Annotated in this window: 55 protein-coding genes and 1 pseudogene (1 of these 56 cut by a window edge); 20 read left to right on the top strand and 36 right to left on the bottom strand. The window is 66.7% G+C overall.

Annotation, left to right across the window (positions count from 1 at the left end; translation table 11 throughout):
• The 4 genes from dxs to ADBZ9K_RS01150 form a co-directional block, all read right to left on the bottom strand.
• A protein-coding gene (dxs, locus tag ADBZ9K_RS01165) for a 1-deoxy-D-xylulose-5-phosphate synthase (protein WP_526617942.1) crosses the window boundary here: on the bottom strand, window positions 1–1029 show its 5' portion. It extends 885 nt beyond the left edge of the window; the window shows 1029 of its 1914 coding nt (coding positions 1–1029); its start codon is at window positions 1027–1029; its stop codon lies off the left edge, out of view.
• A 28-nt stretch (window positions 1030–1057) separates the two neighbouring features.
• The gene (gene nhaA, locus ADBZ9K_RS01160; protein WP_526617941.1) at window positions 1058–2380 is read right to left on the bottom strand and encodes a Na+/H+ antiporter NhaA; all 1323 of its coding nucleotides are present in this window, start codon (window positions 2378–2380) and stop codon (window positions 1058–1060) included.
• A gap of 93 nt (window positions 2381–2473) precedes the next feature.
• Entirely contained in the window at window positions 2474–3661 is a 1188-nt protein-coding gene (locus ADBZ9K_RS01155) for a class I SAM-dependent RNA methyltransferase (RefSeq protein ID WP_526617939.1), read from the bottom strand.
• Between the two features lie 7 nt (window positions 3662–3668).
• Window positions 3669–5663, bottom strand: a complete 1995-nt coding sequence (locus ADBZ9K_RS01150) for an amino acid permease (RefSeq protein ID WP_526617937.1) — start codon at window positions 5661–5663, stop codon at window positions 3669–3671.
• 133 nt (window positions 5664–5796) lie between these two features.
• Here ADBZ9K_RS01150 and ADBZ9K_RS01145 point away from each other — a divergent pair, with 133 nt between their 5' ends.
• Together ADBZ9K_RS01145 and ADBZ9K_RS01140 are read left to right on the top strand one after the other, a co-directional pair.
• Window positions 5797–6474 (top strand): potassium channel family protein, encoded by a 678-nt coding sequence (locus ADBZ9K_RS01145; protein ID WP_526617936.1) that lies wholly within the window; start codon window positions 5797–5799, stop codon window positions 6472–6474.
• A gap of 2 nt (window positions 6475–6476) precedes the next feature.
• Window positions 6477–7160, top strand: a complete 684-nt coding sequence (locus ADBZ9K_RS01140; RefSeq protein WP_526617935.1) for a potassium channel family protein — start codon at window positions 6477–6479, stop codon at window positions 7158–7160.
• Here the strand turns inward: ADBZ9K_RS01140 and ADBZ9K_RS01135 are convergent.
• Window positions 7157–7783 carry a DUF3159 domain-containing protein gene (locus ADBZ9K_RS01135; RefSeq protein WP_526618222.1) on the bottom strand — a complete coding sequence of 209 codons (627 nt, stop codon included), beginning with the start codon at window positions 7781–7783 and terminating at the stop codon, window positions 7157–7159. The two genes, ADBZ9K_RS01140 and ADBZ9K_RS01135, sit on opposite strands and share 4 nt — an antisense overlap.
• 130 nt (window positions 7784–7913) lie before the next feature.
• Window positions 7914–8285, bottom strand: coding sequence for an OB-fold nucleic acid binding domain-containing protein (locus ADBZ9K_RS01130; protein ID WP_526617934.1), 372 nt, complete (start codon window positions 8283–8285; stop codon window positions 7914–7916).
• A gap of 122 nt (window positions 8286–8407) precedes the next feature.
• Here ADBZ9K_RS01130 and ADBZ9K_RS01125 point away from each other — a divergent pair, with 122 nt between their 5' ends.
• Window positions 8408–9121, top strand: coding sequence for an alpha/beta hydrolase (locus ADBZ9K_RS01125; RefSeq protein WP_526617933.1), 714 nt, complete (start codon window positions 8408–8410; stop codon window positions 9119–9121).
• A 140-nt stretch (window positions 9122–9261) separates the two neighbouring features.
• Here the strand turns inward: ADBZ9K_RS01125 and ADBZ9K_RS01120 are convergent, their stop codons facing one another.
• Together ADBZ9K_RS01120 and dut are read right to left on the bottom strand one after the other, a co-directional pair.
• Complete coding sequence (locus ADBZ9K_RS01120) at window positions 9262–10044, bottom strand: DUF3710 domain-containing protein (RefSeq protein WP_526617931.1); 783 nt, start codon at window positions 10042–10044, stop codon at window positions 9262–9264.
• Window positions 10044–10508 (bottom strand): dUTP diphosphatase, encoded by a 465-nt coding sequence (gene dut / locus ADBZ9K_RS01115; protein ID WP_526617929.1) that lies wholly within the window; start codon window positions 10506–10508, stop codon window positions 10044–10046. The genes ADBZ9K_RS01120 and dut overlap by 1 nt, the downstream gene beginning before the upstream one ends.
• A 25-nt stretch (window positions 10509–10533) precedes the next feature.
• Here dut and ADBZ9K_RS01110 point away from each other — a divergent pair, with 25 nt between their 5' ends.
• Window positions 10534–11010, top strand: coding sequence for a DUF3093 family protein (locus ADBZ9K_RS01110; protein WP_526617927.1), 477 nt, complete (start codon window positions 10534–10536; stop codon window positions 11008–11010).
• Between the two features lie 8 nt (window positions 11011–11018).
• On the opposite strand, the gene ADBZ9K_RS01105 is transcribed toward ADBZ9K_RS01110, so the two are convergent.
• Window positions 11019–11321, bottom strand: coding sequence for a DUF4193 family protein (locus ADBZ9K_RS01105; protein ID WP_526617926.1), 303 nt, complete (start codon window positions 11319–11321; stop codon window positions 11019–11021).
• 172 nt (window positions 11322–11493) lie between these two features.
• On the opposite strand from ADBZ9K_RS01105, the gene cei reads away from it, so the two are divergent.
• Window positions 11494–12144 (top strand): envelope integrity protein Cei, encoded by a 651-nt coding sequence (gene cei, locus ADBZ9K_RS01100; RefSeq protein WP_526617925.1) that lies wholly within the window; start codon window positions 11494–11496, stop codon window positions 12142–12144.
• 5 nt (window positions 12145–12149) lie between these two features.
• On the opposite strand, the gene ADBZ9K_RS01095 is transcribed toward cei, so the two are convergent.
• Complete coding sequence (locus tag ADBZ9K_RS01095) at window positions 12150–13010, bottom strand: inositol monophosphatase family protein (RefSeq protein ID WP_526617923.1); 861 nt, start codon at window positions 13008–13010, stop codon at window positions 12150–12152.
• Window positions 13011–13109: 99 nt separating this feature from the next.
• Between ADBZ9K_RS01095 and ppgK the strand changes: the two genes are divergently transcribed.
• Window positions 13110–13889, top strand: coding sequence for a polyphosphate--glucose phosphotransferase (ppgK, locus tag ADBZ9K_RS01090; RefSeq protein ID WP_526617921.1), 780 nt, complete (start codon window positions 13110–13112; stop codon window positions 13887–13889).
• A gap of 174 nt (window positions 13890–14063) precedes the next feature.
• Window positions 14064–15527, top strand: coding sequence for an RNA polymerase sigma factor (locus ADBZ9K_RS01085; RefSeq protein WP_526617919.1), 1464 nt, complete (start codon window positions 14064–14066; stop codon window positions 15525–15527).
• A gap of 130 nt (window positions 15528–15657) precedes the next feature.
• Here the strand turns inward: ADBZ9K_RS01085 and ADBZ9K_RS01080 are convergent, their stop codons facing one another.
• Window positions 15658–16305 (bottom strand): TetR family transcriptional regulator, encoded by a 648-nt coding sequence (locus tag ADBZ9K_RS01080; protein WP_526617918.1) that lies wholly within the window; start codon window positions 16303–16305, stop codon window positions 15658–15660.
• Window positions 16306–16433: 128 nt separating this feature from the next.
• On the opposite strand from ADBZ9K_RS01080, the gene ADBZ9K_RS01075 reads away from it, so the two are divergent.
• Window positions 16434–16841, top strand: coding sequence for a RidA family protein (locus ADBZ9K_RS01075; protein ID WP_526617916.1), 408 nt, complete (start codon window positions 16434–16436; stop codon window positions 16839–16841).
• On the opposite strand, the gene ADBZ9K_RS01070 is transcribed toward ADBZ9K_RS01075, so the two are convergent.
• Window positions 16790–17155, bottom strand: coding sequence for a DUF952 domain-containing protein (locus ADBZ9K_RS01070; RefSeq protein WP_526617914.1), 366 nt, complete (start codon window positions 17153–17155; stop codon window positions 16790–16792). The two genes, ADBZ9K_RS01075 and ADBZ9K_RS01070, sit on opposite strands and share 52 nt — an antisense overlap.
• A gap of 159 nt (window positions 17156–17314) precedes the next feature.
• Here ADBZ9K_RS01070 and ADBZ9K_RS01065 point away from each other — a divergent pair, with 159 nt between their 5' ends.
• Together ADBZ9K_RS01065 and ADBZ9K_RS01060 are read left to right on the top strand one after the other, a co-directional pair.
• A complete protein-coding gene (locus ADBZ9K_RS01065; RefSeq protein ID WP_526617912.1) occupies window positions 17315–17506 on the top strand; it encodes a DUF7455 domain-containing protein in 192 nt (63 codons plus the stop codon).
• 60 nt (window positions 17507–17566) lie between these two features.
• Window positions 17567–18559, top strand: coding sequence for a YhjD/YihY/BrkB family envelope integrity protein (locus ADBZ9K_RS01060; RefSeq protein ID WP_526617910.1), 993 nt, complete (start codon window positions 17567–17569; stop codon window positions 18557–18559).
• Here the strand turns inward: ADBZ9K_RS01060 and ADBZ9K_RS01055 are convergent.
• On the bottom strand, window positions 18546–18785 hold the full coding sequence (locus ADBZ9K_RS01055) for a DUF3039 domain-containing protein (RefSeq protein WP_526617908.1): 240 nt from the start codon (window positions 18783–18785) through the stop codon (window positions 18546–18548). The two genes, ADBZ9K_RS01060 and ADBZ9K_RS01055, sit on opposite strands and share 14 nt — an antisense overlap.
• Before the next feature lie 77 nt (window positions 18786–18862).
• On the opposite strand from ADBZ9K_RS01055, the gene ADBZ9K_RS01050 reads away from it, so the two are divergent.
• From ADBZ9K_RS01050 to ADBZ9K_RS01040, 3 genes are all read left to right on the top strand, one after another.
• Complete coding sequence (locus tag ADBZ9K_RS01050) at window positions 18863–19258, top strand: DUF3099 domain-containing protein (protein ID WP_526617906.1); 396 nt, start codon at window positions 18863–18865, stop codon at window positions 19256–19258.
• A 117-nt stretch (window positions 19259–19375) separates the two neighbouring features.
• Window positions 19376–20365, top strand: a complete 990-nt coding sequence (locus ADBZ9K_RS01045; RefSeq protein WP_526618221.1) for a sigma-70 family RNA polymerase sigma factor — start codon at window positions 19376–19378, stop codon at window positions 20363–20365.
• Between the two features lie 119 nt (window positions 20366–20484).
• Entirely contained in the window at window positions 20485–21174 is a 690-nt protein-coding gene (locus ADBZ9K_RS01040; RefSeq protein WP_526617904.1) for an iron-dependent transcriptional repressor DtxR, read from the top strand.
• On the opposite strand, the gene ADBZ9K_RS01035 is transcribed toward ADBZ9K_RS01040, so the two are convergent.
• From ADBZ9K_RS01035 to ADBZ9K_RS01025, 3 genes are all read right to left on the bottom strand, one after another.
• Window positions 21171–22211: a DUF4192 family protein gene (locus ADBZ9K_RS01035; protein ID WP_526618220.1), complete on the bottom strand. Its 1041-nt coding sequence runs from the start codon at window positions 22209–22211 to the stop codon at window positions 21171–21173. The two genes, ADBZ9K_RS01040 and ADBZ9K_RS01035, sit on opposite strands and share 4 nt — an antisense overlap.
• A 360-nt stretch (window positions 22212–22571) precedes the next feature.
• Entirely contained in the window at window positions 22572–23714 is a 1143-nt protein-coding gene (locus ADBZ9K_RS01030) for an NAD(P)/FAD-dependent oxidoreductase (protein ID WP_526617902.1), read from the bottom strand.
• Window positions 23715–23798: 84 nt separating this feature from the next.
• Window positions 23799–24113, bottom strand: coding sequence for a rhodanese-like domain-containing protein (locus tag ADBZ9K_RS01025; protein ID WP_526617900.1), 315 nt, complete (start codon window positions 24111–24113; stop codon window positions 23799–23801).
• A 138-nt stretch (window positions 24114–24251) separates the two neighbouring features.
• On the opposite strand from ADBZ9K_RS01025, the gene ADBZ9K_RS01020 reads away from it, so the two are divergent.
• The 4 genes from ADBZ9K_RS01020 (at window position 24252) to ADBZ9K_RS01005 (ending at window position 27206) form a co-directional block, all read left to right on the top strand.
• Window positions 24252–24521 carry a metal-sensitive transcriptional regulator gene (locus tag ADBZ9K_RS01020; RefSeq protein WP_526617898.1) on the top strand — a complete coding sequence of 90 codons (270 nt, stop codon included), beginning with the start codon at window positions 24252–24254 and terminating at the stop codon, window positions 24519–24521.
• Window positions 24522–24639: 118 nt separating this feature from the next.
• Entirely contained in the window at window positions 24640–25413 is a 774-nt protein-coding gene (locus ADBZ9K_RS01015) for a sulfite exporter TauE/SafE family protein (protein ID WP_526617896.1), read from the top strand.
• A gap of 100 nt (window positions 25414–25513) precedes the next feature.
• On the top strand, window positions 25514–26884 hold the full coding sequence (locus tag ADBZ9K_RS01010) for an MBL fold metallo-hydrolase (RefSeq protein WP_526617894.1): 1371 nt from the start codon (window positions 25514–25516) through the stop codon (window positions 26882–26884).
• A gap of 85 nt (window positions 26885–26969) precedes the next feature.
• Window positions 26970–27206, top strand: coding sequence for an SHOCT domain-containing protein (locus tag ADBZ9K_RS01005; RefSeq protein ID WP_526617892.1), 237 nt, complete (start codon window positions 26970–26972; stop codon window positions 27204–27206).
• Window positions 27207–27343: 137 nt separating this feature from the next.
• Here the strand turns inward: ADBZ9K_RS01005 and ADBZ9K_RS01000 are convergent, their stop codons facing one another.
• Window positions 27344–27766 (bottom strand): hypothetical protein, encoded by a 423-nt coding sequence (locus ADBZ9K_RS01000; protein ID WP_526617890.1) that lies wholly within the window; start codon window positions 27764–27766, stop codon window positions 27344–27346.
• Entirely contained in the window at window positions 27763–29916 is a 2154-nt protein-coding gene (locus ADBZ9K_RS00995; protein ID WP_526617888.1) for an integrase, read from the bottom strand. The genes ADBZ9K_RS01000 and ADBZ9K_RS00995 overlap by 4 nt, the downstream gene beginning before the upstream one ends.
• 299 nt (window positions 29917–30215) lie before the next feature.
• Between ADBZ9K_RS00995 and ADBZ9K_RS00990 the strand changes: the two genes are divergently transcribed.
• Window positions 30216–31460, top strand: coding sequence for an IS110 family RNA-guided transposase (locus tag ADBZ9K_RS00990; protein ID WP_526617886.1), 1245 nt, complete (start codon window positions 30216–30218; stop codon window positions 31458–31460).
• 11 nt (window positions 31461–31471) lie between these two features.
• On the opposite strand, the gene ADBZ9K_RS00985 is transcribed toward ADBZ9K_RS00990, so the two are convergent.
• On the bottom strand, window positions 31472–33103 hold the full coding sequence (locus tag ADBZ9K_RS00985; RefSeq protein WP_526617884.1) for a hypothetical protein: 1632 nt from the start codon (window positions 33101–33103) through the stop codon (window positions 31472–31474).
• 137 nt (window positions 33104–33240) lie between these two features.
• Window positions 33241–34644: a site-specific integrase gene (locus ADBZ9K_RS00980; RefSeq protein WP_526617882.1), complete on the bottom strand. Its 1404-nt coding sequence runs from the start codon at window positions 34642–34644 to the stop codon at window positions 33241–33243.
• A gap of 389 nt (window positions 34645–35033) precedes the next feature.
• Between ADBZ9K_RS00980 and ADBZ9K_RS00975 the strand changes: the two genes are divergently transcribed.
• Window positions 35034–35294 (top strand): hypothetical protein, encoded by a 261-nt coding sequence (locus ADBZ9K_RS00975; RefSeq protein WP_526617880.1) that lies wholly within the window; start codon window positions 35034–35036, stop codon window positions 35292–35294.
• A 127-nt stretch (window positions 35295–35421) separates the two neighbouring features.
• On the opposite strand, the pseudogene eccA reads toward ADBZ9K_RS00975, so the two are convergent.
• From eccA to ADBZ9K_RS00900, 15 genes and pseudogenes are all read right to left on the bottom strand, one after another.
• Window positions 35422–37262: pseudogene (gene eccA, locus ADBZ9K_RS00970) on the bottom strand (type VII secretion AAA-ATPase EccA).
• 46 nt (window positions 37263–37308) lie between these two features.
• Window positions 37309–38904 carry a type VII secretion protein EccE gene (eccE, locus tag ADBZ9K_RS00965; RefSeq protein ID WP_526617878.1) on the bottom strand — a complete coding sequence of 532 codons (1596 nt, stop codon included), beginning with the start codon at window positions 38902–38904 and terminating at the stop codon, window positions 37309–37311.
• Window positions 38901–40532, bottom strand: coding sequence for a type VII secretion-associated serine protease mycosin (gene mycP, locus ADBZ9K_RS00960; protein WP_526618219.1), 1632 nt, complete (start codon window positions 40530–40532; stop codon window positions 38901–38903). Before mycP ends, eccE begins: the two co-directional genes overlap by 4 nt.
• A gap of 50 nt (window positions 40533–40582) precedes the next feature.
• Window positions 40583–42175, bottom strand: coding sequence for a type VII secretion integral membrane protein EccD (gene eccD, locus ADBZ9K_RS00955; protein ID WP_526617876.1), 1593 nt, complete (start codon window positions 42173–42175; stop codon window positions 40583–40585).
• A complete protein-coding gene (locus tag ADBZ9K_RS00950; RefSeq protein ID WP_526617874.1) occupies window positions 42172–43722 on the bottom strand; it encodes a MinD/ParA family ATP-binding protein in 1551 nt (516 codons plus the stop codon). The genes eccD and ADBZ9K_RS00950 overlap by 4 nt, the downstream gene beginning before the upstream one ends.
• 121 nt (window positions 43723–43843) lie before the next feature.
• On the bottom strand, window positions 43844–44770 hold the full coding sequence (locus ADBZ9K_RS00945) for an ESX secretion-associated protein EspG (protein ID WP_526617872.1): 927 nt from the start codon (window positions 44768–44770) through the stop codon (window positions 43844–43846).
• Between the two features lie 207 nt (window positions 44771–44977).
• Window positions 44978–45265, bottom strand: a complete 288-nt coding sequence (locus ADBZ9K_RS00940; protein ID WP_526617870.1) for a WXG100 family type VII secretion target — start codon at window positions 45263–45265, stop codon at window positions 44978–44980.
• A gap of 51 nt (window positions 45266–45316) precedes the next feature.
• Window positions 45317–45610, bottom strand: coding sequence for a WXG100 family type VII secretion target (locus ADBZ9K_RS00935; protein WP_526617868.1), 294 nt, complete (start codon window positions 45608–45610; stop codon window positions 45317–45319).
• Window positions 45611–45758: 148 nt separating this feature from the next.
• Window positions 45759–46946, bottom strand: a complete 1188-nt coding sequence (locus ADBZ9K_RS00930) for a PPE family protein (RefSeq protein WP_526617866.1) — start codon at window positions 46944–46946, stop codon at window positions 45759–45761.
• Window positions 46947–46955: 9 nt separating this feature from the next.
• Window positions 46956–47252, bottom strand: a complete 297-nt coding sequence (locus tag ADBZ9K_RS00925; RefSeq protein ID WP_526617864.1) for a PE domain-containing protein — start codon at window positions 47250–47252, stop codon at window positions 46956–46958.
• Window positions 47253–47330: 78 nt separating this feature from the next.
• Window positions 47331–51539, bottom strand: coding sequence for a type VII secretion protein EccCa (eccCa, locus tag ADBZ9K_RS00920; RefSeq protein ID WP_526617862.1), 4209 nt, complete (start codon window positions 51537–51539; stop codon window positions 47331–47333).
• Window positions 51536–53083, bottom strand: coding sequence for a type VII secretion protein EccB (eccB, locus tag ADBZ9K_RS00915; RefSeq protein WP_526617860.1), 1548 nt, complete (start codon window positions 53081–53083; stop codon window positions 51536–51538). The genes eccCa and eccB overlap by 4 nt, the downstream gene beginning before the upstream one ends.
• Window positions 53084–53290: 207 nt before the next feature.
• Window positions 53291–54331, bottom strand: coding sequence for a C40 family peptidase (locus tag ADBZ9K_RS00910; protein WP_526617858.1), 1041 nt, complete (start codon window positions 54329–54331; stop codon window positions 53291–53293).
• 63 nt (window positions 54332–54394) lie between these two features.
• A complete protein-coding gene (locus tag ADBZ9K_RS00905; RefSeq protein ID WP_179476408.1) occupies window positions 54395–54874 on the bottom strand; it encodes a hypothetical protein in 480 nt (159 codons plus the stop codon).
• Between the two features lie 267 nt (window positions 54875–55141).
• Window positions 55142–55288, bottom strand: coding sequence for a hypothetical protein (locus tag ADBZ9K_RS00900; protein ID WP_526617856.1), 147 nt, complete (start codon window positions 55286–55288; stop codon window positions 55142–55144).
• Window positions 55289–55724: 436 nt separating this feature from the next.
• Here ADBZ9K_RS00900 and ADBZ9K_RS00895 point away from each other — a divergent pair, with 436 nt between their 5' ends.
• Complete coding sequence (locus ADBZ9K_RS00895) at window positions 55725–56399, top strand: Crp/Fnr family transcriptional regulator (protein WP_526618218.1); 675 nt, start codon at window positions 55725–55727, stop codon at window positions 56397–56399.
• A gap of 326 nt (window positions 56400–56725) precedes the next feature.
• Here the strand turns inward: ADBZ9K_RS00895 and ADBZ9K_RS00890 are convergent.
• The coding region (locus tag ADBZ9K_RS00890) for an ATPase (RefSeq protein ID WP_526617854.1) at window positions 56726–57181 on the bottom strand (456 nt) is incomplete at its 5' end.

The raw sequence follows: 57181 nt of genomic DNA, 5'->3' as shown, positions 1-57181 counted from the left end.
TCCTGGCATCGCCGCGGTGATCGCCACGATGTCGCGGCGCTTGGTCGCATAGGAGATCAGCGCGTCGGAGAACACTGAAGTCCAGCCCGGCGCAGCGGATTTGGTGGCCAGACCGGTGGTCGGGTCGATCACTCCGCAGGAGTGCATCTGCTCGGCCTCGTCGTTCTCGGCCGGCGCGTACCCCATGCCCTTGCGGGTGACCACGTGGACGATCACCGGAGCGTTGAAGCCGCGGGCATGACGCAGCGCGTTCTCGACGGCATGTTCGTCATGGCCGTCGATCGGACCGACGTACTTGACGCCGAGGTCGGTGAACATCACCTGCGGAGCGAGCGCGTCCTTGATGCCGGCCTTCACGCTGTGCATGGCCTGGTAGCAGACCTCGCCGATGACCGGCATGCCGCGCACGGCCATCCGGCTGCGTTCCAGCAGCCGCTCGTAGCCCGGCTGCAGCCGCAGCCCGGCCAGGTGATCGGCCAGGCCGCCGATGGTCGGTGCATACGAGCGGCCGTTGTCGTTGACCACGATAACCACCGGCCGGCGCGCCGCGGCGATGTTGTTGAGCGCCTCCCAGCACATGCCACCGGTCAAGGCGCCGTCGCCGACAACCGCCACGACATGGCGGTTGCGGTGCCCGGTCAGTTCGAAGGCTTTGGCCAGCCCGTCGGCGTAGGACAGCGCCGCCGACGCGTGGCTCGATTCGACCCAGTCGTGCTCGCTTTCGGCCCGCGACGGATAGCCCGACAACCCGTCCTTCTTGCGCAGCGTGTCGAAGTCGGCGGCACGTCCGGTCAGCATCTTGTGCACGTAGGCCTGATGACCGGTGTCGAAGATGATCGGGTCGTGCGGCGAATCGAAGACGCGGTGCAACGCCAGCGTGAGTTCGACGACACCCAGGTTGGGACCCAGGTGGCCACCCGTGGCAGCGACCTTGTGGATCAGGAACTGGCGAATCTCGGCGGCCAGTTCGGTCAGCTGCGCTTGGGACAGGTGTTGCAGATCGGCTGGGCCGCGAACCTGTTCAAGCATCAGGCCAGTCTACGCACCGGCACACCGATCAGTCCTGATGAGACTCGTAGATGTCGGGCACGCCGTCGTGGTCCCGGTCACGCGTTTCTAGCTCCCACACCGACCGGTAATGCCGGTTACGCAGGCGCAGGACGATCGCCGCGAGCAACGCGGCCAGCAAACTTCCGATGAGGACAGCAACCTTGACGATGTCATGCCGCGGGGAGCCCGGGTCGTAGGCCAATTCGCCGATCAGCAGGGATACCGTGAAGCCGACACCAGCCAGCATCGACATGCCGAACACATCGATCCAGCGCAAAGCCGAGTCGAGGCTGGCGCGGGTGGCTGCGGCCAGCGCCCAGGTGGTACCGAACACCCCGACCGTCTTGCCGACCACCAGCCCTCCGGCGATGCCCATCGCGATCGGATCGCGCATAGCCGTCATCAACCCGTCATAGCCACCGAAGCTGACCCCGGCGGCGAAAAACGCGAATACCGGGACAGCGACGCCCGCCGACACCGGGCGCATCAGATGCTCGAAGTGCTCGGCTAGACCCGGGCCCGCATCCGGCCCCCCGGCCGCCGCGCTGCGCATTACCGGCACCGTGAAGCCGAGCAGCACCCCGGCGACGGTGGCGTGCACCCCCGACTCGTGGACGAAGGCCCAGGTCAGCACCGCCAGCGGAATGAGCAACCACCAGGACCGGACCCGCCGCTGGACCAGGAACGCGAACAGCGCCAGCGGGATCATGGCCACCACGAGGGGGACAACCTTGATGGTGTCGGTGTAGAACACCGCGATCACGGTGATCGCCAGCAGGTCGTCAACCACGGCGAGAGTGAGCAGGAACGTCCGCAGCGCCGAGGGCAGGTGCGTGGAGATGACCGCCAGCACGGCCACCGCGAAAGCGATATCGGTGGCAGTCGGGATGGCCCAGCCGCGAACGGCGCCGTCACCGACACCGGCGGTGAACGCGACGAAGATCAGCGCCGGGACGGCCATGCCGCCGACCGCGGCGGCGATCGGCAGCGCGGCGCGGCCGGGATCACGCAGGTCGCCGGCGACGAACTCCCGCTTGAGTTCGAGCCCGACGACGAAGAAGAAGATCGCCAGCAGCCCGTCGGCCGCCCAGCCACCCAGCGTCAGATCCAGATGCAGACCCAGCCGGTCGGTCCCGACGTGGAAATTCGTCAGATTGTGATAGGCCGCCGACCACGGCGAGTTGGCCCAGATCAACGCGGTCGCGGCGGCGAGGAGCAGCAGCGCCCCGCCGACGGTCTCCTTGCGCAGGATCCCGGTGATGCGCGAGGTCTCCGACCACGAACCCCGGGCGAACAACGCACGGTGCAGCAACGGCTTACGGTCGGCCACAATTCACCTCAGGCATAGACGGGCATGACAACGCATCGCCGACCAGACTTCCCGGCACACCCGAATCCCGATCCTAGTCGCAGGTGATACATATCACCTCGTGAGCAGCGCGATGCACTCGATGTGATGGGTCAGCGGGAACGAGTCGAAGACCCGGATCTGCTCGACGGTGTATCCGCCCCGCTGGTACAGCCCGACGTCGCGGGCGAAGGCCGCCGCTTCGCAACCGACGTGGATCACCCGCGGCACGCCGGCCTCAGCCAACAGGTCGACGACCTCGCGACCGGCGCCCGAGCGTGGCGGGTCGAGAACCGCGATGTCGGCCGGGCCGCGTTGGGCATTCAGCGCCCGGCGCACCGAATCGGTCACCACCTCTACCTGCGGCAGGTCGGCCAGCGCGGCAGTCGCCGCGCGGGAGGCCGCCCGGGAGGTGTCGACGGTCAGCACCCGGCCGGTGGCACCGACCGCCTCGGCGAGCACGGCGGCGAACAATCCGGCGCCGCCGTACAGATCCCAGGCCGTCGTCGCGCCGATGTCCGTCGACCAGCCGGCCACCAACGCGCTGTAGGTGGCCGCGGCGGCGCGGTGGGACTGCCAGAATCCGGTGGCCGGCACCCGCCACTCCCGCTGCCCGACCCGCTGCACCGCGTCATAACCGCCCTCGACCGCGTGCCCGCGCCGCTGTTGGCGGTTGGTGCACACCACATGCCGGGTTTCGTCGTCACCGAGGACCACGTGCACCTGATCGCCCGGCCGCCACCGCGGACCGTCGAGCCCGTCGAGCATCCCGTCGGGAAGTTGGCCGCAGTGCAGGTCGGTGACCAGTTCTGCGCTGTGGTAGCGGTGGAATCCCGCGCGTCCCTCGGCGTCCACGGCCAGGCGCACCCGAGTGCGCCAACCCCGGGCCGCGCCGTCGCCGACGGGTTCTGCCACGCCCGCCCAGGTGTGGTCGCCGAGCCGGGCCAGCTGGTTGGCGACGACCCGACCCTTGAGCTCGCGCGCGGCAGCCGGATCGGCGAAGGCCAGGTCACAACAGCCTGCGCCATCCACCCCCGCGATCGGGCACAGCGAATCGACTCGATCCGGCGACGGCTCCAGTACCTCGAGAGTCTCAGCGTGCCAATAGGATCCGCGGTCACCGGTCACCCGGACCCGCACCAGTTCGTCGGGCAGCGCGTAGCGGACGAACACCACCCGGCCCTCGTGCCGCGCGACGCAACTACCCCCGTTTGCCGCGGCGCCGGTTCGCAATACCAGCTCGGCCGGGCTGTCCTCCCCCACTAGCGAATCACTCCACAAAGCCCCGACGCACGTCGCCCGGCGCGTTCTGGGTCTCCAGCTCGTGCACCCGCTCCGACGAATTGAGTTGCCACGGAACCGAAGTCACCATGACATTGGGCATGAATAGCAACCGGGTCTTCAACCGCAGCGCGCTCTGGTTGTGCAGAACCTGCTCCCACCAATGGCCGACGACATACTCCGGAATGAACACGGTCACCACCGTGCGGGGAGCTTCCTTGCTGATTCGCTTCACATAGTCCAGCACCGGGCGGGTCACCTCCCGGTACGGGGAGGCAACGACTTTCAGCGGAACGGTGATATCACTGTCTTCCCATTTGTGGACCAGCTGGCGGGTCTCGGAATCGTCGACGTTGACGGTGATGGCTTCGAGCACATCGGGCCGGGTGGCCCTGGCATAGGACAGTGCGCGCAATGTCGGCATGTGCAGCTTGGAGACCAGCACGACCGCGTGGTTGCGGCTGGGCAACACGACCTCGCCCTGCTCGGCCTCCTGCTCGGCCAGCTCTCGGGCCACGGTGTCGTAATGCTTATGGATCGCCTTCATCAGGATGAACAGGCTCGACATGGCCAGGATTGCGATCCACGCGCCGGCAACGAACTTGGTCACCAGCACCACGATCAGCACGGCGCCCGTCGCGATGAAACCGATCGTGTTGATCACCCGCGAACGCATCATGTGCCGCCGGGCCCGCGGATCGGTCTCAGTGCGCAAGTGGCGCGTCCAGTGCCGGACCATGCCGATCTGGCTCAGCGTGAAGGACACGAACACACCGACGATGTAGAGCTGGATCAGCGCGGTGACTTCGGCCCGGAAGGCGACGACGAAGGCGATCGCCGCCGCCGCCAGGAACAGGATGCCGTTGGAGAAGGCCAGCCGGTCACCGCGAGTGTGCAGCTGGCGGGGCAGGAACCGATCCTGGGCCAGGATCGAGCCCAGCACCGGGAAACCGTTGAAGGCAGTGTTTGCGGCCAGCACCAGGATCAGCGCGGTGACGCCGGTGATCAGCCACAGCCCCAGCGGGAAACCGGCGAACACGGTGTCGGCCAACTGGGCCACCAGCGTCTTCTGGTGATAGCCGGACGGTGCCCCGATGAGCTGCTCCTCGGGCCGCTCGGCAACCTTGGCGCCGGTCTCGATGGCCAGCACGATCATCCCGATGAACAGGGTGATCGCGATGCCGCCCAGCAGCAGCAACGTGGTCGCGGCGTTCTTGGACTTGGGCTTGCGGAAGGCCGGCACGCCGTTGCTGATCGCTTCCACACCGGTCAATGCCGCACAGCCCGACGAGAACGCCCGCGCGACCAGGAACACCAGCGCGAAGCCCATCACGTCGCCGTGTTCGGAGTGCATCTCGAACGACGCCGACTCGGCCTGCAGGTGATCACCCAGCACATAGATCTGGAAGAAGCCCCAGATCAGCATGATGAACATGCCGACGATGAAGGCGTAGGTCGGGATGGCGAAGGCGGTGCCCGACTCCCGGATGCCGCGCAGGTTCACCGCGGTCAGGAGCACGATCGCTGCGACGGCGAAGGCCACCTTGTGCTGGGCGATGAACGGGAACGCCGATCCGATGTTCGACATCGCCGAGGCCATCGACACCGCGACGGTCAGGACGTAATCGACCAGCAGGGCGCTGGCCACCGTCAAGCCGGCCATCGGCCCCAGGTTGGTCGTCACCACCTCGTAATCGCCGCCGCCGGAGGGATAGGCGTGCACGTTCTGCCGATAGGACGCCACCACGACAAGCATGACCAGCGCGACCGCCACCCCGATCCAGGGCGCCATCGCGTACGCCGACAGCCCGGCCACCGAGAGCACCAGGAAGATCTCCTCAGGTGCATAGGCGACCGACGACATGGCATCGGAGGCGAAGACTGGCAACGCGATGCGCTTGGGCAGCAGCGTGTGGCTCAGCTTGTCGCTGCGGAACGGTTGCCCCAGGACCAACCGACGTGCGGCGGTCGAAAGCTTAGACACGAGTGCCAAGAGTAAGCCCAACGTGGTTTGGCTGTAGCGTTCCCCATACTGTCGTTGTCCGCGCGCTTCGGTCAGCCACTCCTCGACCCTGTCTGCGCGGGCCGACGCACGACGTAGTCGAGAGGACAACCAGGTGCGGGTAGTGGTGATGGGATGCGGCCGGGTCGGCGCCTCGCTGGCCGACGCGCTGTCCCGGATCGGGCACGACGTGGCGATCATCGACCGCGACGTCACGGCCTTCCACCGGCTGTCGCCGGAATTCTCCGGCGAGCGGGTCCTTGGCATGGGATTCGACCGGGAAGTGCTGCTGCGCGCCGGAATCCAGGAGACCGACGCCTTCGCGGCGGTGTCCTCCGGCGACAACTCGAACATCATCTCCGCGCGGCTGGCGCGGGAGACGTTCGGCGTCGGGCGCGTCGTCGCCCGCATCTACGACGCCAAACGCGCCGCCGTCTACGAACGGCTCGGCATCCCGACGGTGGCCACCGTGCCGTGGACCACCGACCGGCTGCTGAACGCGCTCGTGCGAGACACCGAGACCGCCAAGTGGCGTGACCCAACCGGCACCATGGCCGTGGCCGAGGTGTCGTTGCACGAGGGCTGGGTGGGACATCGCCTCACCGACCTCGAGGCGGCGACCGGCGCACGCGTCGCGTTCGTGATCCGGTTCGGCACCGGGATCCTGCCCGAGCCCAAGACCGTCGTACAGTCCGGTGACCAGGTCTATGTCGCAGCGGTGTCCGGGCGTGCCGCCGAAGCGCTGGCGATCGCCGCGCTACCGCCCGGCCCGGATGTCGGAGAGGGGCACTGACAATGGCCGACAAACGACTCAAGGTCGCGATCGCCGGGGCGGGTGCCGTCGGACGGTCCATCGCGCGCGAACTGCTGGAGAGCGAGCACGAGGTGACGCTCATCGAGCGCAACGCCGAGCACCTCGACGTCGACGCGATCCCGGCGGCACACTGGCGGCTCGGCGACGCCTGCGAGATCAGCCTGCTCGAGTCGGTACACCTGGAGGAGTTCGACGTCGTCGTCGCCGCCACCGGCGACGACAAGGCCAATGTGGTGCTGTCGTTGCTGGCCAAGACCGAGTTCGCGGTGTCGCGGGTGGTGGCCCGGGTCAACGATCCCCGCAACGAGTGGTTGTTCGACAACTCGTGGGGCGTCGACGTGGCGGTGTCCACGCCGCGGATGCTGGCATCGCTGGTCGAGGAGGCCGTCGCCGTGGGCGATCTGGTGCGGCTGATGCAGTTTCGGCAGGGCCACGCCAACCTCGTCGAGATCACGCTGCCCGACGACACTCCGTGGGGCGGCCGGCCGGTTCGCAAGCTGGTACTGCCCCGCGACGCCACGCTGGTGACCATCCTGCGCGGTCCGCGGGTGATTGTGCCGGAAGCCGACGAGCCACTGGAAGGCGGTGACGAGCTGTTGTTCGTCGCGGCCCCCGAGGTCGAGGACGAGCTGCGCGCGACCGTGTTGTCGGCCGCCAAGGGCTAGTTGTCGCTCGCCGTGCCCGGGCTCGGCGTCGCGTCGGTGTCGTGCTGCGCATGCGCGGCGTGCACCGCGCGCTGAGCAACCCGGATCGCCAGGTAGGTGACCAGGGCCGCGACCGCGGTCAGCGGCCAGCCCATGGCGATGCGGGCCACCCCGAGCCAACCCGTCTGGTCGGCGTCGTACAGGTGGCGTTGCACGAGGAACCGTGCCCCGAACACGGCAACCCAGGTCACTGTCGCGATATCGAAAGCCAGTACGGCGCGCCGGCTGCTACGCCAGGCACGGTCGTGGCTGTTGACCCAGCTCCAGACGTAGCCCACCACCGGCCGGCGGATCACCACGGACACCGCGAATACCGCCGCCCACAACAGCGACGTCCAGATGCCGAGCAGGAAGTAGCCCTTGGACGCGCCGACGAACCAGGCAATCAGGGCGCTGATCCCCACGCCGATGAACCCGGACACGGCGGGCTGTACCGAATCCCGGCGGACCAGCCGCCACACCAGGATGAGGGCCGCCACCCCGAGCGCGGCGCCGATCGCGGGGACTAGCCCGAAGGCGGTGTTGACTGGGACCAGGACGGCAACGGGCAGCGCCGAGTAGATCAGGCCGCTGACGCCACCCATCTGGGCCAGCAGTGCCTGTGCGGGTGTCGGCTTGGCGGCGATGTCTTCGGCGTCTTGGTTTTCGGTGCTGTCGGTGTCGTTCACGGGCTTCACCGGCGGCCTGGCACGGTCGCGGTCCGGGCGGGTCGGATCAAGTCTGGATCTCGTAGTGCGGGTTGTAGATGGCTTTGGCGCCGTTTTCCAGGTTGCCCAGCCGGCCGCGGACGCGCAGTGCGCGACCGGATTCGATGCCCGGGATGCGCCGCTGCCCCAACCAGACCAGCGTCACGGTGTCGGTGCCGTCGAACAGCTCGGCGCGTACCCCACCGGCGCAGCCCTTGGCGTTCGTCTCGACACTGCGCAGGGTTCCCACCATGGTGACCTCTTGGCCGCGCTGGCAGTCGATGGCCCGCTGTGCGCCGGTGCCCGCAGCTTCGTCGGTCAATTCTTCGGCGTCGCGCTGCTCAGGGTCCTCCGTCAACCGACGGGTGAGACGACGGACAAAACTTTCGGCCGTAGCCATGGCCTCTCCTGATACTCCAGCGGATCACAATGCCAACGCAACGGTAGACCTCTTGGTTCCCCGATGCCATGTGGCATACCCGTCGTGGCGGAGGCCAATCAGCAACAAGGCACGATCAGGGTGTGCCGATCAACCTGCGCGGGGCGCCCGCGGTTCTGCTGCCAGGAACGGGATCCGACGACGACTACATCTATCGGGTGTTCGCCGGGCCGCTACACGGGGCCGGCGCGACGCTGGTGACACCGGTGCCGCAGCCGGGCCGGCTGGTCGCGGGCTACCTGGAGGCGCTCGATGACGCGGCCCGGCAGGGCCCGATCGTGGTAGGCGGGGTGTCCATCGGTGCCGCGGTGGCCCTGGCCTGGGCGCTGGCGCACCCCAGCCGCGCGGTCGCGGTGCTGGCCGCGCTGCCGCCGTGGACCGGCGCGCCCGACTCGGCCCCGGCCGCGCTGGCGGCCCGCCACACCGCCCACCAGTTGCGCAACGACGGTTTGGTGGCCACGACGGCCCAGATGCGGGCGTCGAGCCCGGCCTGGTTGGCCGACGAGCTCGCCCGCAGCTGGCTGGGTCAGTGGCCCGAGCTGCCCGATGCGATGGAGGAAGCCGCCGGCTATGTCGCGCCGGGCGTGCCGGAACTGGAGCGGCTGAGCGTTCCGATGGGGGTGGCGGCCGCCCCGGACGATCCGATCCACCCGCTGGAGGTGGCGGTGGAGTGGGTGTCGGCGGCGCCGCGGGCGGCGCTGCGAACAGTCCGGCTCGACGAGTTCGGCCCCGAGCCGACGCTGCTCGGCCAGGCGTGTTTGACGGCGCTCGACGATGCAGGCGAGGAACGAGCCTGAGGAGGAGACGCCAGTCCAGGCCCGGCGCTCGACGATGCAGGCGAGGAACGAGCCTGAGGAGGAGACGCCAGTCCAGGCCCGGCGCTCGACGATGCAGGCGAGGAACGAGCCTGAGGAGGAGACGCGCGGTCTGACCCGGGCTAGCCGCCGGTGCTGGTGCTGCGCAGCTGCTGCATGGCCGACCCCGACGCACTGCGCCGCTCGGTCGGCTGCACGGCCTGGGCCTGTTGCTGCTGCAGCAGCGCCTGCTGGGCGGCCACCATCTGCGCCTGCTGGGCAGCGGCCTGCTGTAACTGGGCCAGCATCGGCTCCGGTAGCTGGACCGGCAACGGCGTGCGCACCGGCATCGGGGTGTCGCCACGGCGGACGACGGTGTCGGCCAACGCTTCTCGGGCTTCCGCGACGAGATTGGGCATGGCCTCGGGGGCGCCGTTGACCACGCAGCGGATCATCCAGCGGTAACCGTCGACCCCGATGAAACGCACCACGCCGGCGCCGGTGCCGACCACCTCACGACCCCATGGGCCGTCCTCGATGGAGACCCTGGCGTTGTCCTTGCGCAACGAATCGGCCAGTTCACTGGCCACCTCGCGCCACAGGCCGGGCGACTTCGGTGCCGCGTAGGCGGCGATGGTGAACCGCCCGTGCGGGGTCACCACCCACACCGCGCTCGGCACGCCCACCTCGTTGAGTTCCACCTGGATCTGACCGGCCGGCGGCATCGGGACCAGCACCGAACCCAGGTCCAGCCGGGCCAGGGCGGCATCGTCGGGATTGTCGAAGTCCTCGATGTCGAAGGGGCCGCCGTCGTCGTTCTCGTCGAGGTCGGATTCGGCGGGAGCGGGCGTCGACGGGCTCACCACCGCGTCGTCACCGGCCTCGTCGCAGGCCTTGTCGTCGTTCTTACGTCTGCCGAATGCCATCACAAACTCACATGTCCGCCGGAGGAACCGTGGCCGCCCTCGCCACGGGTGGTGTCAGCCAGTCCAGCCTCGTCGAACGAGGCCACCTCGACCAGCTCTGGTAATTCGACCCGCTGGACCAGCAGTTGGGCGATGCGGTCACCGCGCCGAATCGTGATCGGCGTGGCTGGGTCGAGGTTGATCAGCGACACCCTGATCTCGCCGCGATAGCCCGCGTCGATGGTGCCGGGGCTATTGACGATCGAAAGGCCCACGCGCGCAGCCAAACCCGAGCGCGGGTGTACCAGCCCGACCATGCCGTGCGGAATAGCCACGGCGATCCCGGTGGCCACCAGGGCGCGCTGGCCGGGGCCGAGTTCGACGTCTTCGGCGCTGAACAGATCGACACCGGCGTCACCATCGTGGGCGCGGCTGGGCATCGGGAGATCGCGGTCTAGGCGAACCACCGCAAGGCTGGTGGGCACGATGCCACAGACTACCCTTGGCCGCGTGTCTGGTTCGCGTGTGACCTCGCAAACCGTGCGGTACCGCGAGCGGCTCTGGGTGCCGTGGTGGTGGTGGCCGCTTGGGCTGGCCCTGGCTGCGCTGATCGCCAAGGAAGTCACGATGGGCGTGCGCACACTGCCGACCTGGTTGCCCTACACGCTGCTCGGCGCCGTCGCGGTTGGCGTCCTGTTGTGGATGAGTCGCACGGAAGTGCGGGTGGTCAGCGATGGCGCCGACGTCGAACTGTGGGCCGGGCAGGCCCATCTGCCGATGTCGGTGGTGTCGCGTTCCGCCGAGATTCCGCGGTCGGCCAAGTCGGCCGCGTTGGGACGCCAGCTCGACCCGGCCGCCTACGTCCTGCACCGGGGCTGGGTCGGCCCGCTCGTTCTGGTCGTGCTCGACGACCCCGACGATCCGACGCCGTACTGGCTGGTGAGTGCGCGGCGCCCGGATCGGGTGCTGTCGGCCCTACGGAGCTGACCGGCCCGTCAGGCCGCGCAGTCCGTGCAGATCATCACGCCGTTCTTGTCGCTGGCCAGCCGGCTGCGGTGATGCACAAGAAAGCAGCTCGAGCAGGTGAACTCATCAGCCTGCTTCGGAACGACCCGAACGGACAGTTCCTCCCCGGACAGGTCGGCGCCGGGCAGCTCGAAATTCTCCGCAGAATCGGTCTCGTCGACATCGACCACGGCCGACTGCGCCTCGTTGCGCCGCGCCTTGAGCTCCTCCAGCGAGTCCTCGGACACGTCGTCTGTTTCAGTGCGCCGCGGCGCGTCGTAGTCGGTAGCCATCGTGTTAGTCCCCTCGTAACCTCAGCATGGCTTTGTATCAGCGTCGAACGCATCCACCAAACGATTCGTGCCCAGATCACATAATACCTAAGTGTGATTTACCTCACAGTTATTGATGAGCCCGGGCGGGCGTGTCCAACCGGCGGGCGCCAGCTGGCTCTAGAGTGCATCCGTGGTCGCTCAAATCACGGAGGGCACGGCCTTCGATAAGCACGGTCGCCCGTTCCGCCGGCGCAATTACCTGCCCGGAATCATCGCCTTGGGCGTCATGTTCCTCGTCACCGCGGTGGTGTGGGCGGTCGCACTGACTCGCCCGGTGGACGTGCGGGAGGCCGCCTCCTGCAACCCGCCGCCCCCGGCGGCCGATCCGGCCGCCCCGAAGCTCGGCGAGCAGGTGACGCGCTCCTCGATGATCGACGTCGCCCCGGCCAAGCTCGCCGACACCAAGATCCGGGTCCTCAACGCCAGCGGCCAGGGCGGCCAGGCCGGCGAGGTCGCCGGTGCGCTGCGCGATCTCGGCTTCGCCCAGCCCACCGCCGCCAACGACCCGATCTACGCCAACGCGCGGCTCACCTGCCAGGGGCAGATCCGGTTCGGCGCAAGTGGGCGGGCCGGCGCTGCCTCGGTCTGGCTGGTAGCGCCATGCGTCGAACTGTTCCAGGACGATCGCAAGGACGATTCGGTCGATCTGGCCATCGGCACCGACTTCACCACGCTGGCCCACAGCGACGACATCGACGCCGTATTGGCCGGCCTACGCCCGGACGCCACCGAGCCGGCCGATTCGGCGCTGGTCGCCAAGATCCACAACGGGACCTGCTGAGCCGCTCACGGCAGCGGCTGCAGGCCCCCGAATCGGCCCAGCACCTCGACCAGAGCACCGCCGATACCTGGCGCCGCCGCGACCAGCAGGGCGCCCTCGTCGCCGGCACCGCCACCTGCAGGCAGCACAAGCAGTGCCCCCGCCTCGGCGGCCACCAGAGCGCCCGCCGCCCAGTCCCAGACGTGCAGGCCATGCTCGTAGTGGGCGTCGAGCCGGCCGTCGGCGACCATGCACAGGTCCAGTGCCGCCGACCCGATCCGCCGGATATCGCGGACCAGGGGCAGCATCCGGGCCAGCAGCGCGGCCTGCTCGGCGCGCCGCTGCGGGGCGTAGCCGAAGCCGGTGCCCACCAACGCCATCGACAGCTCGCTGACCCCGCTACAGCGAAGCGCTCGGCGCTGCCCGTCGGGCCGAAGCACATCGGCGCCCTGGCCCACCGCGGCCGAGTACACCTCGCCACTGACCACGTCGGCGACCGCCCCGGCCACCGACACGCCGTCGACCTGCGCGGCGATGGAGATCCCGTAGGCCGGGATGCCGTAGACGAAGTTCACCGTCCCGTCGATCGGGTCGAGCACCCAGCACACCGCGCCGCGCACGCCGCCTGCCGGGCCGCCGCCCTCCTCCCCGAGGATCGACTCGCCGGGCCGCAAGGTGTTCAGCCGATCACGCAGCAGCAGTTCGGTTTCGGTATCGACGATGGTCACCGGATCGGTCGGGGTGCTCTTCGTTTGGACCGAATCGGAGCCGATCGAGTCGGGCGCGTCGCCAAAGATCTCCGCGCGGCGGCGGCGCACGAAGGCGGCCGCCTCGGCGGCCAGCTGCTCGGCCACCGCCCGCAATTGTTCAGGCCGGTTGTCGCTCACTAACTCATCGCAGCACAGACCCGACGACACGGGTACAAAGGGGCACGCAGCCACTAGTGTGTGGATCGCGCCGACCGCCCGCCTCGCCGAGGAGCAGCCATGCCCGAGACCGCAACGCCACCGCCCGGACAGAATCGTGGATTCGGTGTCGACGTCGGCGGCAGCGGGGTCAAGGGCGGCATCGTTGACCTCGACACCGGCCAGCTCATCGGCGACCGATTCAAGCTGCTGACGCCGCAGCCGTCGACACCGGCCGCGGTCGCCGAGACGGTGGCCGAGGTGGTCCGGCACTTCGGGTGGACGGGTCCGCTCGGGGTCACCTACCCCGGCGTGGTGGTCAACGGCGTGGTGCAGACCGCGGCCAACGTCGACAAGGGATGGATCGGCACCAACGGCGCCGAAGTCATCAGCGCCGCGCTGGGCGGCCAGAAGGTGACACTGCTCAATGACGCCGACGCCGCCGGCCTGGCCGAGCAACACCACGGCGCCGGGCGCAACCAGCACGGTGTCGTCGTGTTGCTGACATTCGGCACCGGTATCGGTTCAGCGGTGATCCACAACGGCCTTCTGCTGCCCAACACCGAGTTCGGTCACCTCGAGGTGGACGGTAAGGAGGCCGAGCACCGCGCGGCGTCCTCGGTCAAGGAGCGCAAGGACTGGAGCTACGAGCGGTGGAGCCAGGAGGTGACCAAAGTGCTGGTCACGATCGAGAACGCGATCTGGCCCGACCTGTTCATCGCCGGTGGCGGCATCAGCCGCAAGGCCGACAAGTGGATCCCCCTGCTGGAGAACCGCACCCCGGTGGTCGCGGCCGAACTGCAGAACGAAGCCGGCATCGTCGGCGCGGCGATGGCGGCTCAGGTCGACGTCGCGCACTGATTTTTGCCCGCTCGGCGCGGTAGAGCCCCACAGAGTCGTTACAATGGTCGACGGCGGCCGCCTACCGGATAGCGGCGAGAATCCGCACGAGATCCACGCCAACAGTCCTCATAGCCGACGCTTTCGGTGGCGCGCTTGCGCTCGCCGAAAGCCAGCACGACCGAAAGGGTGTACGTGGCAGCGACCAAGGCAAGCCCGGCAACCGATGAGCCGGTGAAGCGCACCGCCACCAAGACTCCCGCGAAGAAGCCGGCAGCCAAAGCCGCCAACGGTGCCCCGCCGGCCAAGCGGGTCGCCAAGGCCGCGCCCAAGGGAGAAGCTGGCGACGCCGAGAGCACCGAGGGCACAGCCGCCCCGACCAAGGCTCGCGCCGCCAAGGCCACCAAGGCGCCCGCGGCCCGCGGCCGCGCCAAGAAGGCCGCTGAGGGTGCCGCAGACGGCGACCTGGTCGCTGGCGACGAGCTCGACACCGACCTGGAAGCCGACCCCGAGCTCGAGGTCGTCGAAGACGATCTCGTCCTCGACGACCTCGAAGACGTCGCCGAAGAGGTAGACGAGGAAGCCGCCACCGAAGAGACACCGGCCGCCGAGGGCGAAGCCGCCGACGAAGACGACATCACCGAGCCGACGGAGAAGGACAAAGCCTCCGGGGATTTCGTTTGGGACGAAGAGGAGTCCGAGGCTCTGCGGCAGGCCCGCAAAGACGCCGAGCTGACCGCCTCGGCCGACTCGGTGCGCGCATACCTCAAGCAGATCGGCAAGGTCGCGCTGCTCAACGCCGAGGAAGAAGTCGAACTAGCCAAGCGGATCGAGGCTGGTCTGTACGCCACCCAGAAGCTGGCAGAGCTGGCTGACCGCGGCGAGAAGCTGCCTGTTCAGCAGCGCCGCGACATGCAGTGGATCTGCCGCGACGGCGACCGGGCCAAGAATCACCTGCTGGAAGCCAATCTGCGCCTGGTGGTGTCGCTGGCCAAGCGCTACACCGGCCGCGGCATGGCGTTCCTTGACCTGATCCAGGAAGGCAACCTGGGTCTGATCCGCGCGGTGGAAAAGTTCGACTACACCAAGGGTTACAAGTTCTCCACCTATGCCACCTGGTGGATCCGCCAGGCCATCACCCGCGCGATGGCCGACCAGGCCCGCACCATCCGTATCCCGGTGCACATGGTCGAGGTCATCAACAAGCTCGGCCGCATCCAGCGCGAGCTGCTTCAGGATCTGGGCCGCGAGCCCACTCCCGAAGAGCTGGCCAAGGAGATGGACATCACGCCGGAGAAGGTGCTGGAGATCCAGCAGTACGCGCGTGAGCCGATCTCGCTGGACCAGACCATCGGCGACGAGGGCGACAGCCAGCTCGGCGACTTCATCGAGGACTCCGAGGCCGTCGTGGCCGTCGATGCGGTGTCCTTCACGCTGCTGCAGGATCAGCTGCAGTCGGTGCTCGAGACGCTTTCTGAGCGCGAGGCGGGTGTGGTGCGGCTGCGGTTCGGCCTGACCGACGGACAGCCGCGGACGCTCGACGAGATCGGCCAGGTCTATGGGGTGACCCGCGAACGGATCCGGCAGATCGAGTCCAAGACCATGAGCAAGCTGCGTCACCCGAGCCGGTCCCAGGTCCTGCGCGACTACCTGGACTAGGCGCTACGGGCGGGAGCGGCTCCCATGTCCAGCACGCTCAGTTGCTTGGACTTCGAGCACTGGGGAAGGATCCGCCCCCGCGGATACTGACGCTAGCCGGGGCGATCTGCCGCCACAACCGCGGATGGCCTCAACCAGGGGTGTCCTCGTAGCTGCGCTGAATGCTGAGCAGGAACCCTTCGAGGCCCGGCAGCGCGTGCGCCGGGGCCACCGCCCGCAGCAGGATGTGCCAGGACCGGGTCAGCCGGCCGAACACGTCATCGCCGATAGCGTCGGACAGCAGCTGAGAGCCGACCATACTGGCGCAGATGGCCTCCCCCGCGTCCTCGGGATCGACACCGTCGCGCAGTTCGCCGGCCATGGCGGCTTTCCGCGTTTCGCTGAGGAACGCCGATTTCCAGCGCGGGTACACCTGGCTGCCGGCGTCGCCGATCTGGCTCAGCGACTGGACGAGCAGATTGCTGATACCGACCAGCTCCTCCGACCGGATCGCCGATGCCAGCGCGTAGGTACCCACGATGAGGTTCTCCAGGGCCGGGCGCGCGTCGCGGATGGCACCGGAGTAGACCGCGGCCAGGTGTTCGTTTCCCTCGGTGATGATGGCGTCGGCGACGGCTTCCCGGGAACTGAAGTGGTAGTAGAACGCCCCCTTGGTGACGTCGGCGGCTTTGACGATGTCGGCGAGTCCGGTCTGCCCATAGCCGATCTCACCGAACAGTCCGACTGCCGCGTCGATGATCCTGCGCCTCGTCGCTTCGGCTCTCGCCTGACGTTTCACGCTCTCACCTCCCACGACCATCGCCATCGATTGTTATTGCCCATGGGACGCGCCGAGCACGATTCGTCCGAGACGTCACCTTTGGGCAAGAAACCGCCCGCCAGGTGCGGCCCACCTATCGTGGCCGCATGACGTCGCGGCGGGTGAACATCGGATCGGGCACCGAATTCGAACGCCTGGTCGGATATTCGCGCGCGGTGCGCACCGGGGCGTACATCACCGTGGCCGGAACGACGGGCGCCGGCGACGACATCGAGACCCAGACGCGAAATGCGTTGCAAAGCATCCAAACAGCGCTCGAGGACGTCGACGCCGATTTGTCCGACGTGGTCCGCACCCGCATCTACGTCACCGACATCTCCCGCTGGCGCGAGGTCGGTGCGGTGCACGCAGAGTTCTTCGCCGACGTCCGCCCGGCGGCCACCATGGTGGAGGTCTCCGCGCTGATCGAACCGGGCTTGATGGTCGAAATCGAGGCTGACGCTTACGCCGAGGGCGGAAACGACGGAAACCGGCCGTCGGGTCCGGGAACATAGGGAGTGACCGCAACGACGGCACTGATCGGCAGCGGACCGTACAGATGGGGGAACAGCATCGACTCGGGATCCGCTGGTACACCGTGCTCCCACAACACCGGCGCCGCCAGGCGGTGGGGGTCGATGTGCAGGAGCACCAGGTCGCTGCGGCCGGCGTAGAGCCGGTTAGCGGGTAGGTGGACCTGCCCAGGTGTGGACAGGTGTACGAATCCGACCTCGGTCAGGGATGCGGGGCAAAGTTGGCCGCCGGCCCGGGCGACGTCCCAGTCCTGCTGTCCGCACAGGTGTAATAAGAAATCCGGATTCGGGTACATACGGCCACACTGCATCACCTGCAACACGAGGGGGCGTGAGACACGACACAACGCTAAACCCCCGGGGAACAAGGCCGGAACACAGAACGTCTGAGACAGTAGAGATACGCGACGGCGGAGCCGACTCGCCGGAGCGCTGAGCACCTTACGGAGGAGCCCATGAACGCAACCCTGACCAGTCCCGAATTAACCAGGGCTGATCGCTGCGACCGCTGCGGCGCGGCTGCTCGGGTGCGCGCAAAGCTTCCTTCGGGTGCCGAACTGCTGTTCTGCCAGCATCACGCCAACGAGCACCAGGCCCGCCTGGTCGAGTTGGCTGCTGTGCTGGAAGTCAGCCCGTCGGAGGCATAACCGCACCTCACGGCCGCGTTGCTGGGCAGGACAGCCGTCGTCAGGAATGCTGGACTGGTCATGACTGACCAACCTGCCAAGCCGTCTCGCCACCACGTGTGGCGGATCACCCGCCGAACCTTGTCGAAGAGCTGGGACGACTCGATCTTTTCCGAGTCGGCTCAGGCCGGGTTCTGGTCCGTTCTCTCCTTGCCGCCGCTGTTGCTCGGAATGCTGGGCAGTCTGGCCTACATCGCGCCGCTGTTCGGTCCCGACACCCTGCCGGCCATCGAGAGCCAGCTGATCAACACCGCCAACAGCTTCTTCTCCAAGAACGTCGTCAACGAGATCATCGAGCCGACGATCCGCGACATCGTGCAGGGGGCGCGCGGTGAGGTCGTCTCGTTCGGATTCGTGATCAGCCTGTGGGCAGGGTCATCGGCCATCTCGGCCTTCGTCGACTCGGTCGTCGAGGCTCACGACCAGACCCCGCTGCGCCACCCCGTCCGCCAGCGGTTCTTCGCACTCGGGCTCTACGTGGTGATGCTGGTGTTCGTCATCGCCGCCGCACCGCTGATGGCCCTTGGCCCGCGCAAGATCGCCGGGTACCTGCCCGACAATTGGAACAACGCGCTGCACTACGGCTACTACCCCGCGCTGATCTTGGGCCTGGTGCTGGCGGTGACGATCCTCTACCGGGTTTCGCTGCCCAAACCGCTGCCCACCCACCGGCTGGTGTGGGGTGCGGTCCTCGCGACGACGGTGTTCCTGGTGGCGACCGGGGGCCTGCGCATCTATCTGACCTGGATCACCAGCACCGGCTACACCTATGGGGCGCTGGCGACGCCGATCGCGTTCCTGCTGTTCGCGTTCTTCCTCGGCTTCGCCGTGATGATCGGGGCCGAACTCAACGCCGCTATCGAAGAGGAGTGGCCCGCGCCGACGCCGCACGCCGAGCAGGTGCGCTCATGGCTGAGGCACAAGGCCCGCTCGCTGGCCGACGACTCCGCGGGGCGCCGGCGGCTACCGGAGCCCGACGAAGAGCCGCAGCCGGAGCCGGTCAGTCCTTCTTGAGGTTCTCGTAGATGCGCTTGCAATCGGGGCACACCGGCGAGCCGGGCTTGGCTGACCGGGTCACCGGGAACACCTCGCCGCACAACGCGACGACGTGGGTGCCCATGACCGCACTCTCAGCGATCTTGTCCTTCTTGACGTAATGGAAGAACTTGGGCCGGTCACTGTCGGTCCCGTCATCGACGCTCTCGTCGGTGTCGGTGCGCTCGATCGTCTGAGTCTGCATAGCTGACATTGTGCCCGGTCAGATAGATGTAAGAAACCGACCTGCATATGACGCACCGATTGTGGAACAGTAGAGCTATGGCGCGTGAGCTGGGGTACGACGACGAAGGTCGGCCCGTGCTCATCACCGCCGCTGCGCCCTCCTATGAAGAGCAGCACCGCCAACGGGTACGGAAGTACTTGACGCTCATGTCGTTTCGGATCCCGTCGTTGATTCTGGCGGCCGCCGCCTACGGGCTGTGGCACAACGGCCTGATCTCGCTGGCCATCATCGCGGTGTCGCTGCCGCTGCCGTGGATGGCGGTGCTGATCGCCAATGACCGCCCACCGCGAACCGCCGAAGAGCCACGGCGGTTCAACGACGTCCCGCGCAGGACCCAGTTGTTCCCCCGGCCTCAGCGTCGCGCGCTCGAGGCCGGTACCCCCTCGGCGCAACCGCATTCGGCCGGCGGATCCGACTCCGGTTCCCACTGACCGCCGCGGCGGTCATTTCTCAGGACATTCTCAGGGCTTAGCCGTATCCGTGCACGTCAGAGCGTGTGAGACGGCGGCCACGTGGGAACTCTTTGCTCCATTCGGTCGTTGGACCCATTGACAGTTGCAGCCGATCAGGAGGCCACCATGGCAAATGCCACCACCACCCGGATTGACAGCGATCTGGACGCGCAAAGTCCAGCAGCCGATCTGGTGCGCGTGTATCTGAACGGCATTGGCAAGACGGCACTACTGTCCGCTGAGGACGAGGTCGAACTGGCCAAGCGCATCGAAGCGGGCCTCTACGCCCAGCATCTGCTGCAGACCCGCAAGCGCCTCAGCGACAACCGCAAGCGTGATCTCGCCACCGTGGTTCGGGACGGGCAGGCCGCCCGCAGCCACTTGCTCGAGGCCAACCTGCGCCTGGTGGTGTCCTTGGCCAAGCGCTACACCGGCCGGGGCATGCCATTGCTCGACCTCATCCAGGAAGGCAATCTCGGGCTGATCCGTGCGATGGAAAAGTTCGACTACACCAAGGGTTTCAAGTTCTCCACCTATGCCACCTGGTGGATCCGCCAGGCCATCACCCGTGGCATGGCCGACCAGAGCCGCACCATCCGGCTGCCTGTCCACCTGGTGGAACAGGTGAACAAGCTGGCCCGCATCAAACGCGAAATGCACCAGAACCTCGGCCGTGAGGCCACCGATGAGGAACTGGCCGAAGAGTCGGGTATCCCGGTCGAGAAGATCAACGATCTGCTCGAGCACAGCCGCGACCCGGTCAGCCTCGACATGCCGGTCGGCAGCGATGAGGAGGCCCCACTGGGTGACTTCATCGAAGACGCTGAGGCGATGTCGGCCGAGAATGCCGTGATCGCCGAGTTGCTGCACACCGACATCCGCCACGTGCTGGCCACCCTCGACGAGCGCGAGCAGCAGGTGATCCGGCTGCGATTCGGCCTCGACGACGGACAGCCGCGCACCCTCGACCAGATCGGCAAGCTGTTCGGCCTGTCTCGGGAGCGCGTCCGCCAGATCGAGCGCGAGGTGATGTCCAAGCTGCGCAACGGCGAGCGGGCGGACCGGCTGCGGTCCTACGCCAGCTGATCGCCCCCCAGCGTGTGCCCGCCGGCAGGTCCGGCGGGCACACTGCTGTCCGGCCCCGGTGTTGTTCGATCGTTTCCCCTGCTAGCCCAGTAGACTCGGGACAGAAGAAGGGTGACCTAATGAACGACCTGGTCGATACCACCGAGATGTACCTGCGCACGATCTACGACCTCGAGGAAGAGGGCGTGGTACCGCTGCGCGCGCGCATTGCAGAACGGCTGGAGCAGAGCGGTCCGACGGTCAGCCAGACCGTGGCGCGCATGGAACGCGACGGGCTGCTGCATGTGGCCGGTGACCGGCATCTCGAACTCACCGAGAAAGGGCGCGCGCTGGCCGTCTCGGTGATGCGCAAACATCGCCTTGCCGAACGCCTGCTGGTCGACGTCATCGGCCTGCCGTGGGAGGAAGTGCACGCCGAAGCATGCCGGTGGGAGCACGTCATGAGCGAGGATGTCGAACGCCGCCTGGTCCAGGTGCTCGACGACCCCACCGTCTCCCCCTTCGGCAATCCGATCCCCGGTCTGTCCCTCCTGGGGCTGGAGGGCGGCCATCGTGAAGACAGCCACCTGACCCGGCTGACCGAACTGCCAGCCGGTGCCCCGGTCGCCGTGGTCGTTCGCCAGCTCACCGAGCACGTCCAGGGCGACGTGGAGCTGATCAGCCAGCTCAAGGAGGCCGGCGTCGTCCCCAACGCTCGGGTGCAGGTCGAGAACAATTCCAGCGGCGGGGTCACCATCGTCATCGGTGGCCACGAGGACGTCCACTTGCCTCACGAGATGGCCCACGCAGTGAAGGTCGAGAAGGTCTAGACCGCGCGGCGCCCGAACGCCCGCGGCGGCAGCCGAACCCCCAGACGCTTGGCCAGCCGGTAGCCGGTGGCGGCCAGTTCGCGAATCTGGTCCGGCCGCATCCCGGACTGCAGCGCGGTGTCGAGCATCCCCGCCATCCGATGGTCCGGGTCGCTGCGCAGCGCCGCCTCCAACGACAACCCGGCCAGCGGGCCGTCTCCGCGCACGTAGGCCGAAAATGCAAGCAACACAAGCGCTTCCACCCGCCACGGATCGGGGAGCGTGCGCGCCAGCAGCGCCCACAACGTCTCCGCCCGCCCCGCCTCCGCCCCGACCGCCAGTGCGTAGAGCGTGTCGCGGACGGCCACATCGGTCAGCGCACAGGCCAGGCCAGCCAGCTCAGCGTCGTCCAAACGGGCACCGTCGCACACCCGAGCGCTCATCGCCATCGCCGCCTCGACATCGCATCGTCCACACCCGTCGGGATCGGCACGCCAGTTCGCCTCGCGAACCGTGGCGCACTCCTCCACGACAGCCGCCAGCTCCGCACTCCGCCGCGGGTCAGTCACAGCGATCAGCGCTTGCAGGTCGGCGCGACGCTGATAGAGCCGCCGGCCGTCGAGCACGGCGGCGGCCGCCAACGGCGACGCCATCGGATCGTCGACCGCCCCGGATGCGCCGCATCCATCGACACAGTGCCACCTGCCGCCGTCCTCGACGCGGTCCACCACATGTGCGGCATAGAGCTCCATGTCATGGCCGGCCAGTGCGGCGGACAGGCCCGCGCACAGCTCGCGGTAATCCTCGTTGCACATCGGGCACTGGGCGCCCTCGGCGTCGATGATCACCGCCACCACCCGGTCGGCGCCCGACGACGACGCGACCTCGGCGAGCTGGCTGACCTCTCCGCTGCACGCATCGGACAGGTCGATCCGCATCACGGCGTCCAGCTGACCGTGGTCGAGCGCAACAAGCACCAGGGATTTCTCCGGCACGAAGCCGAGAACGGCAGGAACTTCCCTATTCGGTGTACGTGTCGATGCAGGTTTGACGCCGATCGATCAGTAGTGAAATGTGCGCCTGACACAACGAGCTTGGGAGTTGAACGAAGGGGTTTGCTGAGCGCGGCTTCATGTGTCCTGGGACGGCGAGCCACTGCCCGCGAATCTTCGTCGGTCAGCTACGCGAGTCATCCTCAACGAACCGGTTCGCGCAAGGGCAGGGCAATGATGGACGCGCGTGACTCATCGCAACCTTCTTGCCTGACATTGGTCGTGACACCATGGGTCACCTGGGTATGGCGCTCCGCCGACCCAGCGGTCAGCACCGTTCCTATCCTGCGTCGTGCCGATGCTTCTGCCGAGTACGACTCCGGTCATTGTCGCCGACGGGGGGTTGCACCGTCTGACTCGCGGGGCTCAGCGGGGATTGTTGAACCATCGATCTCGGCGGGTGCGGGCGAAGTCGGCCTTCTCCTCGGCAAGTTCCGAGGAGGGTCCACTGAAAGGGGCGTGGGGTTTGGGGCCTGAGAGGAAGTCAGCCTCGACCTTGCCGACTTGCCCGTCGCCGAATTCGATGTAGCACACCCCGCGACCGGCGTAGGTGGCGGTGGTCGTTGTTCCATGCAGGTGTGCGACGATGCCGGCGGCAACGGTCCGGGCGGCGTCTTCGGCATACACGCCGGCGCGCGGAACGGGAGCGTCGGCGCAGTCGCCGATGGCGTACACACCGGGGTAATTGGTGGCCAGGGTGGCGGAGTCCACGGCGATCCATCCCTCGTTGCCTCCGGCGGTGAGGCCAGAGGCCTGCACCACGTCGGGCACCTGGTGTTTGGGGACGCCGATGAACAGGTCGTAGGGCATGGTGTCGGTGTCGGTGTGGGCGAGGTGTTGAGTGGGGTCCAGACTGTGAATTTTGGAGTTGGGCCGGTAGTCGATACCGCGTTCGCTCATGGCGGTGATCAACGCTTCGGAGGTGGATGGGGATACCGGGATTGGGGAGGGCATGGGACTGATCAGCTGGATGCGGGTGTCGTCGCGGATTCCCTGCTCGACCAGCAAGGAGTGCAGCAGCAAGGCAGCCTCGAACGGCGCGGGCGGGCACTTGAAGGGGATGCTGAGGATGCCCAGGACGATGGTGCCCCCGGTGAAGGTGGCGAGGCGCTCACGTAACCGGCATGCGCCCTCGACGGTGTAGAAGTCATATCCGTCTTCGACGAACCCGGGTGTCGCGGCGGGGTCGTAGTCCGCGCCGAGTGCGACGACCAGGATGTCGGGACGGTACTCATTGCGGTCGGTGACTACTTGACGGGTGGCCGGATCGATCGAGGTCACCCTTTCCTGACGGAACTCAACGCCCGGCCGGGTGAGGGCGGCATACGGTATCTGTACTCCGTCGGGAGTGTGACCCTTGAACAGCACGTCGATCTTGGAGAACCCGAAGGTGAATCCATCGTTGTGGTCGATCAAGATGACGCGGACATCATCGGCGACAGTGTCGGACAATTGGGCGGCCAACTCCAGGCCGCCGAATCCGGCGCCCAAAATCACTACGGTCTTCATGGTCGAGTAACCCTTTCAATGATCGAAAAACGTCTGCTGTTCGGCACCATGACTTCTACCCCTGAGACCAGTCCCACAATGCTCTTAGCTTTGGATGGGGCGGTCCTGCGCGGCCCATTGCATCATCCCGCCGGCGACCGAAACGGCTGTCTTACCAGAAGACGTTAGGAGCTGGGCCGCACGCAGGCTGCGGTTTCCTGACGCGCAGATCACATAGACGGTGACGTTGTCCGGTATGTCAGCGATTCGTTGCGGCAGTTTGGCGAGCGGTATGAGTAGCGCACCGGGAACGTGGCCCTGCTTGTACTCCCAGGGCTCGCGAACGTCGATGACCAGCCTGCCTTTGGCCCACCCGGCGGCGAACTCCTCGATACCGCTTTCCCGTACACGCTCATCCACCCCTCCCTGTATACCCCTCCCCGTATTAGACGTCGAGGCCGCGTTCGCTCCGGTTTCTGACCCGAACCCTCTTGACTCACCACCTGTGCATACCCCCACGGGTATGCTGATAGGTGTTGCGGATGAAAGGAGTCGGCGGTGGTCGGCGATGAGGAAAGTATTGCGGTGGTACTCAACCGGTTGCGACGCGCGCACGGGCAGCTGGCGGGGGTTATCTCGATGATCGAGCAGGGCCGCGATTGCAAGGACGTGGTCACTCAGCTGGCGGCGGTGTCGCGCGCGCTGGACAAGGCCGGATTCAAGATTGTGGCGACGGGTCTGCGCCAGTGCCTGACCGAACAGGAACGTGGTGCGGCGCCGCCGATGACCGAGGCCGAACTCGAGAAGTTGTTCTTGGCGTTGGCCTGACGATGCGCGCCGTCGATGAGCACTCACGTTCAATCAGTCCGGCCGCCGTGGTGGCGGCCTGTCGGCGGCAACGGTCGTTGAGGTACTTCGCTGGCCGATTCCGCGGTGGTGGTGCGAGGTGAGCGTTCTCATCGCTCTAGCGCTGGGTGCGGTGATCGGGGCGCTTCTTGGCGTGCTCGGCGGTGGCGGATCCATCCTGGCCGTTCCCGCGCTGGTCTATGCGCTTGGACTTGGGATCGAGCAGGCTATCCCGATGTCGCTGATCGTGATCGCGGCGGCCTCAGCGGTCGGGGTGCTGCCCAAAGTGCGCGCCGGGCAGGTGCAGTGGCGGCTGGCCGGCATCTTCGCCGCAGCCGGCATCCCCGCCACGCTGATCGGCAGCGCGATCGGCAAACACCTGCCGCAGCCGGTTCTCATGATTGGCTTTGCGGTGCTGATGGTCGTCGCCGGAGTGCGGATGCTGGCCGATTCGGCGAACACCGGGACCGCCTGCACCGTAGGCGATTCCGGCATCAACTGGCGTCGCTGCGCACCGCGGTCGATTCCCGCCGGCTTTCTGGTCGGCTTGCTCACCGGGCTGTTCGGGGTCGGCGGCGGCTTCGTCATCATCCCCGCCCTGGTGCTGCTTCTCGGTGTGCAGATGCCGATCGCGATCGGCACCTCGCTGCTGATCATCGTCGCCAACTCCGCGGCCGGAGTGCTGTCTCATCTCACTGGGGCCAGCATCGATTGGTCGATCACTGGCGCCTTCGTGGCCACCGCAATCGGCGCATCGCTCATCGCTGGGCATTACGGCACCAGAATCAACACCGCCCGGCTGACGCGCTGGTTCGCCTTCCTCGTGTTCGCCGTCGCGGCCTACGTCTTGCTGGACACCATCGTGATTCGTTGACCCGCCGGGCATCCGGGTCGTCGACTTTTTTGAGCCGTCGCCCCAGCGCGATTACCCAAATACCCTCCCGGGTATCAGTACGATTGTGAAGGAGAAACATATGAAAGCGAGCGAAACCGTCGACGTAGGCGTCATCGACACCTCAAGCCTCGGGGACCGCAGTTACCTGATCAGCGCTGTCGACACGGCGGTGGTGATCGATCCGCAACGCGACATCGACCGCGTGCTCGATGCGGCCAGGCGGCGCGGAGTGCAAATCACTCACGTGCTGGAAACCCACATCCACAACGATTACGTGACCGGCGGCCTCGAGTTGTCGCGCAGCGTGGGGGCGGAGTATGTGGTTCCCGCCGGCGACGATGTCGACTACGAGCGCCGGCCCGCTCGCGACGGGGACCTGATCAACGCGGGCCTCATGCAGCTGGAGGTGATGCACACACCCGGCCATACACATCACCACGTCAGCTACGTGCTGCGCGATGCCGCCGGCGGCGTCGTGGGAGTGTTCACCGGAGGGTCGATGCTGCACGGCACCACCGGACGCACCGATCTACTCGGCCCCCAGCACACCCAGGAGCTAACCCACGCACAATACCGCTCGGTGCGTCGTCTGGCCGAGGCGCTGCCCGACTCCACGCGGGTCTATCCCACCCACGGTTTCGGCAGTTTTTGCTCAGCCACTCCCGCCAGCGGTGATGCGTCGACGATCGCCGAGCAACGCACCACCAATCCGGCGCTGACTCAAGACGAACAGGCCTACGTCACTGAACTTCTCGAAGGGCTGTCGGCCTACCCCGCCTACTACGCCCACATGGGAGTGATCAATCAGGCCGGGCCCGCCCCAGTTGATCTGTCACTACCCGAACCGGTCGACCCAGTCGAGCTGCGACGGCGCATCGACGCCGGGCACTGGGTGGTCGACCTGCGCCACCGCACCGCGTTCGCCGCCGGGCACCTCAATGGAACACTCGGATTCGAACTTTCCGACAGCTTCGTCACCTACCTGGGCTGGCTCTACCGATGGGGCGAACCACTGACGCTGATCGGCGACACCGTCGAGCAGATCGCCGACGCACGACGCGAACTGGTCCGCATCGGCATCGACGACCTCGACGGCGCAGCCACCGGCAAGATCGCCGATCTTCGCGCCGGCACCGAATTGCGCCGCTACCGGGTCGCCGACTTCACCGACCTCGCCGACATCCTCGGCAATCACGACGATGTGGTCGTGCTCGACGTGCGGCAACGCCAAGAATTCGCGGCCAGCCGGATCCCGGGCGCGGTGAACATCCCGCTGCACGAACTGCCCGACCGCATCGACGAGCTGCCCGACGGACAAGTCTGGGTGCACTGCGCCTCGGGCTACCGGTCCTCGATCGCTGCCTCGCTCCTCGACCGGGCCAGTCGCAGCGTCGTGCTCATCGACGACGACTACAGCACCGCAGACCAACTTCACCTCACCACCACGTGAACGGCCAATCACCGGCCCGCGCTGTTCCCCCGGACGGGGTGACCGCGTCGCCTGAAGCGAACCGCGCAAGCGAGGAAGGAAGAGGATGATGATGATGGGTAACGGTGCCATGGGCTGGATGGGTGTCATCTGGCCACTGTTGGTGGCGACCGGGTTGCTCGTGCTCGTCTATCTCGGCTATCGATTGATCGCGCCGCCCCGCGACGAAGACCCCTTAGCCGGCAAGGTCAGTTCCGCGCGACGCATCCTTGACGAGCGGTACGCGCGTGGGGAGATCGACGAACAGGAATACCGCCGTCGCCGCAGCGAGCTCGGCACATGACAACCCGCTCCGATCAGCCGCCGCAGCGCCGACGCTAAACGCGCACGGGGTGCTCGCTGCGCGCGTTGACGCCATGGGGGTGAGCCTCGTTACTCGCCTGCGGCGTGAGCTGGGGTCCGTCGAGCGTGCAAAGTGGCTCACGGCTGCTTGTCCCCATACCGGGGGTGCCTCATGAGAGTTATGACGTCGGTTGCTCCCGCGGCCAGGCCGCGGAAGTTCTCATTTTCAAGTGTTAGTTGGTTGATAATTCGGATAAGTGCGGGCACGTCGGCGCGGAGCACCCGCAGTTCGCGGTTCTTGTTGGCGATCGTGGCGTTCTGTTTGGCGATGGTGGCGCGGAGTCGGGTTTCGAGTTCTGTGGGGCCCCCGCGTGCTCGGACGTGCTTGTAGAACTCATTCTTGAGATCGGTGTGGCGTTGTGTGAGCGCGTTGCGAGGGACGCCGGCTTCTTGGGCGAGGGCAACGATGGTTAGTGCGCCGTTGGAGCGCTCTGGCGTTCCGTTGAGGATGCGGTTCATGGCAGCGCGGATGCAGTTGCGTTCGTCTGGATCGTTGCTCATGGTGCTTCCTCGTCGACGCCTAGCGTCTTGGCGGTGATCTTCGTGGTGTCGTGCGCGTCGGCGTAGCTGCGCAATCTTGCAGCGTTGGCACGGAGTCGATCTCCGATGGGCTGTGGAGTGTGAGCGGATTGTCCTTCGAGTTGTTCGGCCTTGATCCTTAATCGGACGGCGTGGTAATCGGTTCGTGCGATGTTGGTGCAGTTCGGGCGGCAGTCGTCGAGATTGGGTGTGTGGTTGATGCCTTGTCGTTGGCAGAGTGCGCGGTCGGGTTTGTACCGGCAGAGCAGGAGGGCTTGCGGGTTGTTGTAGAGAATGAGGTCGCTGTTGGCTAGTAGGCGGCGTGCGGTGGTGGCATTCATGGCGGTGCCGGTGAAGCGTGGCGTGTGGGCAGCGATGTTGATGACCTCGCGTGCGGCGGGTCCAGAGATGCCGGCGCCGTTGTCGAGGTCGTCTTGGAGGTCGGCGATGGTGTCAGCGACGGCGCGGGCGGTTTCGACGTCGATGAGGTGGTGGATGCCGTCGCGGCCGCGGCCTGCGTAGCGCTCGGTGACCATGGTCGAACGCATATGCCCGTACTGGATGGCCAAGGCGATGTGGCCGTTGGGGCGGCGAGCGATGTGCCAGGCCAATGTTCGGCGGAAACGGCTTACCCCAATAGTTGGGTTGGGGTCAGGAGCAATGGCCTCTGCGGCGAGGTTGTGTCGGTCAGCTTCTCGATTGGCCCAGTCGATGAAGTCAGCGATCCGCGTACGCATAGACGCGCCGAGTATGGCGCCGGTGTTAGTTGATTTGCGGTGAATGTCGTGGATTTGGTTGTCGAATAGCAGCGCTTCGTGCGGGACCATCTGCTCGAGAACTCTGATGGCGTTGACGACGGGTCGGATGGCGACCCAGGGGACGTCTCGTTGTTCGCCGGCTGCGGCGTGGTTGCCGTGTTCATCAAGGGCGGTTTTGTAATGCCGTCCGTAGATGAGGTGGCGGCCGATGGTGCCGTCCGAGCCGGAGATGGGTTCGGGGCAGCAACCGGTGCGCAGTCCGAGGACTTCGGGTGGCCGCATACCGGTCAGATAGGCGCAAACGACGAACGCGGCGGTGCCGAGGTGCCTCCAGAGGGTCGCCGCCTCGAAGTAGTCGATCGCGTTGCGCCAGGGCCGTCCGGCGATGCGGCCGGTGATGGGAGTGGTCAGCGGGCATCCCCACGGTCGGTGGGCGGCCGCGGTGATCACATCTTGTCGTCGGGTGTTTTCGGTGACTTGGTTCTTGGTAACGCCAACGTTGCCGCAGATGTAGTTGTTGGCCAACGTGATTGCGTGCCGGGCGCCGGGAACATAGATCGGTAGTGGATCGTCGGACGACAGCAGATGGTCGAGGTAGGCGTTGAGGCGCTGCACTCCGCCGGGTTCTGCGTGGTCGGGAATGTCCTGGTGAATCAGCTCGACCTCTGCGTGCGCGGCGAGGATGTCGTCGCTGAGGTCCTCGACGACGCGCATCGCCCAAATGAGCAGCGGGGAAATCGTTGCTTCAGCAAGTGGTGGCGTCGCGTTCTCAGGCCCAATGGGATGGGACGCTGAAACGTACTGGTCGAATCCGACGACTTCCCACGGAGGTTGTGCGATGCCGGCGGGTTTTGCACTGAGTTCGTCGAGTGCCCATAACCGAGTAATCGCCAGCAGTCGGCGGGCGACGTCTTTGGACGAGACTGACAACGTCGCCAAGTACAGGGCGTGTTCGTGCAGCACCTCAGACGTGCAGTGTGCCAGCGTGGTGATGCCGCGACTTTGCAGCCAGGTGGCCATATGGAACCAGACGCGGGCCGCGGCGACGATGGCGCTGGGGCTGAGGCGGGTGCGCATGACCTGGCTGATGGTCTTGGGCCGTGTGTGGACGAACGTAGGGCGCAGTTCGCCATTGATGAGGTTCCATAGCGCTAATCGGAGTTCCTCATCGAACGGTGTCGGGCATAACCGCCAGGCGATCTTGACGCGCACTGAGGACGGATTTTCAATCAGCGGAGCCAGTGACCACACGGAGTCGGCGTATCGCCCGTTGAGGTGCGCGTGCGTGGGTTTGACCAGCTCCGCCTTGATCACCGGGCTGGCCGGATTCGGCAATGGCAGCAGGTAGGGGTCGTAGTCGCTTGCGGTGCTCACTGGTGCACCATCCTCGTGTCGGTAGTCTTCGTCGAGGGTTTTCTGGTGCACCATCCGGTGTGTCGGTGATCTTGGATGGATTGCCGATGCACCCGAGGTGGCTGCTGGTTCATCGCCCTGCTTGCTCGACGCATCTGACGTCCAGCATGAGTTCTGCGGGGGCCAGCGGTTACCCGGGGCACGCCGACCGTCGACAGGGCTAAGCGCCTCCGAGCGCCGCACAGTGAGCGAACGAGCAGTCGTGCCCCGGTACCACACGAGGGTGCCTCCCCACTGGGCTTAGCAGCGAGGAGGCTGTCATGAAGTCTGCCCGAAACACCCTGCCGACGGAACCCGTCAACGGCATCACCTGCGGCATCGACTGGGCGCGTGACGATCACGCTCTGTCGATCGTCGACGCCAAGGGCCGCGAAGTCACCCGCAAGACGATCACTCACAACGCGGCCGGACTGCGCGAGCTGCTCGCCGTGCTCGAGCGCGCCGGCGTGCGGGAGGTTGCGATCGAACGCCCGGACGGGCCGGTCGTGGACACCCTGCTCGACGCCGGTGTCACGGTCGTGGTGATCAGCCCCAACCAGGTCAAGAACCTGCGCGGCCGCTACGGTTCGGCCGGCAACAAGGACGACCGCTTCGACGCGTTCGTGCTGGCCGACACTCTGCGCACCGACCGAGCACGGCTGGCCCCGCTGCTGCCCGACACCCCGGCCACCGTCTCCCTGCGCCAGACCTGTCGTGCCCGCAAAGACCTTGTCGCCCACCGGGTCGCGGTGGCCAACCAGCTGCGCGCACATCTGAAGATCGTGTTTCCCGGTGCCGTGGGCCTGTTCGCCGCGATCGACAGCCCGATCAGCCTGGCGTTCCTGGCCCGCTTCGACTGCCAGCAACGGGCCGACTGGCTCTCGGTCACCCGCCTGAGCGCCTGGCTGGCCGGCGTCGGCTACAGCGGCCGCACTGATCCCCGCGAGCTGCACCGCCGATTGACCGCTGCTCCCCGCGCCACCAACGAGGTCACCGGCGCCGCGATCACCGGTGCGTTCGTCGCGACCCTGACCGCGCTCAACGCCCAGATCGCCGTCCTCGACGACAGCATCGCCGACCAACTCGCCGCCCACGCCGACGCGCACATCTTCACGTCCCTGCCCCGCTCGGGCACCGTGCGTGCCGCCAGACTGCTCAGCGAGATCGGGGACTGCCGCGCCCGCTTCCCCACCCCCGAATCGTTGGCCTGCCTGGCCGGTGTCGCGCCCTCCACCCGCCAGTCCGGCAAAGTCAAACACGTCGGATTCCGTTGGGCTGCAGACAAACAACTCCGGGACGCTGTCACCGACTTCGCCGGCGACAGCAGACGCGCCAACCCCTGGGCCGCCGACGTCTACACCCGCGCTATCGCCCGAGGACACGACCACCCCCACGCCGTCCGCATCCTCGCTCGCGCCTGGCTCTACATCATCTGGCACTGCTGGCAAGACGAAATCGCCTACGACCCCGCCAAACATCGCGCCCTCCAAATACTGCTCAACCAAGAACAACACCGGGCGGCTTGACACAGGGCAACTCATGCGTCCAGCGCTCCGGCCAATAAATGTTCGACAATTTGGCGGTCGTAGTCGGTGACTTGCTGCAGCGCATCACTCCAAATAGTCGGGCTGAGTCGGGTTTTGAGGTCGTCGAGTCGGGCGTGGTGTTCGGCCCATACGGGGCCCCATTGCGCCGGCGTGAGGACCGATCGCAGATTGGTCATCGCGTCGTGTAGGTGAGCCAGTCGTGGGTGGTGACCGGGATGGACGTGTGCGTTCGGGCAGGCCAAGCACAGCAAAAATGAGGCGGTGCAGCCTAATTCGGGTGAGGCGGTGAAGGGGCTGCTGTTCGGATCGGCGCAGTCGGCGGTGGCTGTTTCGAGGGCACCTGGTTTTTTGGCATCGTGCATCTGCGCCACCAGGACCGTCTGGCGGGCCTGTTCGAGTGCACCTTCGGCGCCGGCGGCGATGGTTTCAATGGATTCCCGTTGAACCCGTCTGTCGACGAGCGCGTACTTGCGTGCGTAGGTGTCTTCGGAATGCTGGCGGGGTTGGCGGTGGTGAAGCGTCACCACCGTGCGCCGCCCGCGACGAAATGGGGATCCGCTGAATCCGTTGGCTTGAGCCCAGACTCGCGCGTCATCGGAGGCGAAGCCGAAGTGAAACGGCCCCACGGGTTGTTCGCGGTCACCGCTGGTCACGATGTTTCCGCCGCGGTTTTCTGCTCGCCATACGATCAAACGGTCAGTATCGGGTGCGTCACGGGCAACGAGGGTGCGGGCGACGCGGGTGGCGTTCAGGGCTTGGGTGAGTAGCCGACCCGCTGAGGCGGCGCCGTCGTCGGTGAAGTTTTGCGTTTCGTGGTAGCGGCCTCGGTCGCGGCGCGGTTTGGCGATTTCGACGCGATATGTGGGTCGCCCGTCGTGTCCGGGATCGGGGGTTGGTCGGGGCACCGCCAGGTCGTTGATCACCGATAAGTTCCATCCGAATTCGGCTAGCAGCAACACGCCCAGTGCGACGGCTTCCATTCGGCTTAGGAACAATCGCTGCCAAGTGCATTCCGGCGTCATCCCGCCCAGCGGCTCGCGGTACTTCTTCACCAACACGCGAGCGCCGTTTTTGGTCCTGCTGTCCCGCATGACGTATTGCGGCATTGATCCGGTCAGGGCTAGTTCGTTAAGCGCCTCACCGATCAACCAGTCGACGCTGTCGTTGGGGAATTCGCCGTGCCGCCAGCGGTCCAAGTGCACAGCGTTCATCTCGATGCGGCGCAGGGCGTTTCGGAATGATCGCCGGGCCGCTTTGGTGATCTGTTGAAACTCTTCGTGGCTGTACGACTCCTGTGCCGCCGGCTTGGGCGCCTGCCTGCGGCGCAGTAGCTCATCGGCCACTGGACCGGACTGCAGCCGCGAATCGTCGCGCAGCAATGGCGCAATCCGAGCCAGTGGCCTGTGGTCAGACCCCAGTGGCATGCTGTTGCGCCACCGCCGCACCAGCGCGGCGGTCAGATCGTCTAGATCGCGCACCTGTTCTGGCTGCTCGGCGATGAACTGCGCGAACTGCAGCAGATGCCGCCAGGTACTGATCGACGAGAGGTGACTGCTCCACGTACTGGGCTCGCACCTGACCGCGAATAGCGCGGCCAACGACCGTTGCATCGGCTCGGCCACTGGAAGCTCGGCGAAGTTGAAGGTCTCGACATTGCCGCGGCGGTTACGGTGGTGCACGCGCAAACCGTCGGCCGCCAACCGCTCGGGTCGATGGTGGTCGTGAGCCGGCAGAGCTGCCGGTCTACCGCGACCGCTGCTCACCACGACCCTGTGATGTCGAAGTCGTCGACGTCTTGAATCCCGACTGACTCCTTGGCCACTCGCGCGAATACCTCATCGAGTTCGGGCATCGGCGCAGGGACAGGATCGGCGGCGTCGGCCAGCATCGACCGCAGTTGCAGGTCGGCGACCGGGGCTAGGTAGCGCTCGATCGTTGTTTCCCGCGACGCGTGACCGAGCAGGTTCTGAACCATAAACCACGGATCGCCGTAGAGGTGGCGGAAGTCCCGGCGTTCCTCAGCGGACAGACCGTATCTCTGGTCCATCAAGGTATTGAGCACCACCAGCATGTACAGCGCGAAGCTGTGGCGGGTCGAATGCGGCGTCGCGTACGGGGCGTAGACCTTGTGAGGGTCGAAGCCAAGGAACATCGGTGGGGCGAGGGTGTCGGCGCATCGTCGGTTCGCGGTCGCGAATACGCCATCCCAGGAGTGAATCGACAACGGTAGGCCCTGTTCGTTGAGCCACAGCCACGCCGGCTCCAACCCATGCTCACCTTCGACGAAGAGAGTCATGCGCTCAGCGACGGTCAGTGAGTTGAGGTCACGACGCGATGTCGGACCGTTCGGCTCGGTCAACTGCAGGACGGGATTGCGACCGCCGGCGATAGCTGTGATCAATCGGCGGTCAGTAAGGCGTTCGTAGCGGCGCCGCCGTTGAGCTTGCCGAATGGCCATCGATCGGGTTGCTTCGCAATAGGTCTCGACTTCTCCAACGGCGTCGGCAGCGACGTAGAAGGTGCGGGGCTTCTTCGATCGGGTCACCTCAGCGCTGATCCGCCCACGGCAGTAGCGCCCGGTGCCGGCGCTGCGATCGGGAACCTCGAACGTCAGCAGCGACCCCCCTTCGGCCCGCCGCAAACCGGAGGACACCATCAGCCGCACGAACGCAACATTGCGGTCCTCCAAGCGCCCGATCCAACCGAAGTCCGCTCGCCCGTCCGCAGTGTGTCCACGTAGACCGACGTCGATCCAGCGTCGCCACGTGCGCGGCGTCAGCCAATGCACATTGCTTCGACGCGCATCCTTGGCGCGACCGGCCGGCACCGCCGCCGCCATACCGTCACGCCCCACAATGCGCTTCATCGCCACAGGACTTCGCTCCATGTGCTGGTTGTCGACCGCCCACGTGAAAAAGCTGGCAAGAGCCGACAATTCGCGATCCCACTTGGCGCCACCAATCCGGCGTGGATTCGTGTCGGCGAAGCGTCGCCAGTCCTCATAGTCCTCGATGTCGCGGTGCCTCGTCATGTCCCAATAGCGTTCCCTTTTCCACAGAAACGATAGGAAGAGCCGAAGATCCGTCACGTGATTGCGGCGCGTTTCCGTCGTGTAAGCGCGAAACGCACGTGACTGCACGTATGACGTCAAACGCGCGTCCACGCGGTAGTCAGGCGACAGGAGTATGGGGTCGCCAGGCCGAACGCCGACCGACGCCTCACGGCTCGTTAAGTCAGTCCACCCCTGTAGGAGGCGTGACCGAACGCCGGAATCCTTCGACGGTGTGGGCACCCAGACCACCCGCCACTCCGTCAAGGCTGACCTTCCCACGACTTTGCCACCGAGGCGTTTTCGCCCCAACAGACTGCACCGCAGAATCGACGAAAGCGACGCGACACGCTGACCTAGGAGGGAAAGGAACGAGCTGCAGCAACCCGTCTGCGCGCGTCCGCCAGAAAGTCGCATCCCACGTCACCACATGCCCACCACCGCTTTCGGCGCCTGGACCGTAGGGAACTTGCCCCACCGGGCGAGCCCAACACAGCAGCCCGGTGGGAGCCGGGATCGCAGCCGCCGGCGTCCACTCCGGCAGGCCGGTCGCTGCATCCTGGACCACGCCCACCATGTCGCGCGAAACCCAGTACATCGACGCGTCGGCCAATGCCGCAGTGTCATCGGCCATTTCCGACACCGCCGCACTGACTCGATCGATCGCCTCGCGTACCCGTCGCGCCGAGCCCGTTGGCGCATTCGCGGTGGCGAGTTGGTCGCGGGCGTCCTGCATCTGTGCGACACGGGCGGCCACGGTGTGATCCATGGCCTCACACCACTGCCGTCTGACGGTCGGCACACTGGTTGCCGCCCAGGGTGTTTTACTGCGCGCCATCAGCGGAGCTGATCAGCCACTACCGACACGCGTGGCTCATCCGCGCCGCGGTGTCATGGTGTCGTCCGGTCGGATTCGGCATCCGATACCGCCGCGGCCACTCCTTCGGCGATGTCTTCGGCGATGAGCTGTTGGAAGGGCAGCAGCTGCGCCTCGGTCAACAGCTCGTCCTGGGCCAGCAGGGCGTCCAGGTCCTCGTTGTCGACGCGGTTGTTGCGGTGATCGCGGGCCTTTTCGATGATGTTGCGCACGAAGCCGGCGTTGCCGAGCCAGTCCGTTCCGCGGATCACGTCACCTTCGGGAGAGCGGTTCTCCTGCACGTAATACCGCTCGAACACGGGTCGTAGCGTCGCCTCGACGTCCTCGGCCAGGACATCCTTGTACTCGGCGGCCATCAGCTCGGTGAGCTGCCACAGTTCATCGGGGGTGTAGGACTCGAACCGGATTACGGTCGGAAACCGGCGCCGCAGACCCTGATTCGCGGTCAGCATCCGTCCATCGCGTTGGGATATCCCCGCACCGAACACCACCAGTTCGGCGCGGTCGTTCTCCAGATACGGCAGCAGCGTCTCCAGAATCGCTGTCCCGTACGCGTCGCCGCCGGAGTAACCGGTCTCATAGAGGTTGTGCATCTCGTCGATGAACAGGGCCCCGCCCATCGCGCCTTCCACAGTGGCTTCGGTGTTCTTCTCAGCGTCCACCCATGTGCCTGCCGAGCAGCTTGGAGCGTCGGGTTTCCACGACGGTCGGCCGGCGCAGCACACCGAGCCCGCACAGCTGCTTGGTGAGCGATCGCGCGACGGTCGTCTTGCCGGTTCCCGGCGGTCCCAGCAGCAAAGTGTGGCGCGAGCTGACCGGCACCGGCAGACCGGCTTTGGTGCGCAGCTGATTCACTTTGGTGGTGGAGCGAATCCGCTTCACTTCCCGCTTGGCGGCCTCCATACCGAGCATGGCGTTGAGCTCAGCGTCGCCCTCAGCGAGCAGCTTGCTGGCTTGCGCTGAATGCTTGGCCGCCTCAGCGGCTTCCTTGGACGGGGCGCTATCGGGGTCCCACGGGTTGGTGCGTGATTCGATGGCCTCGGGGCTGGTCAGTGTCAGCCGGATGGTCTGGTCGTCGAGTGCTTCACGGGCCGGCGAGAACTGAGAGTCGCGCGAGTAAGCCCGCCGCAGAAGTTGATTGGCGTCGTCTGCCTTGTCGAGGTGGCGCAGGCACATGGCCTGGGTGTACAGCGCGATCGTCGTGGCAGAGGGAAGCAGATCACTGTCGACGGCTTTCTGCGCACGGCGGAACGCGTCTTCAAAGACCCCCAGGGAGGCCAGTGCCGTCGCGGCCATCGTCGAGGCCGGCCGCACCAAAGATCGGCATACGCCACACCCGGTCTGGGGAGAAGGCGGCCAGGACATCGGGCCAGCGTTTGGTCTGGAAATGCAGCAGGCCCCGCGCATAAACGTGGGAGTCGGCGTCAAACGGGTCTGTGGGATTGGCTTCCGACAGCAGAGCATGGGCCTGGGGGTAGCGCTTCTCCCGGATCAGCGCCACGGCCAGGGCGGTGCGTAGCGCATCGCGGGAGGTGATCTCCAGCTTGAGGAACACACCATCGGAGACCATGGGGCGAAACGCGGTGCCGCGCAGGCTAAGCCGGTGAATTTCCCAACCGTAGGATTCGCGGGCATCCCAGGCGGCCTGGACGACCTCCACGCTGTCATCGCCGGCGACGATGCGGGCCAGCCACGCGTCACAGATATTCGGATCGAGTTGAGTGGCCTTGCGGAACTGCTCAGTGGCCACCGCCGGGTTGTGGCCGGCCATCACGCCATCGACGTTGATACCCGAGGCGAGCAAGCCCCGGGTCATCGCTGCGCGGGCTGGGTCGCTGGCTTGCGTGGTGGTCATCGCCGTGGGTCCCTCTCGAAGTCGTTGGTGGTGTCAGCTCGCCCGCTCAGGCCACGCGCCGGATCGCGGCGGCAATGTCGTTGCGTTCGGATTGCACGTCAATGTGGAGCCGGTAGCGGAACTCAGCGGTGCGGATGACCGCGGTGCTCTTGGAGTCCTGCTCCAGGTGCACATCGGCCACACTGGCCGTCCCCGGGTTGACGGCGCGCACCGTGACCGCGGCGCTGGGATGGTTGCCGGTGGTACCGATGTGGTCATAGACGACCATCATGGCGCGCCCGTTGTCGGGTAACTCGTCAGGCACCTCGCGAACCACCCGCAGGCCGGGGGCCAGCGCAGCGCGCCAATGTTCCGGGCGACTCGACACGACGGCCACGCGGTAGCCGGTAGCCGCGGCGCGGCGGGCGATCTGGAACAGCAGCGCCAGCTCCCCGGCCACCGTCACCGAGGCCCGCCGTCCCGGGCGGGCGTCGCCCAGAGGCACCAGCATCGGATGGTGCTTGGCGGTGGTGCCGATCAGGATGCCGGTAGCGCCGATCGGTGCCCGCAGCTTCTCCCCGGCACCCAGCGCCCGGTGCGGCAGCTGCAACTCCGGCACCGCCGGCTCCAGGAGCGTGGCGCGCAGTGCCTGCTCCTGCTGGCCCGAGAGCGGGTTGAGCCCGCGCAGCGGGGGCTCTTTGAGCAGGCCCGCCGTGCAGTAGCGCACCAGCATGCCCACCGACACCGTTCCGCCGGCCTGGGGGCGCAGCTGAATGCTGGTCATGGTGGCGTCGGTGTCGGGCGCCCACAACCGGTCCAGGGTTTCGGTGGTGATGTCCTGCGGGGACACCCAGTAGTTCGTGGCCGCGCCGGCGGGATGTACGAGCGCCGACCATTGCGCGTGCGCGCCGCGGGCCAGCGGCCCGGCAATGGCCGTGTCCAGCTCGGCCAGCTCGGCCGCATCCACCAGCCGCGACGGGCACCCGTGCGCACCCAGTTCCACGGCCAATCGCCGCGCACACGCCGCCAGCGTCGCCGCCACCGAGTCGCGGGCCGCGACGGCTCCGGCGTTGTCACGGCTACGCATCCGCAGCACACACCAGGTGCTGCGCTCCCCGACCGCGCCATAGTCGGCGATGACGCTGGAGTAGGTGGCCGCGTAGTGGTGGTGGTCCTCGCCTGCGCGGCGCCGTCCGACGCTGTGAATGTCGATCCCGGCCAGCTTCACGTCGAACTGTTGCACCGCTCGGGCCACCACCTCTACGGGCAGCAGCACCCCGGAATGCACGCGATGCTGATCGAGCACCGAGGGACTGTGCGAGGGGCCGTCCACGGCGACCACCGCCAGCGCTTCGAAGTCGTCGCCGCGGATCGCCAGTTCGTCGGTGGTCCAGCGGGGCCGGTGCGAGGACACCGGCGCATCGACGGTCGGGTCCGCGTGCCGGCGCAACAGCCGCCCCCACGCCAGGGCTGCCAGGGTCTCCTGACGCCACGTGATCAGCAGAGCTGCATCGAGCAGCACTGCGACGACGATCGGGACGGCGAGCGCGACCGGCCCATGCCAGAGGTGGGTACCTGCGGCCAGCAACGCCACCGTCAGCAGGAAGGCGAGGATGACCCGCCACCAGGTGAGCCGCAGTCCGATTGGGAAGGTCGATTTCACGCTGTCCCCCTGTTGTTGCGAACGATGGCCGCCACACCCACCGCGGCGGCCGCCAGCAGTGCCACGCCACCGATCGATGCGAGCGCGATCCACACCGGTGACATGTCCCGTCCCGGATGCGGCGGAGGCAGCAGCAGCGGATCAGCAATGCGCTCGGGTGGGCGCGGATCGCCGTCGGGCAGGTCGTAGGTCAGCGCGGCGACCGGGTCGACGATCCCGAATCCCACTTGATTGTCGACCCCGCGAGCGGGCGGGCGCGCCGTGCGGATGAGCCGGTTGATGATCTGATGCGATGTCAGGGTCGGATACTTCTGGCGCACCAGTGTGGCGACCCCGGAGACGATCGCCGCCGAAAACGATGTGCCCGCAGGGTTGATCAGCTTGGTGTCGTTGCCGTCTTTGCCCTCGACGGCGTTCATCAGGCCGTCGTCACGGGCGGACAGACTTTCGATGTTGGTCCCTGGCGCGGCGATCGACACCCAGGGTCCGGCCATGCTCAGGTCGGTCAGTGGGTTGCCGTCAGCGTCGACCGCCCCCACGGTCAGCACGTAGTCGGAGAACCAGGCCGGGGTGACAACGGTGGACACACCCGCCCAGTCGCGAGGATCGTTGGGGCTCAACGGGTTATAGATGGGATTCTGCTTGCAGTCCTTATTGCTGGTATTGCCGGCGGCCGCGACGATCACCGCGTCCTTGTCGACGGCCGCATAGCGGATCGCTGCGCCCAGTGCCTTCTGGTCGACGACGTCCAGGGCGCTCATGCAGGACACCTCAGAGATATTGATGACCCTGGCGCCCATGTTGGCCGCGTGGACGATCGCCCGAGCCATCGACTCGATGTCCCCGGCCTTACGGCGGGTCTCTGGATCTTCGTTACCGAAGGAGTTCTCCGGGCTGAACGCCTGCGAGGACTGCCGGATCGAAATGATCTGCGCATCCGGTGCGATCCCGGTGTAGGCGTCAGGCGGGGGGATCACCGGCGGGGGTGGCGGTGGCGGCGGAGGGTCGTCTGCCGGCATCGGTCCCGGAAAGTCGACCGGCTGCACGTGCAGCGCGCCGCCCTCGCTGTGCCAGGCCGCCGCTGGAGCGTCCGGCGGCGGTGGTGGCGGCGGTGGTGGCGGTGGGGCCTGAATGATCACCGTCTGCGTCGGTGGCGGCGGAGGCGGTGGCGGTGCTTCCGACGTCGGAACGGTGTCGGGACGCCGTGTTTGGCGCGCCGGGGGAAGTGGTGTTTTCCCGTCGGCGGGCTGGGCCGCGATGATGCTCGCGATGATCGTGCCGTGGGCGTCGCAATCTTGGAGGCCGTCCCCGTCTGAGACGTAATCGCCGCCTGGAATGAGGTTGGGCAGGCGCGGGTGAGGGTTGACCCCGGTGTCGATGACCGCCACGGTGACCCCCGCTCCGCGACCGAATTGCCAAGCCTCAGAAAGGTTCAGCATGTCCAGGTAGCGGGGCTGCACCCGGTAGTCGGTTCCGGGAAGTGTTCCCACGCGCGGGCAGTAGGCCCCTTGCTTCATCGGTTCGGGCGGGGTGGGTGGCCCGTCCGGCGGGACAGCCGCCGGATCGATGGTCGGTGGGGCCACCGCCGCGGCGGTAGGTGCGCTGGCCAGCGCCGGGGCCAGCGCCATCAGGGCTGCGCCGAGCAGGCACGACGTGCTGCGCACCACGGTCGCGGTCTTCACGAGCGGTACCGGATCGCCGCGAACACACCCATCAGCCAGAACGTCAGCGGGAAGGGCGCAATCAGCAGCAGGTAGCCCACCCATTCCACGATCTGTTTGAACATCGGGCTGTAGACGTGTGTCGGGATGATCGCCGCCAAAGCCAGACCCGCGGCCGTGATCACCAGCATGGTCGCGCATCCGATCAGCAGGGCGGCCGGCGTCCACAGACTGACCGCGTAGCGCAGCGGCACCGCGAGCGCGATCGCCACTGGCGCTACCGCCAACAGGGTGGACTGCCGCCGATCGGTGTAGGAACGGGCATGCAGCAGGATGGCTCCGGCACTGGTGGCAGCCACGACCACGGGAAGCCATCGCCGATCGGTGTGCGGATCGCACAGCGCCGTCGCGGTGATCACCAGCAGGGCAGAGAAGCCCGCGAGCACGCCGGTCAGGAAGCCGTGGGCACGGTCAACGGAAATGACCACATTGCGGACCGACTCCGGTCCCTCCAGCGTGGGGGTGTCACCGCTGGGCACCACCACGGCACTGGGCAGATCGGGGCGCGTCTCGAAAATCCATCGGCCGCTGGCTGACGGGAACACCGGAAGCCGCAGGTTGGCCAGCATGCGGGCAAAGCCCGGAGCGAGCTTGATGCAGACGATCGACACCATCAACACGATGCCCAACAGCGTCACCGCCGAGGTCACCAACAGCATGCGGGCGACACCGGCGGCCAGCGCGGCGGCGCTGATGATGACCACCGCTGTGCACAGGGCGACATGGCGGCCGGTGAATCGCAGGATCAGCACCGCGGCGGCCAGGATGACCGCGGCCCCCAACCCGACATGCACAGCACCGAGTGGGCCGGGAATCGCCAGTGCCGCTGCCGCCGCGGTCGTTGCCGCCGCCAGCAGCAAAAACGTGTCAGCGACGAACAATTCGGCACGCAGGACCTCGGCCCGGTCGGGCTCGATATTGCGGACGTCGCCGGCCGCGCGCCGGTTGCGTGCCGACCGGATGCCGGTGACGACGGCCGCGACGATCAGCACCAGCGCGCACACGCCGGCAGCGGCGCTGGCGATCACGTCGTCGTGCCCGTACCGCCAACGCAGCAGCAATGTCGCTACCAAGAGCATGGCGATGGCCACCAGGACAACACCCACACGGGCTGCCCACGGCGGTGTCACCGAAGGCCAGTGCTTGCGCAGTTCGGCGGGGATGGCGCTGGTGACGTGCTCGATCACCGGGATACGCGCCTCGGCGTCGTCGATGAAGCGCAGCCACAGGGTGGTGCCGTCGAGCACGCCCTGCTCGCTCAGAGAGCGTTTGGGCTTCAGCGGTGTCCCGTCGACCCAGCACAGTGCCCAGCGGCCCCGGCCCGGGACAGCATCACCGGGGCGCACCGACAGCCGGGGTTTGCCGATCTCGGTGAGGCGGCTGTTGAGCACGTCGACCAGAGCGGGCGTCTGAATGCCGATCGCCGCGGCGGCATCCAACCGCAATCCGATAGACACGTCGTTGACCATGACCGCGACCAGTACCTGGCGCAGCTGCTCGGATTCTTCCCCCGTCCCGGTGCTCACCGCGGCATCACGAACTGAGGTCACCGCAGTGCCGTCCGTCCGCTGCGGAAGCCCTGGGCCAGCCACGCGGCGACATCCAGGTAGGCGTACTGCGTTTCGCGGCGCAGAGCATCCCAGTCCAGCTGAGGGCTGTCGCGAAGGTGCTTGTCCCAGGGGATGGAGGTGACGCCGCCGACCCGCTGCCCGATGGTTTCCCGCACCTTGGCCATGAAATCCTTGTCGGCGCAGTTGTATACGTCGTTGAGCACCAGCGCCGAGCGGCGCAGCAAGGCCTGATACTCACTGCGCGCGGCCAGCCACTTGATGGTGGTTTCCGCTGCGGCGGCACCATCGAAGTTCATCGTGCCCACGATGATCAGCGAATCCACGTGGGACAGCACCGCCTGCATGACCGGGTGCTCGATCTCCGGGCCGCAGTCCACCAGCGCCAGCTGGTAGAAGCGGCGGACCCGGCCGAGCACCGCCTGGAAGGCCTCCGGCGACAGATCAAAGGGATTGGTGACGTTCTGGCTGGCGGCCAGGACTTCCAGGCCCGGCTTGTTCTTTCCGGTGTAGTGCCGCGCCATCGGGTAACTGTGAAGGTTCTTGTCGGCCAGGAACTCTCGGATCGACGCGGTGGCAGTTGGGTCGATGAGCCGACCTAGGGCACCGTAGGTGGGGTTGGCGTCGATGGCCAGGACCGGCTCGTTCTTGCGGTGGATGGCGTACGCGGTGCCCACCCCGGCCGTTGTGCGGGTCTTGCCCACTCCCCCGCGCACGCACACCACGCCGATGAGGTAGTTGCCGGGGATGTTCGTTTTGATCAGATCGATCTGGTCGCGCAATCGCTGCTCGGTCGGCCCAGCGCCGAGGTTGATCGTTTTGGCCGAGCCGAGATAGACCGCCTTGCGCCACCCCATTTCCGGCGGCAGCTTGCGCGCGGCCACGACATCCTCGGCCCGCAGCGCCGGGGCATTTGATGCGTCGGCGAAGCTGGAACCGCTGGCATCCCACACCGGCGCGGACTCACTGCGGGCTAGTTGATTGTTCGGCGCCGACGGTGCCCGCGGCGGTGCTGCGGAGAAGGGCTGTGACGGCGGTCGGTGTGCTGCCGCAGGGCCGTGGGAGTAATCGACGAATTCGTCGGCGGCTCGCGCCATCGGCCCTGACGGCGCCTGGCCGACATCGGCAGAGCCGGGGCCTGCGAAGCCGCGAGGCGGCGTAGCCGGGGCTTGCTGCTGGCGGCGGGCTTCGCTGAACTCGGAGCTGGTGTCGCGGTGGCGGGCACCGGCGTCGCGATACTCCCCGACGCCCTCGGCGGCGCGAGCGGGTGCGCTCGGCGGGCGGTGCTGCTCGTCGATGCGCGCCGCTGGCGGGGGCACCGCGATCGGTGCCGCTGCGACGACCTGCGTCGTTTCTGCCCAGTTGTCCGGCATCGCCTGATACGGCGGAGCGTCGGGCTCAGGTAGCGTCGGTGCCTCAGGTACCTGCGGCTCGGCGCCGATGCTGACCTCCTGGTCCAGGCTCCGACCGGGCGGGCTCTCGTCAGGGTCCTGTTCGTTCAGGTACCGCGCGGTGAATTCCGGGTCCATGCTCATAACCACCCCAATGGCTTGATGAAGACGTGATGATGTAATCGTAGGGCCGCCAAATACCGGTTAACTACGCCCAAGCGAGAAACTTCGGTAAATCGGTTGCTGGTACGGTCAGCCATTACGCGAATCGTTGATGACTTTCCCAGTCGCGGACATTTACGCTGTTCAGAACGGCTTGGATGCCCTGCAGGATTTGGCTGGCAGACCCGGGCGCAATCACCATCCAGTCTTGCGTGGAGCCGCGCGGGGCCAGCATCTGATACAGCGCCACCCGTCCGTCTTCGGTGTCGCGAATGTTGAGCGCCGTAGCGCTGGTGTCGCGGCGGGCATCGGTGTGGGCGCGGGCATACAGGACTGCTTCGATGACCGGCTCGTCGAGCAGCGCGCCGAGTTCGGCCAGGGCTGCCGGCGGAACACCCAGCGCTCGTAGCGGCAGGTCCCGCTGCGGGTCGTCGGTTGCGGCGGTGCGTTGGGCGGCCGCACTCAGAATGTCCTCGTAAGGTAGGTTCATCGGCTCGATCCGCGAGGGCTCGACCGGGTGAATGGCGTTGAGTTGATCAACGATGATGTCGCGCAACCACATTGCCGATCCGCCGTCGAAACCCACATCGTCGATGGTGATGTCGTCCCCGGCGCGGGCGGCCGATACCCACCGGCCGTCGCGGCGGGCCAGCACAATCTGCAGCTGGTTCTCTGGGATGTCGCGTCGCCACGTGGAGGGATCAGTGACGTCGATGCGCCCCTTCCACGAAAGTGCACCGCGCGCAATGAGAATGGCTACTTCGACGTCGGGGGCAGCCAGTACCCGCATCCTGTTGGCCACCGCAGGAATCACGTGCCCGTCAAGGCCCACCACGCCGGCTTCTTGAAGCTGCTCGATGCGGGGATCTCCGGATATCCACGTGCTATCGCGCGGAGCGCCGTAGGGCACCGTGCTGAGTTCTGGTGGCATGGTGGCGATGTCGAGCATGGCCTGCAGCATCCACATGCCATGCAGATTGACTGTCACATCGGCGACCGGCTCGGCGCTGTGGGCTGAAAACATGATGTGCATGTCCTTCGTGTTCTCTGGGGAGCTTCTTTGGTGCTGCGGCTAAACCGAAAGCGGCGGCACCCTCGGGAGAGGGTGCCGCCGCGTACCCAGGCGATTGAGCTTCGGTTAAGAAGCTAAGCGCCGTGAGGTGTTGTGGGGCAGTGCGTCCGCGCGGGCCGCTGCTGCGTGACGGCGGCGCACCCCCCTTGCCCGGGCCGCTCAGGCGTGCCAGGTACTACCGACACCACTGTCGGCGTGCATGGTGTTGCCGGCGACAGTCCCGATCTTTCCGCCGTGCTCGCCGAGCTGCTCGAAGATCACCCGGAAGTTGCGGTTGAGCTCGTTGACGAATTCCTGGAATCCCGTGCTGCCGGTGCCTCCCCAGAAGTCGGCCACGTTGTTGAGGTCGTTGAGGATCGCCTGGTGCTCAGCCTCCAGCGAGCCGGCCTGGGCCTGCAGCAGCTTGCCGTGACCCTCAACGTCTGCGTACTGATAGTGAATGGGCATGTCGTGAATATCCTTGTCTACGAAGGGATGTCAGTGGATGTCAGTGATCGGTCAGGACTTGAGCGCGGCGCTGCTGGCCTGTTCCTGCTGCTCGTAGGTGTCGGCCGAGGTGCGCAGGTTGTCGCTGACGAAGTGCATCTGGTTCTCGATGTTGCGGAACGCCCGCATCATCTCCTCCACGGTGACCACCGACGTCTTGTTGGCGTCGCCGTCCCAACCGGCCCCCGCGATGCCCTGCGACGAGGCGTAGGCCTTCTGGGCGTCAGCCGCGATGTTGGTGGCGTGATTGGCGAAACGACCCGAGTAGTCGCGCATCGCATCCGGGTCGGTCATGAAAGTCGACATCTATTTGCTCCTGGTTTTGTTGGTGGGAATGCTGGCCATTTGCTTGGACCCGTTAATCGTGTCCTGGCGGCGACGCGTATAGCAATGCGCCAAAAACTTTTCATGGAATTGAGTTCCCGACTCCCTTCGGTGTCTGCCGGTCGCCCGCTCAGCGGGGCCTTGGAAGGACGCGCACCGGCGCGCCGTAGGACGGTCCATTGCCCGAGGAGTTCTCTTTGCCCTGCATAGCGGCCATGGGCGCGGCTCCCCCGGCGCCGCCGACTCCGCCGCTGGCGGTGGCGGCCGGTGCGGCGCCGCCGCTGGCCCCGCCTGTCGCTGAGATCGGGGCGGCGCTGCCCCCTGCGGGTTGGGCGCTGGCTGCCCAGGTGGCCGGCACCGACAGCCCGCCCAGACTGCGGGCCCCGCCCAGGCCAGCGGATAGAGCACCCATGCCGCCGCCGAAGCCGCCGCCACCGAGCCCACCAGCGGGCCCAAGGGTGGAGGCCACCGAGGTCAGCGCCCCGGTGCCGCCGAGACCGCCCATGGCAGGGTTCATCATGCTCATGAACGGCGACAGCAGGCCCTGAAATGCGCCCAGGCTCTGCAGCGGATTGCCGGCGCCACCCATGAGCGGCTGCGCCAGGCCCTGCAACGCCTGCGGAACAGCGCTCATGAACTGCGGGGCCATCGACATGATGGAGCTGGCGTCGCCGCCCCCCATGCTCGCCGTTGATTGCCCTGCCGACGCCGCGTTCTGACCGGCCTGACCGGCCGCTGTCCCCCCCGCCTGTGCCACGGCGGCCGCTTGGCTGGCGAATCCGCCAGGATTGACCGTCGGCGCGGGCGCCATGAACGGAACCAGCGACCCGGTGATGCCGGCCGCGTCGGCGCTGAATCCGTACATCGTGGATGCGTCCTGAGACCACATCTCGTCGTACGCGGCGACACACGCGGCGATGGCGCCCGAGTTCACGCCCATGAAGTTGGAGGAGATGAGGGCTTGGAGCAGATTGCGGTTCGCTTCGATGACGGGAGGCGGCACCGAGCCGGCATGCGCGGCTTCAATTGCTAGTGCGGCTTGCTCGGCCTGCAACGCGGTTTCCTGGGCTTGGGTCGCTGCCTGGAAAAGCCATCGCACGTTCTCTGCGCCGCCGGCCGCCATCATCGCCGAAGAGGGTCCCTGCCAGCCGCCGCCGAGCAGCGCCATGATCGCCGAGTTCAAGGCCGCGGCGTTGCTCGCGAGGTTGGCCGCCAGCGCCTGCCACGCCGCCGCCGCCGCGGTCAGCGGCGCTGACTGAGGCCCGGCGTATGCGCGCGCGGAGTTGATCTCCGGCGGCAGGGCTCCGTACTCAACCATGGGGGTCGGTTATAGCGACGCGGCGGCGTTGAAGGCCTCGGTAGCGGCGTAGCTGGCGCCAGACGTGCCGAGCGCTCCGGCAAACAACGCGTGCCAGGCGGAGGCCATGCCCGCCATCGTCTGGTACAGCGACCCGTGGGTGCCGAAGGCCGCTGACAGCAGCATCGCCGTCTCGTTGGCCTGTCCGGGCGCAACGGCGGTCGTCGGCGCCGCCGCAGCAGCGTTTCCGCTGGTGAAGGCCGATGTCAGCGCCGTCAGCGTGCCGGCCGTCCCACCCATTTCCAAAGGTTCAGCAGTGACGAACATGAAACGTGACCCCCTTGTGTCGCGTCGATTTTCCAATATGAGTGTACCGGGAGTTTTGGGTGAGTGCGGTGCGCCAAATCAATTCCCACCCCCCGCCGGCGAAGTGTCATGGCCTACTTGAACGTAAAATCCCGATTCACCGGTATCCATCAGGAATCCGCGGCCGACCGGCATGGGGTGGCCCTTCCACCGGCCGCGCACGAAGCCCTCTTCGCCGTCAGAATCCATGACCAACAACGGCGCATTGGCTTGCTTCATGGCGCCCAGTAGTGGATCGGCGCGGTCTGAACCGGCCCAGCCGCCGAAGCGGCGGGCGTACAGGATGCGCAGGCCCACGTCGGGGGCGGCGTTCGCAGCGGGAACCAGCTCGCGCAGTGGCGCGTCGTAGCCGGGGGGTAGTCGATCGGCGTCGTCGACAATCAGGAAGATCTCCGGGCCAGACCAGCGCTGCTCCAGGCTCGCATCCACGTCGAGTCCCGCCTCGGGTAGCCGGGCGGTCAGGATGCGGTTGAGTTCGGCCGCCCACGGTCCCACCTCGTCGTTGCGGTAGGTGAAGCGTTCCAGGTAGTCCTTGCCCAGCACGCGCAGCAGTTCGCGGCGCGGGCTGACCAACCACACTTGCGCGCGGGGGCGGGCGTCGCGCGGATCCGGTACGGCCGCGCTGGCCCCCGGCGCATACACCCGAGCGATCTCGCGCATGATCGCCGAGAGGGCGTTGGTCCGACCGCAGTCCTCACGGCCGGTGATGACCAGGAATGGCGAATCTTTCTCGAGCCCGACCAGCTGGTCGCGCTCGTTGAGCGCCCAGGCCATCCCGGCGTGCTGTTCCCGCTGAGCGCGCGCCTGCAGGTCGGCCAGCGTGATCTCGGTGGGCAGCTGGCGCACGCGTGGCGCGGGCCGGTACTTGGCCGCCACGCGGCACACGGCCTCGACCACGCTCTCGGACCGGAACTCCGAATTGGGTGTGCCGCTCATCGCCGGTCGCGCGATCAGGGTGTGCAGGCCCTCCTCCTCGGCACCCAGGCGCACGTAGTTCTGGGCCACCATGCCCCGGCCCGGCTTGCCCGAAGGAACCGCGTCGGTGAGCTTGCCCCGCAGAAGTTTGGCGTCTTCGGGGCCTTGCAGTTTGAGTTCCACGCGCTGCGGCCAGGACCCGCGCATCCGCGGCGGCAGGTCGATATCGCGGCCAACGGAAATGATCACATGGATACCGAAGCTGGTGCCCTCGCCGACGAGCTTCTGAATCTGAGCCGACAGGATGTCCTTATTGCGGATCGTCGAGGCTTCGGCAGTCAGGGCGGCGTAGTTGTCAACGACGAGATACACATCACCGAACGGGTCGTCGGGGACCGCGCCAGGAGCGCCGCGGAACTTGCGGTCACGCAGGTCCTGCATCGAGCTGATCCCGCACGCGGGGAAGCTGCGTTGCCGACGTTCCAGCAGCTCCAGCATTTCGGAGATGGTGCGGCGGATGCCGTCTTCGTCCAGGGCGCCGGCTACCCCGCCGACGTGGGGTAGGCCGGCAACGGTGTCCAGAGCCCGCGAGGACAGCGCCAGGCAGTAGAACTGGACCTGTTCGGGGGTGTGGGTCATCGCCGCGGCGCAGATGAGGGTCTGCAGTGCGGTGGTCTTGCCTGAGGAGCGCACACCCACGATGAGCTGGTTGGCGCCGTCGGCGGTCGTGTTGACCAGCAAGGGGTGCTGATCCTGCTTGTAGGGCCGGTCGACGATGCCGATCGGGAAGATCAGATCCGGTGTGGCGCCGTAGTTCTCGTCCCATCGCCGACCGAGATACATGTTGACGATCTGGTCGATGGTGTGGGGCACGTCCAGCGGCGGCTGCCAGAGCACCTGCGGCTTGAAGTTGTAGGTGCGCAGCTGGTCGAGAATGACCGGGCCGATCTTCGGCTTGCGCAGCGCGTCGTCCTCATCGTCGTCCTCCACCGACTCAACCACTGTGGTGGTCGTCTCCCTCGGCGCCTGCTCGCTCAGATGGTCGGGCAGCGGCACCCACGATGTCGTGAACAACTGCGGCTCAAGGTATTTGTCCGACGAGGACGTGGCTTCAATGACGTCGTCGTTGTCCGCACCCGGGCGGCGGTAGTCGCGCCACAGCGACTCGGCCCGGAACCGGGTAAGTTCGTCGGCCGAGCCGGTGCGCATGTACCCCACACCGACCTCGCGGGGTAGGTTGACCGCCTGCGGGACGCCGGCCGCCGACGCGCTGGCCGAGGTGTTCTGACGGAGCACCAGCCGGTACCCGACGTTCTCCAGCAGCTTCTCCGCGCGGGAGTCAATGTCCTGGCTCGCCAGCAGCTGATGCACCCACAGCGACCGTCCCTGGCGTCCGATCTGGTCGAGCACCTCGGGTAGATCCGGTTTGATCCGGAACGCTTCCTTGAACTCGTCGAGCACGACCAGCAGCCGCGGCAGCGGCTCCAGGTATTCGCCTCGCGCCAAACGTTCGGCGCGGATCTGGTTGTACTCGTAGGCATCATCGGCGCCGACGGAGTTGCAGACCTGCTTGCGGCGAGCGATCTCGCCCCACATCGCGGTGATGAACCGGTCCATCAGCACCTGGTCGTCTTCCAGGTCGGTGATGATGTGCGGAACGTGTGGGGTGCCCTCGAACGGTTTGACGCCCGCGCCGCCCTTGCAGTCGGCGAGGATCATCTGCAAGTTCTCTGGCGGGTGCCCCAGGATCGCCGAGAGCAGCACGGTGCGAATCGCCGTGGTCTTACCGGAACCCGTTGTGCCCGACATCACGCCGTGCGGGCCGTCACCGCCCTGGTTCATATCTTTGATGTCGACGAACACCAGCTCGCCGTTGTCCGCGCGCACACCGAAGGGGATGCGCAGGGTCTCAGGGGAATTGATGTCGCGGCGCGTTCCCCAGAGTGCGTCGAAGTCGACCGACGCCGCGTCGTTGACGCCGAAATAGGCCAGGATGTCGCGTGGGCGCTGGAAATCGCTCACCTCGTCACCGATGTCTTCGTACGGCTCAGCGATACGCGACCGCGCGATCTGCTGGGCCAGTTGTTCAGCCTCGAACCGCTCCAGCCGATCGGCGATGGCGAAGAACTGGAAGCCTTCCTCGGTATCGGCCGCCCAGGTCCCGTCGCGGGGTACGGCGTCAATGACGCCGTCCTCGTTGAGGCGAAGCGTACGGGCCCCGCGCTCATCCTGGCAGGCGGGCACCCCACCGCGGACGTCGAAGAATGTCCAGCCCTGCACTCCGGTCGAGGTCATCACCGAATACCAGCCACCGGAAGCGATGTCACTGACCACCACGGTGTGCGGCATGGGTGCCACGGCATCGCGGCTGGCCGCATGGCGGGGCACGAAGGCGCCACCGCGGCGCACGGCATCAGTGAACTGACTGTTCGCGAACTCGGTCACCGACGTGTACACCATGCGAGCCGGACCCGCGCCGTCGAGCTGGTGCGGATTGCCGTTGTGCGGCAACCACTTCACCCATTCCCACTCATCGACGTCATCAGTGACCACGACCAGTTGCAGATGATCCGGACCGTGGGAGAACACCAGCTGGGCGATGATCGCCCGCATCAACGCCAACGAGGCCTCGCGTTCACCGCTGATGCGGTAGCCCGGCTCGACCAGCAGTGAAATCAGTGCCGGGGTGCCATAGGCCACGCTCTGATAGCGGACGAACTCCTGCAGCGCCTTACCGGTAGCCGGTTCGAGCTCAATCTCAGTCGGCATGTCATCGGGCTCACTGAACGTGACCGCCCCGCCCTCGGTCAGCGAGGTCATCCCCACGCCCACCCGGGCGACCCCGAACCACGTGTCTTTGCCGTTGGGGTTGCGTTCCCACATCCGCGGCCCGCCCGCCTGGGCGATCAGCGTATCCGCAGGCGGGTGATACCAGCGGTAGTTCCCGTCGAGCTTGTCCGCCGAATCAGATACCCGGTCGCGCATCTCATCGAGAACCAGCAGGAACCGCGCCCGCATGGCATCGAGCTTGCCGCGGCTCATCTGCTGATTGCCGCCGCTGAACCGGCCACCGAAGAGCATCGCGCCGATACCGAGGATGCTGAACACGGGGAAGATCGCGCCCACGCCGTTGAAGGTGCGGGCCCCCGATGCGAACGACACAGCCACCATGCCGACGACCAGGCCGATGACCAGGATGCCGACGACGATAATCCACGGCGATTTGCCCTCTGGCGGTGGAACTTTCAGCGGCGTCAGTAGCTTGATCGGCTCCGGCTTGAGATCACTTCCCGGCGGCGGTGTGGGCTTGGGCCGGACGAATCCTTGCTTCACTTCGGTTGCTCCAATGCTCCGGGGTTGCGATCCAGCGGCAGCGTGTTGTGACGTACCAAGGCGTCAGCTTTCGACAATGTCGGGCCGGCGACGAACAGTCGCAGCACCGACCACGGGGCGGGCTGAGGCTCGACGTTCAGGCCCAGCGCGGTCAGCGTCTCCCGGTCACGAAGCACGCCGAATCGGATGCCGGACTCCGAGAGCCACCACGCCGACTCCTTGGTCGACGCGGTCGGTCCATTGCCGGTGCTGACGACGTAGTTGGCGTAATCGGGCCCAAAGTAGACCTGATCGGCAACTTGACCGCCTGTCGACTCCGACGGCACCAGCTTCACGATGTCGCCGCTGCGTTCGGCCGGCACCGGAATGGTCGCACCGGACACGACCGAGGTGGTGGTGCGGCTCTCCCCCGCCCCTTTCTCCCACCACCAGCACGTCGCCGGATTGGCTTGGGTGTCCACCACTTTCAGCGGCTCGTCCGGGTAGATCGACGTGTCGATCCGGTTGACCGACGGCAGCTGAGACAGCGCCGACCCGGCGATCACCGGCACCGCACCGGTGGGATTGCCGCCGGCGTTCTGCAGAATCTGCGCCACAATCGGCGAAATCGTCTGCATTCCCGACAGCAGCACCACCGAATAGGTGGTGTTGCCCTCAACCTGTGGGGTCGACACCACGGTGCCGACCGGGCCCGGAGCGCCGGGGAAGGGAGCGGGATTGCCCAGACCTGGGATCACCGGCACGGTCAACGGTGGTGCCACCGGAATGGCGTTGAGCAGCGCCTGGCTCATCGGTCTGGCCGCCGCCAGGTCCTCGGCGGTGACCCCCAACGCCAGGAGCACTGGGCGCTGGCTCGCGTCCACCCGTGACCGACGGCCATCGCGAATCAGCCACACGTCGCTGCCGAAGCGCAGCAGCACACCATCGGATTTATCGAGCACCCTGCGGCGGTCCGACAGGTCAGGTTGACCGTCGATCACCGTCACGGTGACCGGCTCCGGTGCGCCTGCGCCGAACGCCTTGGTCACCGCGTCGCAGACCAGCCACGACGAACCTGACGGGGAAGTCGCGTTCATGACGTTCGGTGCCCCCGGAATGCCGACCATGACCCCGCGAGGGCGAGAGTCGATCTCGCTGCGGCGCACCCGGACGGGGTTTTCAGCCTGCCCGGCGATCAGCCGAGCTGAGGACAAGTTCAGCGCCGGGTAGAGCACGTCGCCGACGTTGACGTAGAGCGCCCCGCTGTCCTGGTCGGCGATGATCTTGGACCCGCCCACCGAGCCCGCGGGCCGGATGAACGACCAGAACAGCGCGCCCATGCAGATGACGACGACGATCGAGAGCCCGGCCAGCACGGCCATCCACTCACGTCGACCCGGTTCGGCTTCCATGCGCACCTGGCGGCGCGTCATGCCCAGCGCGGCGCGGCGTGCCATGAACTGGTGCGCGGTGACCTGGACTCGCGTTGCATAGCCCAAGCCGCGGCCCAGCCGCCGCCGTGCGACCTCTTTGTCCTTGACGGCGCTACCTCGTTCGCCTGCCATCTACTCCGCCCCCGGATTCCCGCGATGTACGAAACGTCGGTCAACTTCGGTCACCGACTCAACATAAACCGGCCCACATCGCCATAGCGACGCCCGAAGCTCCGTACTTTCAACTCCCATGATGCCTGGTCTGCGGCACTGCGAAGTGCACCAAATCAACGCCTCGGGCCCACGTGCTCGCCCGACCCTGCGGGCTGGATGATCGCCTCAGGCGACCCGCCGGATGACCAGGTGCCCGGAGGGGATCGACGAGAACTTGACCCGCTCGTGCCGATTGGGCGCCTCGATCACCATGTCGGGCGAGACTGCCATCACGACGTGTTCGGGTCGCCCGTTTTGCCAGTTGCACAGGATCAGGTCGCCTGCCCGGATGTTCGCCCGGCTCACAGGGGTGCCCGCATTCACCAGGTCATAGGTGGTGCGGGGAATGTTCACCCCGGCCTGCCTGTAGGCCCATTGAGTCAAACCAGAGCAGTCGAACGCGTTGGGTCCAGTGGCACCCCACACGTACGGTGCGCCCAACTTGGATTTGGCGAAGGCGACCGCTCGGTTGGCGCGGTCACTGCCGTTGCCGTCCCGGCCGAAAAGATCAGAAGTGAGCTGATCAGCGGCCTGGCGTGAGTTTTGGCCGGTGAGCATGCCGGGCAGCTTGGAGAACATCCCCATGCCGGGGAACCCGCCCCCGCCACCGCCCATGCCCATCGAGGGCATTCCGCCGCCACCACCCATCCCGCCGCCCATCCCGCGGAACATGCTCGCCGGTGAAGCCTGGGCGGCCTGGCGGTAGGCCATCGCCATCTGCCGCATCCGGGTGGCCAGCAGCTGGTTTTGCGCCTTGGTCGACTCGATCTGGCGCTGCATCGCCGCCAAACGGTCATCCATGCTGGTCACCAGCGTCTTCACCCCGGCCGGCGATCCGGTGGCCGGGGCGATCGCGGCCGCGGCGCTGGCCGCGCTCTGGCGCACTCCGGTGGCACCGGCGCGACCATTCTGGCCTTCGGCCGCCCCGGCGGCCGAGGTGCCGTTGGTTTGAGCGTCCAGGCCGGTCACGGTGCCCCAGGTGCGCTTATAGCCGTCCCCGGCGTTGCCGGCCCCGGTACTTAATGCCGAATCGGCGGGAGCGACCGGAACACCGGGACCCTGGCTGCCGACCGAGCCCGGACCACCGGCAGCGGGGAAAACACCTTGGGCAGAGGCCAACACCCGGTCAACCTGCGCGATATACGCGCCCACACCCGAGCCGCCCACCCGCTCAAACTAAAACCGCCACCACCCCTACAGCACCGCCCCAAAAAAGCGGATCGAGACGATTTACGTGTGCTGGGCGATCTCCGCCTGATGCGCCGCGATCTTCTGGGCGGACGCATGCAACCGCTCACGGGTCTGCTTGATGTGGTCCTGCATGGCCGCAAGACGGTCGTCCATCTGCGACACCAGCAGCACAAGGTTGTGTGGGTCGGACCCCTCGGCCAACACGGCCCGCGCACCCGTCGCGGCGGTCTGCGCGATCGCCCGGGCCGACTCGTTGGCCTGCCGAGCATGGGTGACCGCTTCCGTTACCGAGCTGTGCAGGGCATCGCTCAGCGCCACCGCGCGCGCATCGTCACGCCGATAACGGTCGGATGCCTCCCCCGTCGCTGTGGCCAGACCACTATCACCGTCTGGAAGATCCCCGCCGGCCGGCGCTGGATCGCGCTGCAGCTCGGCGCCGTGCGCCTCGGCAGGGAACAGTGACACGGCAGCGGCCAAGATGCGGTCCACCTGCGCTACGTAGCTCTGCGCGGCATCCATACCCGCCAGAATAGAGTCTCGGTTGGCACGACACTCCCCTGCAGTCGTCCAGGGCGTAGCCTTCCTCGGCGACGAGTGCGTCGATGAGCGCAACGTAGGTGCGTTGATTGTCCGCGAGCGTCGATGCGGAGTCAGCCTGGCCGGGCTGGGCGTACCCGCTCGACGACACCCACGATTTGAGCGCCAAGAACGGCGATCCGGTGCAGATACAGCGCCGTTTCAGGGTCGCTGTCGGCCTCACTAGCACTGCGCCGCAACGAGTCCGACTCAGATCTGATACTCCGACAACGGCGGGCCGCCGGTCCGACCGGCGGCGAACAGTATCACGGTTTGGTAGATCTTCGACACGACAGCGTTGACCGCTCGGCACGGTGCGGCGGGGTCCATCCACGCCGTCAGCGCACCGGTACTCAACCCTGTCGAGCCTGAGTCTCGACTGCGTCACCTCCGATGCCAGCGAAACTTGCTGCTGCGGGATCGCTGACTCACGCAGGAAACGCCCACTTTTCGGTCGCTCCAACCCCCGCATGCCAGTCGCACTGACTGGAGCCGGCTTCCCTATCCCGGGCTCGGTGGGGTCTGCACGCTCGACGGCTGCGCGAGGTCGGCACCTAGATGTGGGCTGACCCGAGAGCTTAGCGGCGGCATCCGCACAGATACGATATCGATCGACGCATCGCTGTTCATACGGTAAGGATGACAGTATGTTCGTCGAGCGCGACGGCGTGAGGCGCGACCCTGCCAGCCAACACTGCGTGACTCTGGTCGTGTGTGCAGCCTGTGAGGAGCGTCGCCAACGATGACGTCACCATTGGGTCCGATCCGCCCCCTGAGTGCAAATCACGCAAACGTGCGCCGCTTACTGGCCGCCGCGGGGGTCCTCGGGGATCTCTCGCCCGCTGATGCGACAGTGCTGGCCGAGCAGCTCGAGCTCTTCGAGATGGGTCCCCGGACAACCATTTTCAGTCAGGGAGAACCAGGCGATCGGCTGTTTATCATCGTCTCGGGCAAGGTCAAGATCACCCAACACACCCCGGATCGGCGCCAGGCCTTGCTCGCCGTCCTCGGACCCTCAGATGTGTTCGGCGAGTTATCACTGTTGGATCCGGGTCCGCGGACCTCGACAGCGACCACGGTCACCCCCGCCCTCACGGCGTCGATAGACCATCATGCGCTGAGTATTTGGCTCAGCCGTAGTCCGCGAATAGCAGAGCGGTTGCTGCAGGTGCTGGCCGCAAGGGTGCGGCGCACCAACGACCAAGTGGCCGATATGACCTTCAGGGACGTGCCCAGCCGAGTCGCCAAACAACTCCTGCGGCTCGCCCAGCGGTTCGGCGCGCACAGCCCCGCCGGGCACCATGTGCGCCATGACTTGTCGCAAAAAGAACTCAGTCAACTCGTCGGCGCCTCGCGAGAAACCGTCAAAAAGGCGTTGGTCGATTTCGACCAGCGGGGCTGGATCGTTCTGGAGCCCAAGAGTGTACTGATTCTCGATAGCGTCGCACTCGGCCGCCGGGCACGTTAGCTGATGGAGCGGCGGCGTTGTTTGCCGGTGTAGTCCACGATCGCCATCTAGAGTCATGCATTCGCGCGACCTCTGCAGACCATTCTCGGTGGTCGTCGGGTGTGGTGCCAACGGTTTTCGTTGGTCCGGGTCGTCCGAGCTCGTCACCGCTGACGGCGGTGTGGGTGCCTTTGTGGGCATCGATGCCAATGACCATCATGGAAGGTGTCTCCCTCTTCTTGCGGGGCGGGCACGGACGGTGGACTGCCCGGCCGTCTGCGGTAGTTCGGAAGTAAGTAGAAACGAGGCGGGGTGACATCCTGTCTCGTTTTCCGTGGATGGTGAGGCTAGTCGGGAAGCCAGCCTGTCAACCGGATGACGTCTGCGGCTATCGATTGAATACTGCAGGTGTCGGTAGGAACACGGTGCACGGTCGGTGGGCAGGTGGCTTCGAGCGTCACCGCCATCTGCGTGCTGAGTTCGACATGACGGTTGAGTGCTGAACCCTTTTCCCGCCCGGTAAGACGTTGGCGGGCAGTGTCTTCGGTGCATGTCAGCAGGACAGCGACCGCTTCGAGGTCGCCGCCCATGGCGCCGAGCAGTGCCTGCATGACGGTGGGCAGCACACTGACGGTGTTCGTGTAGATCAACCTTGTGTAGCCCAGCGCACGGTAGTTGGCCCAGATGGCCGCGAGGTTTCGCTCGGCCAATCCGTGCTCCCAGGGGGTTGGGTGGGCCATGTCGAGGAAGTCACCATCGATGACGCAGTGCGAGACATCGGCGGCACTCAACTGTGCGTGCAT

The sequence above is a fragment of the Mycobacterium sp. genome, from assembly GCF_965229265.1.
Classification (GTDB): domain Bacteria; phylum Actinomycetota; class Actinomycetes; order Mycobacteriales; family Mycobacteriaceae; genus Mycobacterium.
The sequence above is the reverse complement of the archived record's forward strand: the minus strand, read 5'-3'. Positions and strand labels throughout refer to the sequence as shown.

Bases quoted from the DNA above. Each gene is read 5' to 3' on its own strand.
- ADBZ9K_RS01140 (WP_526617935.1), top strand. From the start codon at position 6,477: ATGGCCGACAAACGACTCAAGGTCGCGATCGCCGGGGCGGGTGCCGTC.
- ADBZ9K_RS01135 (WP_526618222.1), bottom strand. From the start codon at position 7,783: ATGGGTGGCGTCAGCGGCCTGATCTACTCGGCGCTGCCCGTTGCCGTC.
- ADBZ9K_RS01130 (WP_526617934.1), bottom strand. From the start codon at position 8,285: ATGGCTACGGCCGAAAGTTTTGTCCGTCGTCTCACCCGTCGGTTGACG.
- ADBZ9K_RS01120 (WP_526617931.1), bottom strand. From the start codon at position 10,044: ATGGCATTCGGCAGACGTAAGAACGACGACAAGGCCTGCGACGAGGCC.
- ADBZ9K_RS01105 (WP_526617926.1), bottom strand. From the start codon at position 11,321: ATGGCTACCGACTACGACGCGCCGCGGCGCACTGAAACAGACGACGTG.
- ppgK (WP_526617921.1), top strand. From the start codon at position 13,110: ATGCCCGAGACCGCAACGCCACCGCCCGGACAGAATCGTGGATTCGGT.
- ADBZ9K_RS01075 (WP_526617916.1), top strand. From the start codon at position 16,434: ATGACGTCGCGGCGGGTGAACATCGGATCGGGCACCGAATTCGAACGC.
- ADBZ9K_RS01070 (WP_526617914.1), bottom strand. From the start codon at position 17,155: ATGTACCCGAATCCGGATTTCTTATTACACCTGTGCGGACAGCAGGAC.
- ADBZ9K_RS01065 (WP_526617912.1), top strand. From the start codon at position 17,315: ATGAACGCAACCCTGACCAGTCCCGAATTAACCAGGGCTGATCGCTGC.
- ADBZ9K_RS01060 (WP_526617910.1), top strand. From the start codon at position 17,567: ATGACTGACCAACCTGCCAAGCCGTCTCGCCACCACGTGTGGCGGATC.
- ADBZ9K_RS01055 (WP_526617908.1), bottom strand. From the start codon at position 18,785: ATGCAGACTCAGACGATCGAGCGCACCGACACCGACGAGAGCGTCGAT.
- ADBZ9K_RS01050 (WP_526617906.1), top strand. From the start codon at position 18,863: ATGGCGCGTGAGCTGGGGTACGACGACGAAGGTCGGCCCGTGCTCATC.
- ADBZ9K_RS01040 (WP_526617904.1), top strand. From the start codon at position 20,485: ATGAACGACCTGGTCGATACCACCGAGATGTACCTGCGCACGATCTAC.
- ADBZ9K_RS01030 (WP_526617902.1), bottom strand. From the start codon at position 23,714: ATGAAGACCGTAGTGATTTTGGGCGCCGGATTCGGCGGCCTGGAGTTG.
- ADBZ9K_RS01010 (WP_526617894.1), top strand. From the start codon at position 25,514: ATGAAAGCGAGCGAAACCGTCGACGTAGGCGTCATCGACACCTCAAGC.
- ADBZ9K_RS01005 (WP_526617892.1), top strand. From the start codon at position 26,970: ATGATGATGATGGGTAACGGTGCCATGGGCTGGATGGGTGTCATCTGG.
- ADBZ9K_RS01000 (WP_526617890.1), bottom strand. From the start codon at position 27,766: ATGAGCAACGATCCAGACGAACGCAACTGCATCCGCGCTGCCATGAAC.
- ADBZ9K_RS00990 (WP_526617886.1), top strand. From the start codon at position 30,216: ATGAAGTCTGCCCGAAACACCCTGCCGACGGAACCCGTCAACGGCATC.
- mycP (WP_526618219.1), bottom strand. From the start codon at position 40,532: ATGGCGCTGGCCCCGGCGCTGGCCAGCGCACCTACCGCCGCGGCGGTG.
- ADBZ9K_RS00950 (WP_526617874.1), bottom strand. From the start codon at position 43,722: ATGGACCCGGAATTCACCGCGCGGTACCTGAACGAACAGGACCCTGAC.
- ADBZ9K_RS00945 (WP_526617872.1), bottom strand. From the start codon at position 44,770: ATGTTTTCAGCCCACAGCGCCGAGCCGGTCGCCGATGTGACAGTCAAT.
- ADBZ9K_RS00940 (WP_526617870.1), bottom strand. From the start codon at position 45,265: ATGCCCATTCACTATCAGTACGCAGACGTTGAGGGTCACGGCAAGCTG.
- ADBZ9K_RS00935 (WP_526617868.1), bottom strand. From the start codon at position 45,610: ATGTCGACTTTCATGACCGACCCGGATGCGATGCGCGACTACTCGGGT.
- ADBZ9K_RS00930 (WP_526617866.1), bottom strand. From the start codon at position 46,946: ATGGTTGAGTACGGAGCCCTGCCGCCGGAGATCAACTCCGCGCGCGCA.
- ADBZ9K_RS00925 (WP_526617864.1), bottom strand. From the start codon at position 47,252: ATGTTCGTCACTGCTGAACCTTTGGAAATGGGTGGGACGGCCGGCACG.
- eccB (WP_526617860.1), bottom strand. From the start codon at position 53,083: ATGGCAGGCGAACGAGGTAGCGCCGTCAAGGACAAAGAGGTCGCACGG.
- ADBZ9K_RS00905 (WP_179476408.1), bottom strand. From the start codon at position 54,874: ATGGATGCCGCGCAGAGCTACGTAGCGCAGGTGGACCGCATCTTGGCC.